General features: G+C 64.5%; 55 protein-coding genes (1 of these 55 running past the window's edge). 37 read left to right on the forward strand and 18 right to left on the reverse strand.

Going from position 1 to position 54668, the window contains the following annotated elements:
* Positions 1-271 precede the first annotated feature (271 nt).
* Positions 272-1180, forward strand: coding sequence for a citrulline utilization hydrolase CtlX (ctlX, locus tag NOG11_RS05670; protein ID WP_256618737.1), 909 nt, complete (start codon positions 272-274; stop codon positions 1178-1180).
* Positions 1181-1239: 59 nt separating this feature from the next.
* Here ctlX and NOG11_RS05675 read toward each other — a convergent pair whose 3' ends face one another.
* The gene (locus tag NOG11_RS05675) at positions 1240-2460 is read right to left on the reverse strand and encodes a BaiN/RdsA family NAD(P)/FAD-dependent oxidoreductase (protein ID WP_370468243.1); all 1221 of its coding nucleotides are present in this window, start codon (positions 2458-2460) and stop codon (positions 1240-1242) included.
* 140 nt (positions 2461-2600) lie between these two features.
* Between NOG11_RS05675 and NOG11_RS05680 the strand changes: the two genes are divergently transcribed.
* The 4 genes from NOG11_RS05680 to acs all read left to right on the forward strand — a co-directional run bounded on the left by NOG11_RS05680 (position 2601) and on the right by acs (position 6980).
* Positions 2601-3653: a phosphotransferase family protein gene (locus NOG11_RS05680; protein WP_256618738.1), complete on the forward strand. Its 1053-nt coding sequence runs from the start codon at positions 2601-2603 to the stop codon at positions 3651-3653.
* Position 3654: 1 nt separating this feature from the next.
* On the forward strand, positions 3655-4311 hold the full coding sequence (locus NOG11_RS05685) for a hypothetical protein (protein ID WP_256618739.1): 657 nt from the start codon (positions 3655-3657) through the stop codon (positions 4309-4311).
* Positions 4311-4988 carry a nitroreductase family protein gene (locus NOG11_RS05690; RefSeq protein WP_256618740.1) on the forward strand — a complete coding sequence of 226 codons (678 nt, stop codon included), beginning with the start codon at positions 4311-4313 and terminating at the stop codon, positions 4986-4988. The genes NOG11_RS05685 and NOG11_RS05690 overlap by 1 nt, the downstream gene beginning before the upstream one ends.
* A gap of 102 nt (positions 4989-5090) precedes the next feature.
* Positions 5091-6980, forward strand: coding sequence for an acetate--CoA ligase (acs, locus tag NOG11_RS05695; protein WP_256618741.1), 1890 nt, complete (start codon positions 5091-5093; stop codon positions 6978-6980).
* 129 nt (positions 6981-7109) lie between these two features.
* Here acs and NOG11_RS05700 read toward each other — a convergent pair whose 3' ends face one another.
* Positions 7110-8075, reverse strand: a complete 966-nt coding sequence (locus NOG11_RS05700; RefSeq protein WP_256618742.1) for a fatty acid desaturase family protein — start codon at positions 8073-8075, stop codon at positions 7110-7112.
* A gap of 298 nt (positions 8076-8373) precedes the next feature.
* On the opposite strand from NOG11_RS05700, the gene NOG11_RS05705 reads away from it, so the two are divergent.
* The 5 genes from NOG11_RS05705 to NOG11_RS05725 all read left to right on the forward strand — a co-directional run bounded on the left by NOG11_RS05705 (position 8374) and on the right by NOG11_RS05725 (position 12933).
* A complete protein-coding gene (locus NOG11_RS05705; protein WP_256618743.1) occupies positions 8374-10713 on the forward strand; it encodes a sensor histidine kinase in 2340 nt (779 codons plus the stop codon).
* 71 nt (positions 10714-10784) lie between these two features.
* Positions 10785-11180: an NADH-quinone oxidoreductase subunit A gene (gene ndhC, locus NOG11_RS05710; RefSeq protein ID WP_256618744.1), complete on the forward strand. Its 396-nt coding sequence runs from the start codon at positions 10785-10787 to the stop codon at positions 11178-11180.
* 57 nt (positions 11181-11237) lie between these two features.
* On the forward strand, positions 11238-11912 hold the full coding sequence (locus tag NOG11_RS05715) for a NuoB/complex I 20 kDa subunit family protein (protein WP_256618745.1): 675 nt from the start codon (positions 11238-11240) through the stop codon (positions 11910-11912).
* A gap of 110 nt (positions 11913-12022) precedes the next feature.
* Entirely contained in the window at positions 12023-12313 is a 291-nt protein-coding gene (locus NOG11_RS05720) for an energy transducer TonB (protein ID WP_256618746.1), read from the forward strand.
* Positions 12310-12933 carry an NADH-quinone oxidoreductase subunit C gene (locus NOG11_RS05725; protein ID WP_256618747.1) on the forward strand — a complete coding sequence of 208 codons (624 nt, stop codon included), beginning with the start codon at positions 12310-12312 and terminating at the stop codon, positions 12931-12933. Before NOG11_RS05720 ends, NOG11_RS05725 begins: the two co-directional genes overlap by 4 nt.
* 83 nt (positions 12934-13016) lie before the next feature.
* On the opposite strand, the gene NOG11_RS05730 is transcribed toward NOG11_RS05725, so the two are convergent.
* Positions 13017-13403 carry a hypothetical protein gene (locus NOG11_RS05730; RefSeq protein WP_256618748.1) on the reverse strand — a complete coding sequence of 129 codons (387 nt, stop codon included), beginning with the start codon at positions 13401-13403 and terminating at the stop codon, positions 13017-13019.
* A gap of 196 nt (positions 13404-13599) precedes the next feature.
* On the opposite strand from NOG11_RS05730, the gene NOG11_RS05735 reads away from it, so the two are divergent.
* On the forward strand, positions 13600-14820 hold the full coding sequence (locus NOG11_RS05735; RefSeq protein ID WP_256618749.1) for an NADH-quinone oxidoreductase subunit D: 1221 nt from the start codon (positions 13600-13602) through the stop codon (positions 14818-14820).
* 134 nt (positions 14821-14954) lie between these two features.
* Here the strand turns inward: NOG11_RS05735 and NOG11_RS05740 are convergent, their stop codons facing one another.
* The gene (locus tag NOG11_RS05740; RefSeq protein WP_256618750.1) at positions 14955-15287 is read right to left on the reverse strand and encodes a hypothetical protein; all 333 of its coding nucleotides are present in this window, start codon (positions 15285-15287) and stop codon (positions 14955-14957) included.
* Between the two features lie 184 nt (positions 15288-15471).
* Between NOG11_RS05740 and NOG11_RS05745 the strand changes: the two genes are divergently transcribed.
* Both NOG11_RS05745 and NOG11_RS05750 read left to right on the forward strand, forming a co-directional pair.
* Complete coding sequence (locus tag NOG11_RS05745; protein WP_256618751.1) at positions 15472-16998, forward strand: cryptochrome/photolyase family protein; 1527 nt, start codon at positions 15472-15474, stop codon at positions 16996-16998.
* A complete protein-coding gene (locus NOG11_RS05750; protein ID WP_256618752.1) occupies positions 16998-17357 on the forward strand; it encodes a DUF2237 family protein in 360 nt (119 codons plus the stop codon). Before NOG11_RS05745 ends, NOG11_RS05750 begins: the two co-directional genes overlap by 1 nt.
* 190 nt (positions 17358-17547) lie before the next feature.
* On the opposite strand, the gene NOG11_RS05755 is transcribed toward NOG11_RS05750, so the two are convergent.
* From NOG11_RS05755 to NOG11_RS05785, 7 genes are all read right to left on the reverse strand, one after another.
* Positions 17548-17805: a GlsB/YeaQ/YmgE family stress response membrane protein gene (locus NOG11_RS05755; RefSeq protein WP_256618753.1), complete on the reverse strand. Its 258-nt coding sequence runs from the start codon at positions 17803-17805 to the stop codon at positions 17548-17550.
* Between the two features lie 105 nt (positions 17806-17910).
* Positions 17911-18369: an NfeD family protein gene (locus NOG11_RS05760; RefSeq protein WP_256618754.1), complete on the reverse strand. Its 459-nt coding sequence runs from the start codon at positions 18367-18369 to the stop codon at positions 17911-17913.
* A 3-nt stretch (positions 18370-18372) separates the two neighbouring features.
* Positions 18373-19299, reverse strand: coding sequence for an SPFH domain-containing protein (locus NOG11_RS05765; RefSeq protein ID WP_256618755.1), 927 nt, complete (start codon positions 19297-19299; stop codon positions 18373-18375).
* Between the two features lie 15 nt (positions 19300-19314).
* A complete protein-coding gene (locus NOG11_RS05770) occupies positions 19315-20226 on the reverse strand; it encodes an endonuclease/exonuclease/phosphatase family protein (protein ID WP_256618756.1) in 912 nt (303 codons plus the stop codon).
* Positions 20227-20516: 290 nt separating this feature from the next.
* Complete coding sequence (gene pnp, locus NOG11_RS05775) at positions 20517-22634, reverse strand: polyribonucleotide nucleotidyltransferase (protein ID WP_370468235.1); 2118 nt, start codon at positions 22632-22634, stop codon at positions 20517-20519.
* 775 nt (positions 22635-23409) lie between these two features.
* Entirely contained in the window at positions 23410-23679 is a 270-nt protein-coding gene (gene rpsO / locus NOG11_RS05780) for a 30S ribosomal protein S15 (RefSeq protein ID WP_256619005.1), read from the reverse strand.
* A 141-nt stretch (positions 23680-23820) separates the two neighbouring features.
* Entirely contained in the window at positions 23821-26169 is a 2349-nt protein-coding gene (locus NOG11_RS05785; RefSeq protein ID WP_256618758.1) for a TonB-dependent receptor, read from the reverse strand.
* Positions 26170-26438: 269 nt separating this feature from the next.
* Here NOG11_RS05785 and motA point away from each other — a divergent pair, with 269 nt between their 5' ends.
* Genes motA through NOG11_RS05810 form a run of 5 tightly spaced genes read left to right on the forward strand, consistent with a single transcriptional unit; the run spans position 26439 to position 29881 of the window.
* Entirely contained in the window at positions 26439-27314 is an 876-nt protein-coding gene (motA, locus tag NOG11_RS05790; RefSeq protein ID WP_256618759.1) for a flagellar motor stator protein MotA, read from the forward strand.
* Positions 27314-28027 (forward strand): flagellar basal-body rod protein FlgF, encoded by a 714-nt coding sequence (flgF, locus tag NOG11_RS05795; RefSeq protein WP_256618760.1) that lies wholly within the window; start codon positions 27314-27316, stop codon positions 28025-28027. The genes motA and flgF overlap by 1 nt, the downstream gene beginning before the upstream one ends.
* A gap of 29 nt (positions 28028-28056) precedes the next feature.
* Positions 28057-28842, forward strand: coding sequence for a flagellar basal-body rod protein FlgG (gene flgG / locus NOG11_RS05800; RefSeq protein ID WP_256618761.1), 786 nt, complete (start codon positions 28057-28059; stop codon positions 28840-28842).
* Positions 28842-29231: a flagellar basal body P-ring formation chaperone FlgA gene (flgA, locus tag NOG11_RS05805; protein ID WP_256618762.1), complete on the forward strand. Its 390-nt coding sequence runs from the start codon at positions 28842-28844 to the stop codon at positions 29229-29231. The genes flgG and flgA overlap by 1 nt, the downstream gene beginning before the upstream one ends.
* Entirely contained in the window at positions 29228-29881 is a 654-nt protein-coding gene (locus NOG11_RS05810) for a flagellar basal body L-ring protein FlgH (RefSeq protein WP_256618763.1), read from the forward strand. Before flgA ends, NOG11_RS05810 begins: the two co-directional genes overlap by 4 nt.
* 226 nt (positions 29882-30107) lie before the next feature.
* Here NOG11_RS05810 and NOG11_RS05815 read toward each other — a convergent pair whose 3' ends face one another.
* Together NOG11_RS05815 and NOG11_RS05820 are read right to left on the reverse strand one after the other, a co-directional pair.
* Positions 30108-30353 (reverse strand): flagellar hook assembly protein FlgD, encoded by a 246-nt coding sequence (locus NOG11_RS05815; RefSeq protein WP_256618764.1) that lies wholly within the window; start codon positions 30351-30353, stop codon positions 30108-30110.
* Between the two features lie 8 nt (positions 30354-30361).
* The gene (locus tag NOG11_RS05820; protein WP_256618765.1) at positions 30362-30748 is read right to left on the reverse strand and encodes a flagellar hook-length control protein FliK; all 387 of its coding nucleotides are present in this window, start codon (positions 30746-30748) and stop codon (positions 30362-30364) included.
* A gap of 827 nt (positions 30749-31575) precedes the next feature.
* Here NOG11_RS05820 and NOG11_RS05825 point away from each other — a divergent pair.
* The 11 genes from NOG11_RS05825 (at position 31576) to NOG11_RS05875 (ending at position 39322) form a co-directional block, all read left to right on the forward strand.
* A complete protein-coding gene (locus NOG11_RS05825; protein ID WP_256618766.1) occupies positions 31576-31827 on the forward strand; it encodes a hypothetical protein in 252 nt (83 codons plus the stop codon).
* 152 nt (positions 31828-31979) lie between these two features.
* Positions 31980-33227 carry a flagellin N-terminal helical domain-containing protein gene (locus NOG11_RS05830; RefSeq protein ID WP_256618767.1) on the forward strand — a complete coding sequence of 416 codons (1248 nt, stop codon included), beginning with the start codon at positions 31980-31982 and terminating at the stop codon, positions 33225-33227.
* Between the two features lie 81 nt (positions 33228-33308).
* Positions 33309-33677, forward strand: coding sequence for a flagellar biosynthesis regulator FlaF (gene flaF / locus NOG11_RS05835; protein ID WP_256618768.1), 369 nt, complete (start codon positions 33309-33311; stop codon positions 33675-33677).
* Positions 33677-34099: a flagellar biosynthesis repressor FlbT gene (locus NOG11_RS05840; protein ID WP_256618769.1), complete on the forward strand. Its 423-nt coding sequence runs from the start codon at positions 33677-33679 to the stop codon at positions 34097-34099. The genes flaF and NOG11_RS05840 overlap by 1 nt, the downstream gene beginning before the upstream one ends.
* Positions 34100-34156: 57 nt before the next feature.
* Positions 34157-34468, forward strand: coding sequence for a hypothetical protein (locus NOG11_RS05845; RefSeq protein ID WP_256618770.1), 312 nt, complete (start codon positions 34157-34159; stop codon positions 34466-34468).
* On the forward strand, positions 34468-34854 hold the full coding sequence (locus NOG11_RS05850; RefSeq protein ID WP_256618771.1) for a flagellar basal body rod C-terminal domain-containing protein: 387 nt from the start codon (positions 34468-34470) through the stop codon (positions 34852-34854). Before NOG11_RS05845 ends, NOG11_RS05850 begins: the two co-directional genes overlap by 1 nt.
* A 12-nt stretch (positions 34855-34866) precedes the next feature.
* Positions 34867-35133, forward strand: coding sequence for a flagellar hook-basal body complex protein FliE (gene fliE, locus NOG11_RS05855; protein WP_256618772.1), 267 nt, complete (start codon positions 34867-34869; stop codon positions 35131-35133).
* The gene (locus tag NOG11_RS05860; protein ID WP_256618773.1) at positions 35130-35390 is read left to right on the forward strand and encodes a flagellar biosynthetic protein FliQ; all 261 of its coding nucleotides are present in this window, start codon (positions 35130-35132) and stop codon (positions 35388-35390) included. Before fliE ends, NOG11_RS05860 begins: the two co-directional genes overlap by 4 nt.
* A gap of 85 nt (positions 35391-35475) precedes the next feature.
* Positions 35476-37509 carry a flagellar biosynthesis protein FlhA gene (locus NOG11_RS05865; protein ID WP_256618774.1) on the forward strand — a complete coding sequence of 678 codons (2034 nt, stop codon included), beginning with the start codon at positions 35476-35478 and terminating at the stop codon, positions 37507-37509.
* A complete protein-coding gene (locus NOG11_RS05870) occupies positions 37506-38264 on the forward strand; it encodes a flagellar biosynthetic protein FliR (protein WP_256618775.1) in 759 nt (252 codons plus the stop codon). Before NOG11_RS05865 ends, NOG11_RS05870 begins: the two co-directional genes overlap by 4 nt.
* On the forward strand, positions 38261-39322 hold the full coding sequence (locus tag NOG11_RS05875) for an EscU/YscU/HrcU family type III secretion system export apparatus switch protein (RefSeq protein ID WP_256618776.1): 1062 nt from the start codon (positions 38261-38263) through the stop codon (positions 39320-39322). The genes NOG11_RS05870 and NOG11_RS05875 overlap by 4 nt, the downstream gene beginning before the upstream one ends.
* Before the next feature lie 172 nt (positions 39323-39494).
* On the opposite strand, the gene NOG11_RS05880 is transcribed toward NOG11_RS05875, so the two are convergent.
* The gene (locus tag NOG11_RS05880; RefSeq protein ID WP_256618777.1) at positions 39495-40340 is read right to left on the reverse strand and encodes a hypothetical protein; all 846 of its coding nucleotides are present in this window, start codon (positions 40338-40340) and stop codon (positions 39495-39497) included.
* Positions 40341-40441: 101 nt separating this feature from the next.
* Between NOG11_RS05880 and NOG11_RS15135 the strand changes: the two genes are divergently transcribed.
* The 7 genes from NOG11_RS15135 to NOG11_RS05915 all read left to right on the forward strand — a co-directional run bounded on the left by NOG11_RS15135 (position 40442) and on the right by NOG11_RS05915 (position 49068).
* Positions 40442-41209 (forward strand): flagellar motor protein MotB, encoded by a 768-nt coding sequence (locus NOG11_RS15135; protein WP_256618778.1) that lies wholly within the window; start codon positions 40442-40444, stop codon positions 41207-41209.
* A 47-nt stretch (positions 41210-41256) separates the two neighbouring features.
* The gene (locus NOG11_RS05890; protein ID WP_256618779.1) at positions 41257-42567 is read left to right on the forward strand and encodes a flagellar hook protein FlgE; all 1311 of its coding nucleotides are present in this window, start codon (positions 41257-41259) and stop codon (positions 42565-42567) included.
* A 50-nt stretch (positions 42568-42617) separates the two neighbouring features.
* Positions 42618-44015: a flagellar hook-associated protein FlgK gene (gene flgK, locus NOG11_RS05895; RefSeq protein WP_256618780.1), complete on the forward strand. Its 1398-nt coding sequence runs from the start codon at positions 42618-42620 to the stop codon at positions 44013-44015.
* 3 nt (positions 44016-44018) lie between these two features.
* Positions 44019-45011, forward strand: coding sequence for a flagellin family protein (locus NOG11_RS05900; RefSeq protein ID WP_256618781.1), 993 nt, complete (start codon positions 44019-44021; stop codon positions 45009-45011).
* Positions 45008-46105, forward strand: coding sequence for a flagellar basal body P-ring protein FlgI (locus tag NOG11_RS05905; RefSeq protein WP_256618782.1), 1098 nt, complete (start codon positions 45008-45010; stop codon positions 46103-46105). The genes NOG11_RS05900 and NOG11_RS05905 overlap by 4 nt, the downstream gene beginning before the upstream one ends.
* Positions 46106-46558: 453 nt before the next feature.
* Positions 46559-48073: a catalase gene (locus NOG11_RS05910; RefSeq protein WP_256618783.1), complete on the forward strand. Its 1515-nt coding sequence runs from the start codon at positions 46559-46561 to the stop codon at positions 48071-48073.
* 116 nt (positions 48074-48189) lie between these two features.
* Entirely contained in the window at positions 48190-49068 is an 879-nt protein-coding gene (locus NOG11_RS05915; RefSeq protein ID WP_256618784.1) for a hypothetical protein, read from the forward strand.
* Positions 49069-49097: 29 nt separating this feature from the next.
* Here NOG11_RS05915 and NOG11_RS05920 read toward each other — a convergent pair whose 3' ends face one another.
* The gene (locus NOG11_RS05920; protein WP_256618785.1) at positions 49098-49328 is read right to left on the reverse strand and encodes a DUF3072 domain-containing protein; all 231 of its coding nucleotides are present in this window, start codon (positions 49326-49328) and stop codon (positions 49098-49100) included.
* Positions 49329-49729: 401 nt separating this feature from the next.
* On the opposite strand from NOG11_RS05920, the gene metG reads away from it, so the two are divergent.
* On the forward strand, positions 49730-51394 hold the full coding sequence (metG, locus tag NOG11_RS05925; RefSeq protein ID WP_256618786.1) for a methionine--tRNA ligase: 1665 nt from the start codon (positions 49730-49732) through the stop codon (positions 51392-51394).
* Between the two features lie 594 nt (positions 51395-51988).
* Here the strand turns inward: metG and NOG11_RS05930 are convergent.
* The 3 genes in view from NOG11_RS05930 to rnpA are tightly spaced (at most 28 nt apart) and all read right to left on the reverse strand, a layout consistent with a single transcriptional unit that may run on beyond the window.
* On the reverse strand, positions 51989-52780 hold the full coding sequence (locus NOG11_RS05930; RefSeq protein ID WP_256618787.1) for a DUF1338 domain-containing protein: 792 nt from the start codon (positions 52778-52780) through the stop codon (positions 51989-51991).
* A 19-nt stretch (positions 52781-52799) separates the two neighbouring features.
* Positions 52800-54563 (reverse strand): membrane protein insertase YidC, encoded by a 1764-nt coding sequence (yidC, locus tag NOG11_RS05935; RefSeq protein WP_256618788.1) that lies wholly within the window; start codon positions 54561-54563, stop codon positions 52800-52802.
* 28 nt (positions 54564-54591) lie between these two features.
* Positions 54592-54668: the 3' portion of a ribonuclease P protein component gene (gene rnpA / locus NOG11_RS05940; RefSeq protein ID WP_370468244.1), read on the reverse strand. 289 nt of this gene lie beyond the right edge of the window; the window shows 77 of its 366 coding nt (coding positions 290-366); its start codon lies off the right edge, out of view — the gene reads right to left on this strand; its stop codon occupies positions 54592-54594.

Genomic DNA, 54668 nt, shown 5'->3' on the forward strand with positions numbered 1-54668 from the left:
TCTTTTCCGTCCCATTCCTCAGCTCCTCAGTTGGAGCCAAGTCTAACATATCACCCGGACCACTTTTCGGGAGGCAGAGCAGGATGAACGCGTTGGTCATCCAGGTTCGAGCTGCAATCGTCCTTACTCGACATGAAGGCGGCGATCTCTTCCAGACGGAGAGACAAGCATGCAAGGCCGTTTTCTATTGACCTTCACCGGTATGCCTCAGATGCCCCCTGCCTTCCCGCGGCGCTTGCCAAGCCTTGTTCCGCATTGCCATAGCTGCGGAATGCAGAACCCCCATGCCGTCGTCATGATCCGTCCGACCTTCTTCGGCGTGAACCCTGAAACCGCGCTGGACAATGCGTTCCAAACCGAGGGGGCGGCGGGGGACAGGGAGGCGGCGCTTCGGGAGTTCGACGCTATGACCTTTCAGCTTACCGCAGCTGGGGTCAGTGTGCATATCTTCGAGCAGGACCGAGAGGACACACCCGACGCGGTCTTCCCCAACAACTGGTTCTCCACCCATCATGACGGACGGCTGGTCACCTATCCCATGCTGGTACCGTCCAGGAGGCGCGAACGCCGCGGGGACATTCTCGAAGAGCTCGGCCGGACCTACCAGGTGAGCGGCGCGCTCGACCTTTCCGGCAACGAGGCCGATGCGCTCTTTCTGGAGGGAACGGGCGCCATCGTTTTCGATCATGAGCGCCGGATCGGCTATCTCGCTCAGTCGCTGAGAGCTGACGCCGAGCTGTTTCTCGGGCTTTGCAGGACCCTGGACTACGAGGCGGCGATCTTCGAGGCCTTCGACGCGCACGGCCATCCGATCTACCACACCAATGTCATGCTGAGCATCGGAGCGAACATCGTCCTCGCTGGGCTCGACTGCGTCACCGACCTGGAAGAGCGGCAGATGCTGGAGGAGGATTTCGCTTCCTCTGATCGCTTGGTCGTCGAGCTCGATCAGAAGCAGATCGCTAACTTCGCCGGGAATGCGCTTGAGGTGGATACCGCCGAAGGGCCGGTGCTGGTCATCTCCAAACGCGGATGGGAAGCGCTGACCGTAAAGCAGCAGGTTCAAATAGAGCAAAGGGTCCGGATTCTGACCCCCGACCTTCCCACGATCGAAAAGTCCGGGGGCAGTGCCCGATGCATGATGGCCGGTGTTCATCTGCCGCTTCGTCAGGACGCTTAAGAAAGCTTCTAGCGGGAGTGAGTGATCGGCTCGCAGTGGTGAGTTCCCCGGAGGGGAGACTAAACTGAGGGCGCCAGTGCCTTCGCGGCGGCTACGGCCGATGCCCAGGCCCACTGAAAATTGTAGCCTCCGAGCCAGCCGGTGACATCCACCACCTCGCCGACGAAGTAGAGGCCGGGGAGGCTCTTCGCCTCCATGGTCTTGGAATGGAGTGCCGCCGTATCGACACCGCCCGCGGTGACCTCGGCGGTGCGGTAGCCTTCGGACCCGTCGGGCAGGGGCTGCCAGCGGTGAAGCTTGTCTGCCGCTTCCTCGATGCGCCGGTCCGGCCAGTCGGCGAGGCGGCCCTGCCAGCCGTGGTGCTCGGCAAGCTTCTGAGCGAGCCGTTTAGGCAGGTGCTCCGCCAGGGCGACGGGCATGGTGACGGCGCCGCCCCTGGCTTTCCTCTCCCGAAGCGTCGCGGCCATGTCACGAGCGGGCGCAAGGTCGATCTCTAGCGCCTGCCCCTCGCGCCAGTAGCTCGACGCTTGAAGGACCGACGGGCCGGACAGCCCACGGTGGGTGAAGAGGAAGCCGTCTTCGAACGCCGGGGGCTTTGCCTTCTTCTTCGTACCCGGCGGCGCTGCGGCTGCGACGGACGCGTCGATGGAGAGGCCTGCGAGCTCCTTCGCCATCTCCCTGATCGGTCCGCCGAAGGTAAGGGGGACGAGGGCGGGGCGGGGTTCGATGACCGGCAGGCCGAACTGTCTGGCAACTTCGTAGCCGAAGCCTGTCGCGCCGATCTTCGGGATCGACTTGCCGCCGGTGGCGATGACCAGGGCAGGGGCGGTCAAGCGCTGACCCTCCGCAGTGACCGTGAAGGCGCCTCCGTCATGGCCGACCTCACCGATGGTAGCACCGGATTTCACGATCACCCCGGCCCGGCAGCAGCCATCCAGCAGAAGGTCGATGATGTCCTGGGCGCTCCTTTGGCAGAAGAGCTGGCCGAGCTTCTTCTCCTCCCAAGGGATGCCTGCGGCCTCTACCTCGGCCAAAAAATCGTGGGCCCTGTAGCCGCGCAGGGCGGAGATGGCGAATTTAGGGTTCTCGGACAGGAAGTGCTTCGGCTCGCAGCCGAGATTGGTGAAGTTGCACCGCCCGCCGCCGGAGATCCTGATCTTCTCGCAAAGGCGCTTGGCATGGTCGAGCACCAGGACGCGCTTGCCTTGCTCGCCAGCCTTGGCCGCGAAGAACAGGCCCGCCGCTCCTGCGCCGATGACGATGATGTCCGGGTTGTGGATAAGCTAGGTCCTCGACATGCGAGCGGTGTTCAGAAAGGGGCGGGGCCTTCGCGTCAAGGCCGCGCCTTGCGTGCAGCACCCCGCCCTTGGTTCGAGGCGGGAAACCGGCCAAGACCCTCTACAACAAAGAGGAGGCCCGGATGGCTAGCGATTTTGCAGGTCTCGGCGAGGTGCCCGAACACCTCGCTTTCGACGTGGATGGGCTGAAGAAGGGGGCGGGCCACGCGGTGCCGGGCCTTTCTTCCGGCGTCGAGGTGCGCAAGTTCAAGGGCGGGCAATCGAACCCCACCTATCTTCTGACCACCTCCGAGGGCCGCTATGTCCTGCGCCGCAAGCCGCCGGGGAAGCTCCTCGGCTCGGCCCATGCGGTGGACCGCGAGGCGCGGGTGATGGCCGCGCTCGAGAACACCCCCGTTCCTGTACCGAAGATCCTGTTCCACGGCGACGACCCGGAGATGATCGGCTCTGAGTTCTTCGTCATGGAGTTCATGGACGGGTGCATCTTCTGGAACCCGCTGCTGCCGGAGCTGGAGAAGAGCGAGCGGACCGCCCTCTACGAGCGGCTGACCGACACCCTCGCAGCGCTTCATTCGGTGGACTACGAAGCCGTAGGGCTGGGCGATTTCGGTCCGCAGGGGGAGTATCTCTCTCGCCAGATCGGGCGCTGGTCGAAGCAGTACAAGGCTTCGGAGACGGACGATGTCGAGGCCATGAACTGGCTCATCGACTGGCTACCGAAGGACATTCCGGCGGGTGACCGGACCTGCCTCATCCACGGTGACTTTCGTCTCGACAACTGCATGATGGCGAAGGACGAACCCCGGCCCATCGGGCTAATCGACTGGGAGCTTTCGACCCTCGGCCATCCGCTGGCGGACTTTACCTACTACCTCCTGTCCTGGAAGATGCCCCTCAGCCCCGGCGGGGGGCCGAGCCTGGTGGGCGCCGACCTCGGGGAGCTTGGCATACCGGACGAGAAGGCGCTGACGGACCGCTACCGCGAGGCGACGGGCCAGGAGGTGCCGGAGGACCTGAACTTCTACTTCGCCTACAACATGTTCCGCCTCGCCGGGATCGTTCAAGGGGTCTACAAAAGGGCAAAGGACGGCAATGCCAGCTCGGAGAAGGCGCTGTCCTACGGCAAGATGGTGACGCCGCTGGCTACCATGGCGAAGCAGTTCGCAGGCGGATAAGATGCTTGGCCGCTTTCTGGACGGGATCAGAAATCAGAACTGGCCGCGCTTAGGTACCGAGCTCTTCATCGTCACCTTCGGTGTGTTTCTCGGCGTGCAGTTCGGCAACTGGAACGATGCCCGCGCCGAGCGTGCCCGCGAGGCCGTCCTGCTCGACAAGCTCAAACAGGACTTCCAAGCGATCGAGCAGTCGCTGATCCGCGAGAAGGGGCGCTCAGAGGAGTATCTGCGCCTCGTGGGTGAGCTGAGGCAGCTCATGGAAAGCGATGTCAGGCTTGGGGACCGGGACCTTACAGCTCACCTCGATGCCATGGTTTCCGCCTCCCGCCCGGCGAGGCCCTCGCCCACCTATATTGAGATGCAGTCCTCCGGAGCCCTCAGCCGCCTCGGCAATACCGAGCTGAGGGCGGCTCTCGTCGCTTATCATCTTGATACGGAGGTTGCCGAGCGCGGTCTCGACTGGGCGTTGGAAGGTTTTGCGCCGGGCCGCATCACGCTCCGCTATGTCGAGCCTCTCTACGGCGACTATGACGGTCTTAGGGAGGCGGTGGGAGAAGTGAACTACATGATCATCGCCCATCAGCTTCAGGTACGCTACGCCGAGGCAAGCCTCGAGCTGTCACGGCGGGTCCTGTCGGAAATCGAGGAGAGCCTCTGATGGCCATGAGTGTCAGCGAAGCGGTGACCAGGCGCCGCTCTACCCGTGCGTTTACGGACGAGACCGTGAGCGAAGAGCGTCTGCGCGCTCTTTTGGACAAGGCCCTTCGCTCTCCCTCGGGAGGCAATCTTCAGCCATGGCGGATCATCGCGGTGACAGGGGAGGAGCGGGAGGCGCTTTCCGGTCCTGCCGCTGCCTCGCTGATGGCGAACCCCACGGGAGACGACGAAGGCTACCCGATCTATCCCAAGAACCTCGCCGATCCCTACCGCTCGCGGAGGTTCGCGGTGGGCGAAAGCCTCTACGCCGCGCTCGGTATTCCGCGTGAGGACAAGATGGCGCGGATGGCGTGGCTTGCCAGCAACTTCTCCTTCTTCGGCGCGCCTTTGGGTCTGTTCTTTGTTACGCGGAAGAGCTTCGGTCACCACCAATGGGCGCATATGGGCATGCTGATGCAGACCATCGCCCTCCTAGCCGAGGAAGAGGGGCTCGGCACCTGCATGCAGGAGGCCTGGGCGTTGGTTAGGCCGCAGCTTCGCGAGCGCTTCGGGCTGGAGGACGACGAGATCGTCTATGCGGGGATGGCGTTGGGCGTACCGGATCGGAAGGCTCCCGTGAACGGCTGGCGAAGCGAGCGGGCCGATACAAGCGAGCTGTTGGAGTTGCGAGGGTTCTGAACCCGCTTCCCTCTCCCCATAGGGGAGAGGGGGAACTGCTTCAACCCTTTGGCGCTGGTTCTGGTCCGTCTTATCCTGGCGAAAACCCTGGAAGAGCGCGCCATGTCCGACCGAACCTCCCGCCAACAACCCTCCGACCTCGACGCCTTCTGGCTGAAGGAGGCCGAGCGTCTCGACTGGATGACGAAGCCGAGCAAAGCCGGGAACTGGAGCTGGGCCGAGGACGACCTCCGCATCGCCTGGTTCGAGGACGGGGTGCTCAACGCCTCCGTCCAGTGCCTCGACCGCCATGTGGCGGCCCACCCGGACAGGACAGCGATCATCTGGGAGGGGGACAGCCCCGACGTCTCTGAACGGATCACCTACCGGGAGGCCTTCGAGGAGGTCTGCCGCATGGCCAACGTCCTGAAAGCGCGCGGTGTACGGAAGGGTGACCGCGTCATCCTCTATATGCCCATGGTGCCGGAAGCCGCCTACGCCATGCTGGCCTGTGCCCGGATCGGAGCGGTGCATTCGGTGGTGTTCGGAGGGTTCTCGCCCGAGGCGCTGGCCAGCCGGATCGAAGATTGCGGCGCGACGGCCATCATCACCGCCGATGGCGGCAGGCGGGGCGGCAAGACCATCCCCCTCAAAGCCAATGTGGACAAGGCGCTGGAGAAGGCTTCCGGCATTCGACTCGTGCTGATGGTTCAGGTGACTGACGAAAAGGTGGCCTTCGAGGATGGCCGTGACCTCTGGTGGCACGAGGCGAGGGACGACGTCACCCCCGACTGCCCGCCCGAGCCGATGAAGGCGGAAGACCCGCTCTTCATTCTTTATACGTCGGGCTCGACCGGCAAGCCGAAGGGAGTAGTGCACACCACCGGCGGCTATATGACCTACGCTGCCTACACCCACGAGAAGGTGTTTCGCGTCGAGCCCGAGCGCGAGGTCTACTGGTGCACGGCCGATGTGGGCTGGATCACTGGGCACAGCTACATCGTCTACGGACCGCTGGCCAATGGCTGCACCACGCTGATGTTCGAGGGCGTGCCCTCCTATCCCGACGCCGGGCGCATGTGGGCCGTGGTGGAGAAGCACGAGGTGGCGGTCCTCTACACCGCGCCGACGGCGGTGCGTGCCCTGATGCGCGAGAGCGATGAACTGGTGACAAAGCACGACCGAAGCTCGCTGCGCCTTCTCGGCTCCGTCGGTGAGCCGATCAATCCCGAGGCCTGGCGCTGGTACCACGAGGTGCCGGGGGAGGGGCGCTGCGACATCGTCGATACCTGGTGGCAGACCGAGACGGGGGGCATCATGATCACCCCGCTGCCCGGCGACCCCATGGACAAGCCGGCCGCCGCCACGAAGCCCCTACCGGGCATTGTCCCGGCTATTCTGGATGCGGACGGGAAGCCTATCGAGGGGCCAGGAGAGGGGGGGCTCGTCATCACGCAGAGCTGGCCCGGTCAGGCGCGTACGGTGTGGGGCGATCACGAACGCTTCGTGCAGACCTATTTCTCGACCTATAAGGGTGCCTATTTTACCGGAGACGGGGCACGGCGGGACGAGGACGGCGACTACTGGATCACCGGGCGCCTCGACGATGTGCTGAACGTCAGTGGGCACCGTATGGGCACGGCGGAGATCGAAAGCGCGCTCATCACCCACAAGGCCGCTGCCGAAGCGGCGGTGGTCGGCTACCCCCACGACGTGAAGGGTCAGGGGGTGCACTGCTACGTCATTCTCAAGGAAGGCTACGAGCCGAGCGACGAGCTGGCCTTGGAGCTCAAGAAGACCGTCCGTGAGGAGATCGGTCCCGTCGCCACCCCCGACCGGGTGCAGCTCGCGCCGGGCCTGCCGAAGACACGCTCGGGCAAGATCATGCGCCGGATCCTGCGCAAAATCGCCGAGGGGCACCCTGACCAGCTTGGCGATACGTCCACGCTGGCAGAGCCGGAGATCGTGGACAAGCTGATCGAGGGCGCGAAGGGCTTCAAGCCTGGGGAGTAGGTGCCCCTCCCGCTCAGCCTGCCGGCAGCTCCCCCTCTAGAGGGGGAGTGAGATAAAGACTCAGCGTTGGTACTGCATCCCTCCCCCACGGGTGGGTGAGGTGCCCAACAGGCGGAGGGGGCGCCTTTCCTAAGCCGCAGCGCCGTTCGGCGCGGGCAAAGTCGTCACCTTGCGCAGTACGCTGAGATAGCCCGGCTGAAGGTCCGTCCTCCCCAGCGCCCCTTTCGCGGCGAGCATCCGGTGCGCCAAGGGCAGGCGGAAGCAGGGCACGTACATCATGGCGTGGTGCTCGGCATGGTAGGCGACCCAGTAGGGGGCGAGGGTGATCCGCTCGAGGAAGTTCGTGTGCGTCGTTCTAGCCTGGCTGAGGGGCTCGCCGTGATCGCTCTCCACGCAGGCATGCTCGGCGATGTTGCGGATGCGGGTGGCAAGCGGGTTCCAGGTGGCGAGCGGTAGCAGCCAGCACCAGAGGTAGAGCCAGCCGTGACCGAGGGCGATCAGCGCGCCCAGAAGAACCGCATTGGTCAGTAGGAACCGGTTCATGCCGGACTGGCTGGCGATGACCTCGGCCCCCGGCGTCGTCACCATGTCGCGGCGAAAGTAAGCGCCGAGGAAGGCGAAAGCCCGCTGCTTGAAGAAGGTCTGACCGGTGAGGTCGCGGATGATCTTGCGGCGCAGGGACTGCTTGCTCACCGGGAAAGGGGCGGAGAGGGGGAGGTCCGGATCGTCCTCGGTCTGCACATGGCGGTGGTGACTGAGGTGATAGGGCCTGTACCAGTTAAGGTCCGAGCCAGTCGGCGCCGCGGAGAGCCACTGGCCGAGAACATCGTTCCAGCGCTTGTTTCGGTGCAGCATACCGTGCGCTGCCTCGTGCATCAGGATGCCGAAGCCGAGCTGCCGGGCACCGACGATGGGAATGCCGAGCAGGATAACCAGCGGGTGGTAGCCGGACAGCACCACGGCCAGCATCACCGCCGCCACCACGGCCCAGGCATGGGCGACCAGGGCGAAGCCCTGCCAGGTCACCGGCGCGGTCAGCCGAGCCCACTCATCGGCGGTGAAAACGTTGCGGGGACGGAAGGGGGTGCGCTGCATAATCCTATTCTAGCATCCTCGCACGGTGCAGGACAGAAGCGGCCCTTGCTGTCTTCGAATAAATCGTGCGGCCTAAACGCAGCGGCCTAGCTGTCAAAACCGCTCAGCATATGGTGAGGTATCGAGAACCTTCCCGCAAACGACCGCGGAACTCGTGATGCTCACCGCAAATCTGAAGTCGAAGCATATCGCCGTCGCTGTTCTGCTGATCCTTGCAAGCGCTTGGAACGGTGCTGCTGCTCGTATTCCCGCAAGCTGCACTTCGGTCGATGGCACCAGCGCCGGAAAAGACGAGTGCATGGCCGACCTAATCGCTTTGAAAGGTCGACAAGCCGAGGCGGCAGCGCAAAGCCTGCTCACGCAGGGCCGATACGACCTGGTGACCCCGGCCATCGTTTCTTCTTTCGAAGACGAAGTTCCGCCCTCGCTGTCTTCGGCCCTACGCTCGGCATTGCTACTAGCGGAGGTGAAGAGCGCTCCAGCCAAGGCCAGCACCGAAGCAGAAATAGAGGAGCTGATCGAAGCTGCCGAAAAAAGCGGTGATCTATCGTCCCTTGCGTACCTCTACGCGGCTCTCGCCGCCAGGAGGAAGGCCGACGGCCAATGGGACGAGATCACGGGAGCGCTGGACCTGGCCTTCACTGCCGCCGAGCAGGCCGGTTTCGAGGGACTGCTCCCGCACCTTCAGTTTGCGCGGGGCGAGTCCGCCGTGAGAACGAGGGCCTACGGGGATGCGCTGCCGTGGCTCCGTCCGGCCTATGAGAGCTTTCTTGCCTCGGGAAGGCGGATGGACGCCGGCGAGGTCTGCCAGCTCATGGCCGGTTCCTGGGCCTACGATCCTGAGCGCAGCTCTGAAAACATCGAAAGAGCCGCTGCAGGATCAGGTGGCGACCGGCCGTGCAGGATTGCTGCTGTCTTCTATCGAGGGCAGCGCGACCAGCTACCCTATGCCGAGATGGAGAGGCGCGGCCTCGCTGCCGCCAAAGCGGCTGGGGAAGCGGGGCTCGACACGATGTCCCCTTGGCTCCTCAACAGTATCGCCATGGCCGCGGCCCGGAACGGCAACTACGGGGCGGCCGCGAATTTCTACAGTCAGGCCAGGGGCGGCTTCGAGGCCGTCGGTAACCTGTTCATGGTCGCCGCTGTAGCGAGCAACGAAGCGGTCAATCTGGTCGAGATCGGTGCCCGAGACGAGGCTATCCCGATCCTGGAGCGCAGCCTCGCCATCTTCCGAGAGACCGCACCGGACAGGCAAGACTCCATTCTCAAGGTGCAGCGCCAGCTAGGCTTGGCTCACGAAGGGGAGGGGCGTCTTGCCGAAGCCGAGCTTTGGCTGGCGCGGGCCTACGAGACGAGCAGGGCTTTCACTAACCGCTACTACGATGGGCTCGTCGGCTCGGACTACGCCCGCATCCTTTATGCTCGAGGCCGCCAGGCGGAGGGGCTGGCGATGGCGGATGACGCCGTGGCGGTGCTTCTGGCTGAAGCGCAAGTACCGGACAAGGCCACAGCAGCGAAGACTCTTTCCTGGGCGGCGGAGCAGTATCTGCGCCGCGGAGAGATCGAGAACGCGCAGGCCACCCTCGAGCGGGCGGGCGGACTGATGGACCCTGGAGGCGAAGGGGCGAAGGCCCTTGCCGATAGTCCTTGGGAGCTGATGACGCGCCTCCAATACGCTCGCAGCATGAGCGATTTGCTCTTCGCGCTCGACCGCCGCGATGAAGCCGCTGCCTACGCCCGAGTGGCCCTCACCCTAAGCGAGAACCGCCTTGAGGAGCAGAAGATCAGGGCCATGGCCAATGCCGAGCTGCAGAGGGTGGTGGCCGAGAACGAGATGAAGATCGCCAGCCTCGGACAGGAGGCGGAGATGACCGCGGCCGTGTTGAAACACACGAGGGCCAGGGCGTTTCTCGGCGGCGGCGCGGCCCTGGCGGCGAGCATTGCAGCGCTGGCTGTCTACCGCTCCTACCGGACGCAGAAACAGCTTTCCGAGAGCAAGGAGACCTTCCTCGCGGAGATCCACCACCGCATGGCCAACAACCTGCAGATCATCACCAGCCTTCTGCGGGTCGAAGCGCGGGCGGACAAGGCGAGCCTTAAGGACGCCGCCAACCGCGCCCGGACCATGGGCCTCATCCACCACCACATCTACCACCACGGCCAGGACAAGTTCATCGACGCGGAGGCTTTCCTGCGAGCGCTGGTGGTGCTGATGGGCGAGGCGCTAGAGCGGCCGGGGGTGACGATCGAGCTCGATGCCGAGCCGGTGGCCCTCGACATCTCCGCGGCGACCCCGGTGGGCCTGATCGTCTGCGAGGCGGTGACCAATGCCTATAAATACGCCTTCGAGGACAGCCAGACGGGGACGGTGACGGTCGGCCTCGACGATGAGGGGAGCACGATCACCCTGACCGTTGCCGATGATGGCTGCGGCATGTCCAAGGACGAGCCGAGGGGGGGCTCGCAGGGCCAGAGGCTGATGGCCGATCTGGCGCAGCAGATCGGAGGGGTCCTGTCCGTTCTGGACCATCCGGGCGGCGGCACGCTGGTCGCCGTCAAGGGCATCCCAAAGGGGCTGGAGACCCAAGGGGAGCCGGCCGATTTCCAGGACCTGCCGCAGACGGGCGAGAACGCCTGATCGAGCGGACCCGCGGCGGCTGCGGCACCGGTTCTTCTTGCGCCCGGCGGCAGCGCCGCTAAGAGCGGCCCATGGCCGATACTGCATTCCTCCTCGACTACCTGCCGATCATCATCTTTCTCGGGCTGGCGCTCGTCCTGGGGGGCGTGTTCCTGGCGATCCCGCTGACCTTCGCGCCGAACAACCCCGACCTTCAGAAGAACTCGACCTATGAGTGCGGCTTCGAGCCCTTCGAGGACGCGCGGATGAAGTTCGACGTGCAGTTCTACATCGTTGCCATCCTGTTCATCATCGTCGATCTCGACGTGGCGTTCCTGTTCCCCTGGGCGGTGACCCTGTTCAACCCGGAGCTGGGGCTGGACCGCGACTTCCAGATCTTCGCCTTCTGGTCGATGTTCGTGTTCCTAGCCGTGTTCTTCATCGGCTTTCTCTACGAGTGGAAGAAGGGTGCGCTGGAATGGCGCTAGGGGTGTCCCCGAGCGACTTCCGCACCCATCTCTTCCCTAGTTTCAAGGATTTGACCCATGGCTGACGATACGAAGACGGTGGTCAAGACGCGCCAAGAGGCCACCAAGATCGAGACCATCACCCCGCCCAGCGAGAACCCGCTGGCGCGTTTTCCCGAGCCGAAACCCCTGACGCCTGGCGATCTGCCCTACGGCACGGCTGGGCGCGCGGATGTGGTGGGCTACGACCCTAAGGCCGAGGACCCCTTCTTCCGCCACGTCAACGCGGAACTCGCCGATAAGGGCTACATGACTGCGCCAGTCGACGCGGTGATCAACTGGGCGCGCACGGGCTCGCTCATGTGGATGACGTTCGGGCTGGCGTGCTGCGCGGTGGAGATGATGCAGGCCTCCATGCCGCGCTACGACATGGAGCGCTTCGGCATGGCGCCGCGCGCGTCACCGCGCCAGTCGGACCTGATGATCGTGGCGGGGACGCTCACCAACAAGATGGCACCTGCGCTGCGTAAGGTGTACGACCAGATGCCCGAGCCGCGCTACGTCCTCTCCATGGGAAGTTGCGCCAATGGCGGCGGCTACTACCACTACAGCTACTCCGTGGTGAGGGGCTGTGACCGCATCGTACCTGTAGACGTCTACGTACCAGGCTGCCCGCCCTGTGCCGAAGCGCTGGTCTACGGGCTCCTGCAGCTCCAGAAGAAGATCAGGCGCGAGGGGACGATCGAGCGATGAGGTTTTCTTTCGCCCTTTTGACGTGTTTGTTCGCGGTGGGCTGCACGGCGATGCCCACCGGCACTGAACAACCGGTTCCGCCGTTTGCCTCGGCCCCTGCATCCCAGGATATGTCCGATCGCGATGCGATGCCTCTGGTCCGCGTCCCGCCTCAAGGTTTCGAACACTGCATTCGTGGTCGAACCGGAAAAGTAGGGAGAACCGAAGTTGAGTTCGACGTGACGAAGACGGGACGTGTCACCAATGTCCGCGTCGTCGATTCGCTGGATCCTTGCTTCGACAAGTATGTGGTGAGAGCGGTGTCTCGCTGGCGGTACAGCCCGAAGATGGTGGATGGCGAAGCTCTCCCCCGCTACGGCGTTCGTTCCGAGATCAATTTCGATGTGGAGGCTACCGGATGAGCACCACCCTTCTCGACGACCTCACCGAGCTCGAGGACCACATCGCCTCCCAGCTCGGCGAGAACCTGATCTCCAGCCAGGTCGCCTATGGCGAGCTGACGCTGACTGTTCCCTGCAAGCAGATCACCGGTACGCTAAAGTTCCTGCGTGAGGACCCGATGTGCCGCTTCACGCAGCTTATGGATCTTGCCGGCGTGGACTATCCCGAGCGGCGCAAGCGTTTCGATGTCGTCTACCATCTCCTCAGCATGGAGACGAACCTCCGCGTGCGGGTGAAGCTCGCCAACGCCGAAGGCGATACGGTGCCTACGGCGACGGGCGTCTTCCCCAATGCCGACTGGTACGAGCGCGAGGCCTTCGACATGTACGGCATCGTCTTCGAGGGGCATCCGGACCTTCGGCGCCTTCTCACCGATTACGGCTTCGAGGGGCACCCTCTGCGCAAGGACTTCCCTCTTACGGGCTATACCGAAGTGCGCTGGGACGATGAGCAGCAGCGGGTGATCTACGAGCCGGTGCAGCTTACGCAGGAGTACCGCAACTTCGACTATCTCTCGCCTTGGGAAGGCAGCCAGTATGTGCTGCCGGGCGACGAAAAGGCTGAAGGCAACAAAAACTAGCTTTCGTCACACATCGGCGGGACAGCAAAAAGCCGCGGAAGCGTTAGCTACCGCGGCTTTTCTGTGTTCGAGGTTCGGAACCGTTAGATCCGGTGGGTGGCCGTATCGGTCCGGTGGCTCTTCTGACGCTGGAGGTCGATGAGCTTGACGGCGAGGCCGACGATCACACCGACCACGGCGTAGATCACGACATCGAGGAAGGTCAGCGCCTCGAGGCTCGAGAGGGACGGGCCGGACAGCCAGTCGAACAGGGTCAGCGCGAGGAAGGTGAGCACACCGATGGTGAGACCCTTCTTGGCGGCCGAAGCGTTGTTGACGGTGCTCGTCGGCGTGGTGGTGGTCCGGGTCGCCGTCGTGTCGCGGTAGTCGTTCGCGCGGGCACTCGTCGTGGTGCCGGCGGCGGTGGTGGTGTTGGTCGTCGTCTGCGTCCGGATGGCCGGATCGTTAGTGCGGCGGGTTGTGTCAACCATGTGGGTCTCCCGTTGAGTTACCAATCCACGGACAGGGAGCGGGGCACGGGCGTTCTGAGTAGCACGAAGAGTTGACGTCATGACAACCTGGTAGGGTGCGGCGTGGGCTGGGACGAAGCGCCCAAACGCCTCACCGGGCTTGCGCAATCAGGACCTACGGGGCACATGCTGCAAAGCTTTCAGAAGACAGAGAACCATGGCCGACGGATCACGCACCATCGTCGTTGAAGACAGCCCCTCGGATGCGGGCGCCGACCGCCCGTTCACCATCAATTTCGGGCCTCAGCACCCCGCAGCCCACGGCGTGCTGCGCCTGGTCCTCGAGCTCGACGGCGAGGTGGTGGAGCGGGTCGATCCCCATATCGGCCTCCTGCACCGCGGCACCGAGAAGCTGATCGAGCACAAGACCTACCTGCAATCGATCCCCTATTTCGACCGCCTCGACTACGTCGCGCCGATGAACCAGGAGCACGCCTTCGTGCTGGCCGCCGAGAAGCTGCTCGGCTGCGAGGTGCCGCGCCGAGGCCAGATCATCCGCGTCCTATACTCCGAGATCGGGCGCATTCTCAGCCACCTTCTCAACGTCACCACCCAGGCCATGGATGTGGGCGCCCTGACCCCGCCGCTCTGGGGGTTCGAGGAGCGCGAGAAGCTGATGACCTTCTACGAGCGGGCCTGCGGCGCGAGGCTCCACTCGAACTACTTTCGCGTCGGCGGGGTGCACAAGGATCTGCCTCAGAAGCTGATCGACGACATCTACGCCTGGACCGAGACCTTCCCTAAAGTCTCCGACGAGATCGAAGGGCTGATCACCGACAACCGCATCTTCAAGCAGCGCAATGTCGATATCGGCGTGGTCAGCAAGCAAGAGGCCCTGGACTGGGGCTTCACCGGCGTCATGCTGCGCGGCTCAGGCGTGCCCTGGGACCTGCGCAAATCCCAGCCCTACGAGATCTATGACGAGCTCGATTTCGACATCGTGCTGGGCAAGAACGGCGACTGCTACGACCGCTATGTGGTGCGCATCGAGGAGATGAAGCAGTCGCTCCGCATCATGCGCCAATGCATCGAGATGCTCGAGCCCGGCCCCGTCATGAGCGAGGACGGCAAGGTCGCACCGCCCCGCCGGGCCGAGATGAAGGAGTCGATGGAGGCGCTAATCCATCACTTCAAGCTCTACACCGAGGGCACCAAGGTTCCCGCTGGCGAGGTGTATACGGCCGTCGAGGCGCCCAAGGGCGAGTTCGGCGTCTACCTCGTCTCCGACGGCTCCAACCGCCCCTACCGCTGCAAGATCCGCGCGCCGGGTTACGCCCACCTCCAGGCCATGGACTGGATGAACAAGGGCCACATGCTGGCCGACGTCTCGGCTATCATCGGCACGCTCGACGTGGTGTTCGGCGAGATTGATCGGTAGCTTCTAACCCGGTTTCCCATGGTAGCGCGAAGCGATGTCCATGGGACCCAATTCCCACCGTCCCAAACGTGTCTGAACCTAGGTGATGGGTCCCACGGATCGCTCCGCGACCGTGGGAAGACGGTATGGAGAAGCTACAGCTGCATCACCAGCGCCGCCACATAGGTGAAGGCGACCGCGATCAGCGGCACGAAGAAGTGCCGTCCGAAGCCGTCCTCCTTGAACATGAAGGCGTTGAGGATGAAACCGACGACCAGTCCGAAAAAGGCCGAGGCGGCGATGACGGTGAGGTCCTGGCCCTCCACCCAATCGAAGCCTACAGCGCCCAAGCCCTCGCGGCGCCCGATAAACGCTACCCCCATCAGGCCGACTAGCTTCACGAAGCTGCCCAGCAGCTTCTTCAGGACGAACGTCCCTGCAATCACCACGGCAGCGGCGATCAGGACGGTGGTGAGCTGGGTTTCCATGAAGCCTCCCTTGTTGCGTCCCGCCTAACACGAGCTGTGCGCCCGTGTCGCTCGGCTTTCTCTTCCTGCGCTCCAGATAACGTCTTGGGTTGAATGAAAGCCGACTGCCACCGTCATCCCGGATAGCCTTCGGCTTCCGGGATGACGGCGGGAAACAGCCAGAGGCTTGAAGAGGGAGTGTTCTATGGGTGTCTTGCGTCTCGTTCTGGCCGATCAGCTGACCCGCGAGGTGGCGGCGCTGCGCGGTGCCGATCCTGAGGCCGACATCATCCTGATGGCCGAGGTCCATGACGAGGCCACCTATGTGCGCCACCACAAGCAGAAGATCGTCTTCCTCTTCTCCGCCATGCGCCGCTTTGCCGAGGAGCTTCGAGACGAAGGGTTCAACGTCCGCTACGTGAAGCTCGACGGCGGGGAGAACAGCGGCAGCATCTTCGGTGAGGTACGGCGGGCATTCGCCGAGGAGGATGTCGAGGAGCTGGTCGCCACCGCCTGCGGCGAGGTGCGGCTGGCGGACGATATGGAGGGTTGGGGGCGGAAGCTGAACCGGCCTGTGACCATCCGCGACGACGATCGCTTCATCTGCTCGCTGCCTGAGTTCCGTGCTTGGGCCGACGGGCGAAGAACGCTCCGTATGGAGTATTTCTACCGCGAGATGCGCAAGAAGACCGGGCTCCTGATGGACGGGGACGAACCCGTGGGCGGGCAGTGGAACTACGATGCGGAGAATCGCAAGACCCTGCCCAAGGACTACGCAGCGCCTGCGAACCCCGAGGTGGTGGCAGGGCCGATCGTCGATGAGGTCAAAGATTTGGTGGAGGAGCGCTTCGGCGACCATTTCGGCACACTTCATCAGTATGCCTACGGCATCGACCGGGCGGCGGCGCTCAAACGCCTCGATCTGTTCCTGGACGAGAGTCTGCGCCTCTACGGCGACTACCAGGACGCCATGGCCACGGGGGAGGACTTTCTCAACCACTCCCTTATCTCCGTGTACCTCAATGCGGGACTGCTGACGCCGCTGGAGATCTGCCAGGCTGCCGAAGAGCGCTACCGTTCCGGCAAGGCGCCGCTCAACGCGGTGGAGGGCTTCATCCGCCAGATCATTGGCTGGCGCGAGTATGTCCGCGGTGTCTACTGGCTCTACATGCCGGAGTACAAAGAGCGCAACGCGCTGGGTGCGGAGCGTCCGCTGCCGGACTTCTACTGGACCGGCGAAACAGACATGCACTGCATCGCCGAGTGTGTGCGCAACACCCGAGACAACGCCTATGCGCACCATATCCAGCGGCTGATGATCACCGGCAATTTCGCGCTGATTTACGGCGTGCTGCCGGACGAGATCAACGAGTGGTACCTGATCGTCTATGCCGACGCCTATGAGTGGGTGCAGCTTCCCAACACCCACGGCATGTCTCAGTGGGCGGATGGAGGGGTCTTGGGCTCCAAGCCCTATGCCTCGTCAGGCGCCTACATCAACCGCATGTCGAACTACTGCAAGTCCTGCCGCTATGACGTCCGTAAGCGGACGGGAGAGGGGGCGTGCCCGTTCAACTATCTCTACTGGGACTTTCTCATGCGGCACGAGAAGAAGCTGCGCGGCAATCCGCGCATGGCGATGATGTACCGAACCCTCGACAAGAAGGAGGAGAAGGAGAAGCGCGCCCTGCGCGAGAGCGCGGCAGCGCTGGTGAAAAGGATCGAAGGCTGATGGCGAAGAACGTTCTGGGCGAGGAGCTTGCCATCTGCGGCTGCGATCCGATGACCGGCTGGACGCGCTCCGGCTCCTGCGAGACGGGGCCTCAAGACCGGGGCAGCCATACAGTCTGTGCGGTGATGGATGAGGGGTTTCTTCGCTATACGAAAGAGCAGGGCAATGACCTATCGACGCCGAGGCCGGAGTTCGGCTTTCCAGGGCTCGCGCCAGGCGATCGCTGGTGCGTCTGCGCCTCGCGCTGGGAAGAGGCACGGGCGGCGGGGCAGGCGCCTCGGGTGGTGATCAAGGCCTGTCATGAGAAGTGCCTGGAGGTTGTGGAGCTGACGGACTTAAAGGCGCATGCGCTGCAGTGAAGCCCAGCGTCATCCCGGCCGTAGTCCGTAAGGACGGAGAGCCGGGACCCATGGACGGTACGGATCATACCTTGCGGGACTTAGGTCCATGGGTCCCGGATAAGCTTGCAGCTTTCCGGGATGACGGTGAAAGCAAACAGCGAAAAGGCGGCCCGAGAGCCGCCTTCTGCCGTGCGATCGGAATGGATCGTTAGTGGGTGCGGGTGGCGCCGCGACCTTTGATCAGCCTAGCGACGAAGATCAGCAAGCAGGCGCCGATAATACCGGCGATCAGATAGCCGACGATCCCGCCGATGGCGATACCGGCCGCAGCCATGATCAGGTTGGCGACAAAGGCACCGACGATGCCGAGAACGATGTTCATGAGAAGGCCCATGTTCGACTTCATGAGTTTCTCAGCGATCCAGCCTGCGAGACCGCCAACGATGATAGCAACAATCCAGTTCATGGTAGTTCCCTTCAAGCGCTGCCCAGGCACACCCCAGGCGCTTCGAGGGAACTAACGGGCAAGAAAGTGCGACGTTCGCGCGTTCACAGTAAAGTTCCCTTTGATTCAAGTCTTGCGTGTGACCAGGAGCTGGTTGCCGTCGCTCCCGGCCACTTCCAGGCGCTCTCCCGGTGCAGCGGTGCCCTCTTCGGTGAGCCTGGCGGACCAGTCGGTGTCGCCGAGGCGCACCCGGCCCACGCCCCCTTCGAAGGCGGTGAGCGCGACGGCGGTCTGCCCCTTACGGCTGGCTGGCGAGTTGAAGGCGCGACCGTCCTGCGGTGCGGCGCTGCTCTTCAGACCCAAGGCTCTCGCCGCGAGGGTCAGCACCAAGGTCAGCACGGCGAAGAGAAGCCACTCGGCAGGCCCCGACGGGGTCATCGGCGCCATGGTGGCGAGCCCCGTGAGGCCTGCCCCCGCCGCGGGCCAGAGGAGAACGAAGGTCCCGGTCATCACTTCCAGCGTCAGCAGGATACCGGCGAGGGCGATCCAGGCCCAGAAGGGCGGGTCGAGAAGGAACTCTAGCATGGCCTACTCCGCCTCCTTCTTGCCCTTCTGGTCGGCCAGGAACGTGCCGATGCCGCCTACAGTTTTAGCGATGCTCGTCAGCTCGGTGGGCAGCAGCACGAACTTCTGGTTCGGTGCCTTGGCGAGCTGCTCGAAGGCTTTGATGTAGTCCTGGGCGATGAAGTAGTTGATGGCGCCGGTGTCGCCCTTGCCGATGGCTTCGGAGACCATGCGCGTGGCTTCCGCCTCGGCTTGCGCCTCGCGCTCGCGGGCTTCGGCGTCGGCGAAGGCGGCCTGCTTGCGGCCCTCCGCCTCCAGGATGGCGGACTGCTTCTCGCCTTCCGCGCGTAGGATGGCGGCCTGACGCTCACCGTCGGCCTGCAGCACCTCCGCGCGTTTCTCGCGCTCGGCTTTCATCTGGCGGGCCATGGCCTGGGTGATGTCGGCGGGGGGCGTGAGGTCCTTGATCTCGACGCGCGTGACCTTGACGCCCCAGGGGTTGGTGGCGGCGTCAATCACCATGAGGAGCCGCGAGTTGATCTCGTCGCGGTTGGAGAGCACCTCGTCGAGCTCGAGATTGCCGATCACCGAGCGGATGTTCGTCATCGCCAGGTTGACGATCGCCATATTGAGGTTCGACACCTCGTAGGCGGCCTTGGGCGCATCCATGATCTGGATGAAGGCGATGGCGTCGGCGGTCACCATGGCGTTGTCGCGGGTGATGACCTCCTGGCCGGGGACATCCACCACCTGCTCCATCATGTTCAGCTTACGGCCGACCCGCTGAATGAAGGGGACGAGGATGTGCAGGCCCGACTGAAGCGTCTTGGTGTAGCGGCCGAAATTCTCGACGGTGTAGTTGTAGCCCTGCGGCACGATGATGATGACCGACCTGACCACGAGCACGGCCAGGACCACGAGAACGGCGACGGCGATGTATGACAGCTCCAAACGGGCGCTCCTTCTTCAGCTTTCCATTCTGTTATGTAGGGGCTCGGAGGACCGGTTTGAAGAGGCGGCAGCGCCGATCCTGACGAGGACCGGGCGGTGATCGGAACCGAGCCAGGGGCCTAGCTCCGCGGAAACCGGAACCTCGCCGCGCACCCATACATGGTCGATGGGCAGACCGATGAGGGGGAGAGGGCAGGCCCAGGTGGCCTGCCTGCCCGTGGGAACCCGGCGGAATCCACGCTGGCTGAGCTGGCGCGTATCCTTCGACCACGGAACGAGGTTGAGGTCGCCTAGGAGCACGGTGGTGGGACGCGCGATCTGAGCTGCGAAGCGTAGATCCTCCCGGCGCCTAGCCGTGCCCGCGGGCAGGAAAGGCGCGACGGTGTGAACGGACTGGATGTGAACGACCTCCTCTTCCGCCGACAGGATGATCTGTTTGCGGCCGTTCGTATCCAGCGCGCGGCAGGTGAAGCCCGTCGACCTCACATAGGCCCTGACGCGGTTGGGCATGCAGCCTTCTTCCGGGCCAAGCTCCAACCATCCGATGGGAGCAGCCAGGGTTCCGTCGGCGTTCTCTGCAGTAACGAGAATGTCCGCCTGCTGCTTTTTTGCCCAGCCAGCGACACGGTCCAGCACGGCCTGCCGGTTGAGGAGGTTCATGTGAACCACCGTGAGCTGCGGATCGGCGAGGGGGGCGGGCGCGGCGCGGTAGTGCCTGCCGACACTGATAAGGGCGAGAGCCGCAACGGCGATGGCGGCTGCGCCGGAAGCGAAGCGGTGCTCAAGGATGAGGAGCCCGCCGGTGATGAGGAGGGCGAAGGCGAGCTGGGGGCGGAGGGAGAGGAGGAGCTCGGGAAGCTGAGCGGGGCTGAACAGCGCACCGGTAAGGAGAGCAAGGGTGAGGAGGGCGGCTGCGGTGAGAAGCATGGGTTTGCCTATAGCGGCTTGGGGCGTTTGGGGGAGTGGCGCTTGCAGCTAGCGCCTCCCTCTCCCGTTTACGGGAGAGGGACCGAGGGTGAGGGGGTTCTGAGCGAATTTCTCAAAAGAGCGAAGCGGCACGGCTTCGCCGAGGCCCTCACCTAAAGTCTGCTACCGCAGCCTTTGACCTCTCCCGTAAACGGGAGAGGTAGAGCTTGGCGCCTCTAAGCCCCCACACAACGAAAAAGGGCACCCGGCGAACCGGATGCCCCTTATTCGTTCCGTAAGAAGAGAAAGCCTTACTCGCCTTTCTCGATCTCCTTGCCGGTCTCCTGGTCGACGACCTTCATGGAGAGCTTGGTCTTGCCGCGGTCGTCGAAGCCGAGGAGCTTGACCCAGACGCTGTCGCCTTCCTTGACGACATCGGTGGTCTTCTCGACGCGGTTCTCCGCAAGCTGAGAGATGTGAACGAGGCCGTCGCGGGCGCCGAAGAAGTTGACGAAGGCGCCGAAGTCCATCGTCTTGACGACCTTGCCCTGGTAGATCTCGCCGACTTCCGGTTCGTCCGTGATCGACTTGATCCATTTGACGGCGGCGTCGATCTGCGACTTGTCGGAGGAGGCGATCTTGATCACGCCCTCGTCGTCGATGTTCACCTTGGCGCCGGTGGTGTCCACGATCTCGCGGATGACCTTGCCGCCGGAGCCGATCACTTCACGGATCTTCTCTTTAGGGATGGTCATGGTCTCGATGCGCGGGGCGAACTCGCCAAGGTCGTCACGCGACTCGCCGAGGGCCTTGTTCATCTCGCCGAGGATGTGCATCCGGCCGTCCTTCGCCTGGGCGAGGGCGGTCTTCATGATGTCCTCGGTGATGCCTGCGACCTTGATATCCATCTGAAGGCTGGTGACGCCTTCGGAGGTGCCGGCCACCTTGAAGTCCATATCGCCGAGATGGTCCTCGTCACCCAGAATATCCGAGAGCACGGCGTGCTTGTCGCCTTCGAGGATCAGACCCATGGCGATACCGGCGACGGCGCGCTTGAGCGGGACGCCCGCGTCCATCATGGCGAGCGAGGAGCCGCACACTGTGGCCATCGAGGACGAGCCGTTCGACTCGGTGATCTCCGAGACGAGGCGGATCACGTAGGGGAACTCCTCAGCGCTCGGAAGAACCGCGCGGACGGCGCGCCATGCCAGCTTGCCGTGGCCGATCTCGCGGCGGCCCGGAGAGCCCATGCGGCCCGTCTCACCGACGGAGTAGGGCGGGAAGTTGTAGTGGAGAAGGAAGTTCTCTTTATACGTTCCTTCCAGGGCGTCGATGAACTGCTCGTCGTCCGAGGTGCCGAGGGTGGCGACCACGATGGCCTGGGTCTCACCGCGGGTGAAGAGGGCCGAGCCGTGGGTCCTGGGCAGGATGCCGACTTCGCCAAGGATCGGGCGGATGTCGGTGGTGGTGCGCCCGTCGATACGGCCGCCGGTCTCGATCACCTGGCCGCGGACGATCTCGCTCTCGAGCTCCTTCAGCAGCGAGCCGACGATCTGGCCGTCGAGGGGGTCGGAGGCGTTCTCGCCGGTGAGCTGCTCCTTCGCCGAGGATTTAACCTCGCCCAGTTTGGCGACGCGCTGAACCTTGTCGGTAAGCTGATAAGCTTCGCGCAGGCCGCTCTCGGCGGCTTCGCGGACGCGGGGCATGACGTCGGAGTGGTCCGGGGGCTGGTAGTCCCAGGGCTCCTTGGCGCACTCCTCGGCAAAACCGATGATGAGGTCGATGACCTCGCGGGAGGCCTTGTGGCCCTCCATCACGGCGCCGAGCATGATGTCCTCGGAGAGCTCTTTGGCTTCCGATTCCACCATCATGACGGCGTCTTGCGTGCCGGCCATGACGAGGTCGAGCTGGGTGTCCTCCATATCGGGGATCGGCGGGTTCACGATGTAGCCGCCGTCTTTATAGGCGACGCGGGCGGCGCCGATCGGACCCATGAAGGGGATGCCGGAGATGGTCAGCGCCGCGGAGGCTGCGACCATGGCCACGACATCGGGGTCGTTCTCGAGGTCATGGGTCATCACGGTGAGGACGACCTGGACCTCGTTCTTGAAGCCGGGGGCGAAGAGGGGGCGGATCGGGCGGTCGATGAGACGGCTGGTCAGCGTCTCTTTCTCGGAAGGACGGCCCTCTCGCTTGAAGAAGCCGCCGGGGATGCGGCCCGCGGCGTAGGCCTTCTCCTGGTAGTTGACCGTGAGGGGGAAGAAGTCCTGGCCGGGCTTCGCCTCGCGCTGACCGACAACGGTCGCAAGGACCGTGGTTTCGCCATAGGTGGCCAGCACGGCGCCGTCAGCCTGGCGGGCGATGCGCCCCGTCTCCAGGGTCAGCTCGCGGCCGGCCCAGGTCATGGTTTTCTTGGTGATTTGGAACATGTGTCTTCGTTTCTGTTCGCGCCCCCGGCCGGATTGCCTCGGGGCCTTTCAGGATTGTGCTTTCAGATGCACTGGCGGCTCATGGCTGCTTCCGGGGGGCTTGGCAACAAGAGCGGGGAGAGAAAGACCAGCGTGAGAAGTACTGATATTGTTAGATAGTTACCCTATCTGCGTTGCAACATCACGTTTCGTCACAACTATCACGATAATGTGTAGTGATTTGAAGAAGAAAGCAGAACTTTAGCGCTGCAAAGCTTGCCATCTTGTTGCACCATTCTAACTGAAAGTTCAAGGACCGGCGCAGGATATCGAACTAGCCGCACCAGCCCTCGAATTCAGTTTCACCGGTGACGACCGGTGATGATGGTGCCGAGCCTGCCTACACCTCGGTACCGCTCAGGTGTCGATCACGCTGTTCTGCCCGAACTTCGGCGTGGTCGGCACCTGCTACCTTTCTCTGCCCCCTCTGTTCAAGCATTTGGTTAACGGCGCCGTGCCGTCTCGCGGTTGCTGTAATACTCTTCGGCAACCCTGAATGGGTTGGCCGGATGGAGGTAGAGACGCTCGGTCTTTCAGGTGGTTGAAAGAGAAGGCTTTTGCGAAAAAAGGCCGAGAGCGAGCGTATTTTTGCACTGCGGCGTTCCACCGCGCCATGGGTTCTCGGGTTTGAGGGCGCTCCCAGGCGGCAGTACATCTCGCTCTTCGAACGAAGGCGCATAGCAAAACGCCCGCTCGTCACCGAGCGGGCGTTAGCAACTGATGTACCCAGAGCAGACTAGCGGCGCAGGCCGAGGCGGCTGATCAGGCCCTGATAGCGCTCTTCGTCCTTGCCCTTGACGTAGTCGAGGAGCTTCCGGCGGTGGCTCACCATCTTGAGGAGGCCGCGGCGGGAGTGGTTGTCCTTCTTGTGCTCCTTGAAGTGCTCGGTAAGGTTGTTGATCCGCTCGGTGAGGATCGCGACCTGCACTTCGGGGGAGCCGGTGTCGCCGTCCTTGACGGCGTATTCCTTGAGCAGCGTTTCTTTACGCTCTGCCGTGATCGACATCTCGTTCTTCTCCATGCGCCATGTCGGTTGCCTCCAGCCAGGGCGCCGTCCAGCCGGAAGAAGCGCCGGTAGCGCAAGGGCCGACTTCTGACAAGGATAAAGGCTCGGCTCCTAGTGGCCGGGCCTTCGATCGAACGAGCTTTAGAACTCAATCGTCGCCTGGAAGCCGAACACCCGGCCTCGCTGTAGCGGGGAGAGGGTGCCGAAGGCGGGCTGGTTGTCGAAGGGGTCGTTGAAGAGGTTCGAGTTCGGGCCTGCGACGCCGCCATTGCCCAGATTGTCGGTATCCGGCGTACCGTTCACGCCGGGCACCCCGCCGAAGGGGATCTGGGTGTCGCCCCCGGCCTGGACCTCGTCGAGGAGGTTCTCACCGAAGAAGGAGAGCGAGAGCCCCTCCACCGGCGTCTGCCAGGTGAGGTTGACCTCGAGCATGTCGGCCTCCTGGATGAAGCCGAAATTGTTGTCGGTGAAGGCGAACCGGTCGCGGTGCTGGAAGGCGACACGGCTCGTCAGACTGCCGCGATCGCCCAGCGGCAGGTCCCAGATCACGCTCGCGCCGTAGGTGAGCTCGGGCACGCGGGGAATGGCGAGGTTCTCGTCTTCGCCGTCGAGAACACCGTCGGACGAGATGTCGAAGCGCACGTCTTCGTAGTCGGCGTTGATGTAGCCAAGATTGCCCAGCACCAAGAATGTCTCCGTCAGGGCGTAGCGCGCTTCGAGTTCGACGCCGAAGATGTTCGCATCGGCGGTGTTCGCGATGAGCTGACTGACCCCCGCACCGGGGTCGGAGAGGTTCACCTCGCGCTGAAGGTCCTGGATGCTGGTGTAGAAGAGGGCACCGTTGAGCTGACCGCGCCCGTCGGGGGTCTGCACCTTGGCGCCGAGCTCGAAGCTGTCCACCTGCTCCTCGTCGGTTGCGATCTCGCCCTGCTCGATGACGAGATCGAGGAAGTTGGGGATGTCCGTGATGCGGAAGTTGTAGCCGCCCGAGCGGAAGGCACGGGTCCAGTGGCCGTAGACCTGTGCGTCGTCGCGCGGGGTGAACTGGAAGCCCACTTTGGGGGACAGGTTCTGCCAGGCGTCGTCGTCCTCGAAACCGGTGGAGAGGATGTCATTGGTTGGGCAGGTGCCGTCGAGGATGTCGCAACCCGGCACGCGCGGAATGACATAGGCGATCCCCACATCCTTCTCCTCATAGCTGAAGCGCAGCCCGCCGGTCAGGGTCAGCTTGTCGGTGAGGGCGTAGTCGAGCTGGGTGAAGACGCCGTAGACGTCCTGATCCTGGCTGCCGCCGCCGGTGAAGGTGATCGGCGTGACGCCGGGCAGGAAACGGTCCTCGTTCACCGCGATGTCCTGGTGGAAGTAGAAGAAGCCGGCCTTGACGTCGAGACTGCCGAAGGTGCCCGCGTAGCGCAGCTCGTTGGAGATCTGCTCCTGCTCGGTCTGGGTGGGGGAGTGGAAGATGAAGACCGGCAGACCGTCGATATCGCCGAGCGTCCGCTGGTCGAAGCTGCGATAGCCGGTGATGTTGGTGATGGTGCCGAAGTTCAGCTCCCAGTCCGTCCGCAGGGAGAAGGTCCGTGCGTCGATGTCGACGAAGCCGACCTCGTCGAAGGACACATCAAAGGTGTCGCGCTCGAAGACGCCGCGGTTCTGGGTGACCGGGCCGTCGGAGCGGGTGGAGAAGTTCTCCGCCTTGCCAAGGAAGGTAAGGTTGTCCGTCGCCATCCACTCGAGTGCCCCGCGGATGATCTCGGTGCGGGCGGCGCCGACATTGCCGCCATCGAATTGGTTCTCGAAATAGCCGTTGTCGTCGTTGTAGTAGGCGGAGAACTTGCCGTTCAGCCTGCCCTCGACGATCGGGCCGGAGACCGTGCCCATGAAGTACTGGTTGAGCCCGCCGCGGTCGTCGCCGCCGGGGATCTCGGCGATGTAGCTGGCCTTGGCCCGGAACTCGTCGGTGGGGTTGCCGGTGTTGATGAGGACCGCGCCGCCAGTGGTGTTCCGCCCAAAGAGGATGCCCTGCGGGCCGCGCAGCACCTCGACGCTCTCCAGGTCGAAGATGTCGAAGACGACGCCCGAGTTGATGCCGAGATAGACGCCGTCGACGAAGACGCCCACCGCCGGGTCGATCGAGCCGATCGAGCTGTTCACCCCGAGCCCACGGATGGAGAAGTTCGCCTGGCCCCGCGCCGTGCCGATATCGTCGAGGGAGACGTTGGGCATGGAGAAGCTGAGATCGTCCAGGGCACGGACGTTCAGCGCGTCCAGGGTGCGGTCGTTGAAGGCGGTGACGGCCACGGGCACGTCCTGCACGTCCTCGGGGTCCGCGCTCTTGGTGGCGGTGACGGTGATGACGTCGGTCAGGTCCGCCACGGCGCCGCGCGGGCGCGGTTCATCTTCCTGGGCGAGGGCGGCGGCGGGGGCGGCGAGGGCCAGGAGAGACAGTCCCGTCAGAAGGCGGGTCGCGGGGCGCGTGTTCGAGTACATGGGTGTTCCTTCCCTCTTAAGCGTAGAGCGCGAAAGTGATGCGCGGCTGAACCAGCCATCGCCGGCGTTACCCGCCCTGATTGGGGCGTTCGTCATCAGTGTCTCGCCGATATGGCGTGCTCCTCTACCGCCGCAGTGTCACATGCTGCCAATGCACCCCGACTGTTGCCGTTCGGGCACAGTCATGCCGGACTCTTCGCACGGAAAGGTTGAGCTGGGACAGGAAGCGTTAAGCCTCTAGCAACCATCGGGGGCGTAAGGCTCGACCCATGGTTGTGATCATCGGCATCGTCTTCACCCTCCTCGCAGTCTTCGGCGGCTATGTCTGGGCCGGCGGCAGCATGGACGTCATCGTCGCAGCGCTCCCCTTCGAGATGCTGATCATCGGCGGCTCGGCCTTCGGCGCCTTCGTCGCCTCGAACTCGGTCAGCGTCATCAAGCACACGGGCAGCGACCTCATGGCGATGATCAAGGGTCCGCGCTTCAAGAAGTCGGACTACCAGGACCTTCTCTGCCTCCTGCACCGGCTGGTGGAGATCGGCTCGAAAGACCCCTCGGCCCTAGAGAACGAGATCGAGAACCCGGCGGAGTCGGCGCTCTTTTCTCAGTACCCGCGCATTCAGAAGGACAAGGCCACGGTCGAGATCATCTGCGACACGATGCGCTCGATGATCATGAACTTCGACAACGCCTTCCAGGTCGAGGAGATGCTAGAGAAGCAGCTTCATCAGATGAAGGAGGACAGCCTGCACGGCGCCCATGCCCTCAGCCGGGTGGCAGACGCGCTGCCCGCCCTCGGCATCGTCGCCGCCGTGCTCGGCGTCATCAAGACCATGGCGTCCATCGACCGGCCGCCGGAGGTCCTGGGCGGCATGATCGCCTCGGCCCTGGTCGGTACGTTCCTCGGCGTCTTCCTCGCCTACGGCATGATGGCTCCCATCGCCGAGAAGGTGAAGCAGATCCGCGAGGAGGAGCAGAGCTTCTACGGACTGATCCGCGAGGTGTTGGTCCACTGGCTGCACAGCCACCCGCCGGTCCTCTGCGTCGAGGTTGGGCGCCGCAACGCCCCCTCCAAGATGCGACCCAGCTTCGCCGACCTCGAAGAGGCCATCCGCGGGTCCAAGGCCGAGAAGGAAGCCGCCTGATGACCGACGCCATCACCCTCTCCGTGGAGCGCCAGTCGGGCCTGATGCGTGAGCTGACGATGATCGCCAACAACGTCGCCAACGCCTCCACCACCGGCTACAAGAAAGAGGCCGCCGTCTTCGCCGAGTTCATGAAGAAGGTGCCCGGCCAGGACGCGATGTCCATGGGCTCGCTGCGCGGTCACTATACGGACCTTTCGGCGGGAGCGTTCCAGGCTACCGATGCGCCCCTGGACGTGGCCATCGAAGGAGACGGCTTCTTCGGTGTCGAGCGGGGCGGCGAGCAACTTCTCACCCGCGACGGCCACTTTCAGCTCGATGCGGAAGGCGCGCTGGTGACCGCGGACGGCTTCGCGGTGCTGGACGAGGGCGGCGGCCCCATCGAGCTGCCCCCCGGCACCGGCGAGGTCGCCATTGGCCGCGACGGGACGATCACCGCCGACGGCGTGCCCTTCGCGCAGCTAGGCGTCTTTGCAGCTACGCCGGAAACCCTGACGAGAGCCGGCGGCAATCTCTGGTCCGCAGGCGGAAGGCTCGAGGCCGATGAGGACCCCCGCGTCCGGCAAGGCTTCCTGGAGAACGCCAATGTCTCCCCCGTCGAAGAGATGGCCCGCCTGATCGAGGCCCAGCGCATGTATGAGGCCGGCTCCAACCTTCAGTCCGACGAGCATGAGCGTTTGCGCTCCCTGATCGAGGCGCTCGGCCAGCAATAGCTTCACCAACATAGAAGAGGAGGGCGAGGATGAACCCGCTCAACATCGCGGCCACCGGCATGGCGGCCCAGCAGACCCGCGTCTCGACCATCGCCAACAACATCGCCAATATGTCGACCACGGCCTATGCGCCGCGCCGGGCGACCTTCGCCGATCTCTTCTACCGCCAGGAGGTGACCCCCGGCGTGCTCAGCTCACGGACGGGCACCATCGTACCCGGCGGTGTGCAGCTCGGCATCGGCGTGCGTACCGCCCAGGTGGTGGCCGAGCAGAGCCAGGGGGCGCTCGCCAATACCGGCGGCGACCTCGACATCGCCATCGAAGGTAGAGGCTTCTTCGATGTGGAGCTTCCCTCCGGCGAGCGGGTCTATACTAGGGACGGACGCTTCTCTCTGTCCCCTGACGGAACGCTGGTGACGTCCGAGGGATTCCCGGTCTCGGGCGGTATCGCCATCCCAGAGAACGCCCGCTCGGTCAGTATCTCCGCTGAGGGCCAGGTCTTCGCCGTCTTCTCCGACGGCACCCCGCCGCAAGAGGTAGGCCTCATCGGCATCACCATCTTCGCCAACGACAAGGGCCTCGAAGCCCTCGGCGGCAACCTCTACCGCGAGACGGAAGCCTCCGGCGTGCCGCTCGGCGGCTTCGCTGGCGTGGACGGTGCGGGCTTCATGCGCCAGGGCTTTCTCGAAGAGAGCTCCGTGGACGTGGTGTCCGAGATCGCCGACCTCATCGAGGCCCAGCGCGGCTACGAGCTCAACTCCAAGGTCATGACCGCCGCCGACGAGATGCTGACCGCGACCACGAGGATCCGCTGATGCGCTGGCTTCTCGCGGCGGCTCTCTTCATGGGCAGCGCCAGTGCCGAGGTCACGGCGAACGCCGCCCTGCCGCGCGGCACGATCCTCATATCGTCGGACCTCTCCGGCCCACGCGCCGAGGTGGACCGCATGGTGGGGCTGGAGGCAAGACGCCCGCTCTTCGCCGGGCGCACCGTGCGCCCTACGGATCTGCGCGAGCCGCGCGCGGTCAAGCGCCAGCAGGCGGTCAGCGTGATCTTCGTCCGTGGACTGCTGGTCCTGCGCACCGAGGGGAGGGCGGCGGGCGAGGGCGCCGTGGGCGACAGCGTGGACATCCTCCTTGAGGGGCGGCGCGCGCCGATCAGGGCACGGGTCACGGGACCCGGCCGGGTGGAGGTGGCGTCGTGAAGCGCGTTCTCCTGTCTGCGCTGCTTGTCACTGCCTGCGCATCGACCGACACAGGCGGGGAACGCCGCAAGGAACGTCCGCGTCCGGCGGCCAGCGCCTCGCTCTGGAACCAGGACCCCGAAAGCCTTTTCGGCAACCGGCGGGCGCGGGAGGTGGGCGATGTTCTCACCGTGCTGGTCGCCATCGATGACGAGGCGCAGATCCTCAACAACAACGACCGCAACCGGACCAGCGAGCGGGAGTTCACTCTTCCAGCCGCCGCCGGGCTGCCCCAATGGGCCTTGCAGCGCCTGCCGGAAGGCGCGAGCTTCGACCCGGCGCTGGAGCTGAGCCAGCAGCAGCGCGTGCGCGGTCAGGGCCGGGTGCAGCGTCAGGACCGCATCACCCTGCGCCTCGCTGCGAGGATTGTCGGTACAGAACCCAATGGCGATCTACGCATCGAGGGTAGCCAGCTCGTCCAGGTAGGCGGCGATAAACGCTACCTCTCCGTAGAAGGCATCGTCCGACCCGAGGATATCTCCCGCGGCAACACCATCCAGCACGACCGCATCGCCGAGGCCGATATTCGGTACACGGGACGCGGGCCATTATCGGCGACCGCTCGGAAGGGTTGGGGCAACAAGCTGCTTGATGCGGTGCTGCCTTTTTAGCGGCATAGGCCCCCTCCGCCCTTCGGGCACCTCCCCCACCAAGTGGGGGAGGGACGCAGAACGAACGCTTCTCTCTGTTTCGCTCCCCCTCCCCGAGGGGGAGCTGCCGGTAGGCTGAGGGGGGGAAGCACCAGCTTTACAACCTTGTTAAGTCTGCGTTCAATACGAACGCTAAGAAAAGCCCCGCCCTATCATGGGCGGGGTTTTGCATCGGAACCGGTTAGGCCTACTCTTCCCTCAGCAGACCGATAATCTCCTTGAGGTGCCCGTTCGAGGCGATCTGCTGCTCGAGGCTGTTGATGGTGGCGAGCTGCTCGATGAACTGGTTCGCTTCCATCGGCTCCATCGGATCCTGGTTCTCGATTTGAGCCGTGAGAAGCTGCAGGAACTGGCTCATCTCGTCCGAACTGGCGGCTCTGGGTTCGAGCCGCTGGTCCTGACTGGCGGCGGAGGTGAGGGAGAAGACTTCCATAGGGACTCCTAGAGTTTGAGGTCGAGGCCTTGGTTCGGTCCTGACGGGTTGGCGGCAGAAGGGGCGGGGGCGGAAGAAGTCGCAGCGGAGGGGTGCCCATCCGCCTGATCGCTGGCCGTCGACTGCTCGTCGCCGCGCCACTCGAAGGAGAGGTCGCCGAAGCCCTGGTCGCGCAGCTCCTCCTCTAGGCTGCCGCCATGCTGGCGCATGAGGTCGAGCGTATCCGCTTCGCTGGCGGAGATAACGGCGCGGAGCTGGCCGTTGCCGCGCATCTCGAACTCGATCTGTACCCGGCCGAGCTCTGGCGGGTCGAGGCGAAGCTCGATACGCGCCGCCCCGTCACGAGCCTCGATCGCCGCCTTGACTTGGGTGAGGGCGGGGGGCTCGGCTCTCATAGCCTCCTGGGCAGGCGTCGGCGTAGCAACAGCTTGCGGAACGGCGTTCCTACCGGTCTCCGTCAGGATGGGCGAAGGTGCTGTCTCTACGGAAGAAGCGGTCGTACCCGCACTGATCTGTATTTCGGAAAAGGGAGCCGTGAGGGGCGCGGGGCGAAGAGAAGAATTGTGAGCTTGCTTAGGAGATACGGTTGTCTCGATCCTCGAAGGACCCGCAGCCTGAGATCCATCGTTCCCGTGTCGAGCGAGCTGCGGCGCAGCGGCGGTGGGCTGCGCGCTCTCCTGTGCCTGGCGAAGCGGTGTACTGACGATAGAGGCCGCAATAGCGGGTGGTTTCCGGCCCGTCACCGCTTTCTCGGCGGTGGGACGGGAAACCTGGACCGCTTCTTCCCCTGGTAAGAAAGTCGGCGCTGGGCTCTGACGGCTGCTCGTAGCCGTCCGAGTGCCATCAGTTAACAGCGCGTCGTTCTGCGGCGATACTGTTGCCGTCTTGGCCTCGGACGACGCGGGCTCGGGCAGAGCCGTTCCGCCGGAAAGAGCGGACTTGCCTTCCGTCAAGACGGGCTGCGCTTTGACGGCTTGCGTCCCGCTAGGCGCAAGGTGCTGCTCGCCTGTGGTAATAAGCGGGGGCGCCTGGACGAGCAGCCCGAACGCACTGGCTTCCGCTTCAGCGGGCAGGGGTTTGACCGCCTCGGCCTTCGCGGCGGAGAGCGGCTTGGTCGCGATCATCTGAGGAAGTCCGTTCATGGGGAAAGAAATAGTTCGGAAACCTTACTTCAACCTTTACGCGCAATGTCGGTACGCGGCGTGATAAGGAGAAACCGTCCATGGAAGTGAATCTGATCACCAGTCCTCAGCCCGGCCAAACCCCCGACCCCAACCGGGAGGCGGCGGAGAAGCTGCACGCCGCCCTCTTCGCCGACATGCTGCGCCACGGGGGGCTAAGCGAAGCGCTCTCTACCGGAGAGGACAGCCTCGACAGTCTGGCCTCGGTGGTCATCGACCGCGTAGCCGGTGAGCTCGCTTCCCAGGACGCAGCGTTCACTGATCATCTCTACAAGGTGCTCAAGGCCTACTGACAGGACTTTCTCCACAGCGGCCACTTTTCTCTCGTGGTTCACGGGAGCTTAAGCACTGCAACCTAAGGAGGAGAGGCAACCGGATGTTGCGGAGGCTGGCGGGACCCGAGGAAGGGGAACCCGCGCCGGCTCTTCAAAGGAGGAAAGACGAGATGTCTTCCATCAACTTCAACCAGAGCGCCCAGGTCGCTCTCATGACCCTCAACAAGGTGAACACGGACCTGTTCAAGATCCAGGACCAGATCTCCACCGGCAAGAGGGTCGCGACCGCCCGCGACAACGCTGCCGTTTGGGCCATCAGTGCCGTGATGGAGTCCGACGTGATGGGCTTCCGCCAGATTACCGACAGCCTCAATCTCGGCCTCTCCACCGTGGAAGTCGGCCGGGCAGCGTCCGAGCAGGTGACCAACCTCCTCAAGGAGATCAAGGCCGAGATCGTCTCCGCCAAGGAGCAGAACGTCGACCGCAAGGCCATCCAGCGCGACATCGCGGCGCTGCGTGACCAGGTCGGCTCGATCGTTGACGCGGCGCAGTTCAACGGCCTGAACCTTCTCAAGGGCGGGGCCGATGTCGAGGTTCTCTCGTCCCTCGACCGTGACGCTTCCGGCACTGTCAGCACGGCGAGCATCGCCGTGAAGCGGGCCGACTTCCGCCAGGTCGAAGGCACGTTCGGCACCACCGCTGTGGCTGCCAACGCCGTTGGTGACACCACCATCTCCGCCGGTACCATCGCGGCTGCCGGAACGGAAACCCTCACGATCGAAGCCGGCACGCTGGGTACGAACATTCAGGCCGGCTACAGCTTCGACATGACCATCGGTTCCGAAACCGTTGAGTACATCGCGCGCGAAGGCGACACGGTGAACGACGTCGCCGAGAAGCTGGTCGAGGCCGCCGAGAAGCGCTTCGCCGAGATGGAGGCCGTCTCGCCAGGCTCCGCACCGGACGTCGACTTCACCGTCACGTTGGGTACGGATCCAGAGACCCAGGACGCGGTCATCTCCGTCACCAACAATGGCGGCGCGGGTGTGGCCTTCACCTCGGATAGCTTCTCCGACGGCGTATCGGGCGGTGATCTTGGCCGCCTGGTCGGCATCGACGTCGACACCACCGACGAGACCGCCATCAACCAGGCTCTCCTGGATGTCGAGGACATGATCCAGACCGTCATCGACGCCACCGCATCCTTCGGTTCGGTGCAGAACCGCATCGACATCCAGAACAACTTCGTCACCTCGCTGATCGGCTCCCTCGAAGCCGGTGTGGCAGGCCTGACGGACGCCAATCTGGAGGAAGCTTCCGCTCAACTGCAGGCCCTGCAGGTGCAGCAGCAGCTCAACATCCAGGCGCTCTCGATTGCCAACTCGGCACCGAGCGCCCTCCTGGCTCTCTTCCGTTAAGGAGAGCCGGAGGCCAGCCGGGAGTCCGTCCCCGGCTGGCCTTTCTACGTAGACGGATCATAGCGGGAAGGGACGACCGGCGTGCAGTATCAAGGCTATCAGTCAGTACAAAAAGAAACCAGCGGAGGGGGCAGGAACCTCGAGCGCGAAGTCTTGGAGCGCATCACCATGCGTCTACGCGGTGCGAGGGAGAATGCCGGGGCGGGCGGCGCGAGGCGGCGCGAAGCCCTCGATGACAACCGCAAGCTCTGGCTGACCTTCGCCTCGGACCTCGCCAATCCGCAGAACAACTGCCCGGACGATGTCAAGGCGGCGCTCATCTCCATCGCAGCCTATGTCGAGAAGAACACGGGCGCGGCAATTCGCGACAACGAGGTGCTGGCAGGTTTCGTCGAAATCAATTCGAACATCATCGCCGGCCTCGGCCAAGCAAGCCGGGAAGCGGCCTAATGGCGGGCCTGATCCTCAACCTTCGCCCCTGGGAGACTTTCCTGGTGGGCGAGCACGTCCTGCAGAACGGGCCGAAGAAGACGCAGCTCCGCGTACCCGATGAGGGCGCCAAGGTGCTGCGCCAGTCCGATGCGCTGCACCCGGACCAGGTCTCGACCCCGGTGACCCGCGCCTACTACACCGCACAACTTCTGGTTTTAGGCCTGACCGAGGAAGGGCCGGGGAAGGGGGCGCTCTGCCACCTGCTGCGCCAGCTCAAAGAGGCGCTGGGGGAGAGGGCGGAAGCCGCAGCGGCCCTTACCCTGGCGCTCGAAGGCCGGTACTACCTCGTCCTTCGCCAGCTCAAGAAGCTGCTGCCCGAGGAGGCGCTGCTCCTCTCCGCCCAGCACCACCAGCGCGAGCAACTGGCAAGGGCCTGTTAAGACCCTAGTAACCACAGGTTGTATATCTTCCTTTCCGAAGCCTGAACGGAGTTTCGGATGGAAGCACCAGTATCGACCCTCAAGCTGACGAGCGCGCTGGCGCGGCACGCGGCCCACGCTCATGCGGCGGTGACGAGCAACCTCGCCCGCGCCGATCTTCCGGGTGCCGAGCGGCTCGCCGTCCAGTCCTTTGAGGACATGGTCCGGCGCGGCGGCGAGGCGCCTCGCAGCTTCGCCGTGCCCGAGGTCATTTCCACCGAGACGGAGATGCTGTCCCTCGCTCGTGCGGGTGCGGACCATCAGGCTTCCCTGACGCTGTGGAAGTCCACCCTCAACATGCTGCGGGTCGCAGCGGCGGGGCCGCGCTGATGGCCGGTGTCGATCCCATCCAGGGTGCCATGGGCGCGGCGAGTTCCGGCATGAAGCTCGAGAGCCACCGCCTCAGGCTGTCCGCCGAGAACCTCTCCAATGTCGACACCCCCGGCTACCAGCGCAAGCTGATGTTCGCCCGCGAGATGGCGGGCGGCGGGGCGGAGGTCGCGCGTACCGGCCTTTCGCCGAAGGAGGGGAGGGAGCACTACGACCCCTACCATCCGCTAGCTGACGAGCGGGGCATGGTACGCCTTTCCAATGTCGATCTGATGGTCGAGCTTGCCGATGCCCGCGAGGCACGGCGCAGCTTCGACGCCAATGTCCAGGCCTTCAAGCAAGCCCAGAGCTTCTACCGCGGCCTTCTCGATCTTCTTCAACGCTAGGGAGCAGAAGCGATGAACATCTCCGATATCAGCGCCGCCAGCGGCTACGGCCAGATGAGGGGCCTCCAGGCAGGGGGCGGCCTCAAAGGCCTCGCCGACAGCTTCGGCGCCATCTTCGACAAGGCCGACGACGCGGCCAAAGCCTTCGCCGCGAAGAAGCTCGATACCCAATCCGTGGTCGAAGCGTTCAGCCAGGCCGAGCTCGCCCTCCAGACGGCGGTGACGGTACGCGACCGGGTGGTCTCCGCCTATCAAGAAATCCTCCGGATGCCAATGTGACGGAAGCCGACATCCTTCAGCTTCTGCGCGAGGCCTTGAGGATCGGCATGGTCATGGTGGCGCCGATCCTGGTCTCCGCACTGATGGCGGGCCTTATCATCGGCCTGGTCCAGGCGCTGACCTCGATCCAGGAGCTGACGCTGACCTTCGTGCCGAAGCTCGTGGTCATCGTGCTGATCTTCTGGATGACGGCTGGGTTCATGGTGACGATGCTGGTGGGGTTCTTCGAGCGGGAAGTGCTGGCGCTGTTCTCGTAGGGCGGAACGCGAAGCTTTCCGCCGAGCAATGGGTGCGTGATAGCGGCGGAAAGCTTCGCGTTCCGCCCTACAAATGGGGCAGGGTATGGAACAACTCACGAAACTGAAAATCAGCCCCACCGTGGCGCTGTCCTTGGGGCTTGTGGCAATTCTCATCATGATGGTGCTGCCCGTGCCGCCCATCGTCCTGGACCTCGGGCTGACGGCAAGCTTCGCCTTCGCCATCCTCATCTTCGTCACGACACTGTTCGTCGAGCGCCCGCTCGACTTCTCGAGCTTTCCGGCGATCCTCCTCGTCTCGCTTCTTCTGCGGCTGGCGCTGAACATCTCCTCGACCAAGCTGATCATCGGTGAGGGGCATACCGGGACCGCAGCCGCCGGAGGGGTGATCGAGGGCTTCGCCATGTTCATCATGGGGGGGAACATCGCGATCGGTCTGATCGTGTTCTCCGTCCTTGTGCTGGTGAATTTCCTTGTCATCACCAAGGGCGCGGGAAGGATGGCCGAGGTGGGCGCCCGCTTCGCCCTTGACGCCATGCCAGGCAAGCAGCTCGCCATCGATGCCGACGTCGCGGCAGGCGCCATCACCCACGAAGAAGCCAAGATCCTTCGCCAGAAAGAGCAGCAGGAGACGGCGTTTCTCGGCTCCCTCGACGGTGTGTCGAAATTCGTCAAAGGCGACGCGGTGGCGGGGCTCCTCATCACCATCCTCAACCTCGTCGCCGGCATCGTGGTGGGCATGCTGGTGCACAAGGTCAGCTTCGGCCAGGCCATCGAGAACTACTCCGTCCTCACCGTAGGCGACGGCCTCGTCAGCCAGATCCCCGCCGTGGTCATCTCGGTGGCCGCAGCGCTTCTTCTCTCAAAGGGCCGCGGCGAGGAGGCAGTGGACCTCGCCCTCCTGCGCGAGCTTGGAGGCAGGCCCGAGGCGCTCGTCACCGTGGCCTGTGTCATGGTCGCCTTCGCGCTTTTTCCGGGCTTGCCCTTTCTACCCTTCGTGTTCGGAGCAGGGCTCTTGGGCTACCTCGCCTGGCGTCAGTACAAGGCAGGCCCTGCGCCTACGGATGACAAACCCACGGAGACGCATACCAAACCCGAGACCAATCTCGGCGACCTTCTCGATGTGGACGAGATTCATGTGGAGCTTGCGCCGGACCTAGTCTCCTCGGTGGTCTCCGACCGCGACGGCTTCGATGCGCGGGTGGAGAAGATCCGCGGCTTCATCGCCCAGGAGTACGGCTTCATCCTGCCGCCGGTGCGCGTCACCGACCGCTCGACCCTTCCGGCGCAGGGCTACGAGATCAAGGTGCAGGGAGTGCGCGCGGCCAAGGGCGAGCTGCGCCCTGGACGGTGGCTGGCGCTGCTCCCCCACGAGCAGGAGGCTCACATTCCCGGCGAGCAGGCCACAGAGCCTGTCTACGGTGCCGCCGCCCGCTGGGTGGACTTTCCGGGCAAGGAGCAGATGATCGTAGCGGGCGTCACCGTGGTCGAGCCTTCGGAGGTCATGGCCACCCACCTGCTCGAGACCGTGCAGGCGCAGTTCGCCCGGCTCGTCACCCGCAAATCCCTCCGCGCCGTACTCGATGCGTACACGAACGTCACCGATCCCGACCGCGCCGCCTCCAACCGCCGCTTCATCGAGGAGATGATCCCGGAGAAGGTCACGCACGACCTCCTGCAGGGCGTCATCCGCGACCTCCTGGCCGAGCGGGTTTCGATCCGCCAGCTCCCCCTTATCATCGAGGCGGCGGCGGAGGCCAAGGCCGCCGACCTCATGCCCGGCGACATCGCCGAGCATGTCAGGCGCCGCATCGCCTTCACCTTTGTCGGCAAGCTGGCAGGGGAGACGGGCGAGCTGCCCACTATCGCGCTGGGGCCTGAGCTGACCAAACGCCTCTCCGGTGAAGAGAAGGACCGCGCAGAGAGCGATGCCGCGGGGGCCATCCGCCGTCTGATCGACCGGGCGGCGGAGGCGGGGGCCTACCCGGTGGTGGCGGTCCACGCCACCCTGCGCCGGACGGTCAGGGGCCTCCTCGCAGCCCAGGGCATCCGCAACCCGGTGCTCTCCATCGACGAGATCCAGGGCCACGCCAGGCCCAAGCTCCTCGGCACGGCATGACCGGGATGTTGACCGGGCTCGGCCTTCTCGCCGAGGCATTGGGCGCGAACCTCGAGACCATGCTGGCGCTCTTCTGTAGGCTAGGGGGCTTCATCGCGCTCCTCCCCGGCCTCGGCGCGCAGACCCTGCCGGTGCGGGTCAAGCTCTCCCTTGGCCTGGCGCTGACGGCGCTGCTCCTGCCACTGACCACGCCGACGCCGGAAGGCGAGCTGATACCCCTCGTTCTGACCGAGGCGTTCCAGGGCCTCTTTCTAGGCTTTGGCATCCGCGTCTTCGTCTTCGCGCTCGGCGTCACCGGCTCGGTCATCGCCCAGGCCCTCTCGCTTAGCCAGCTCTTCGGCGTCAGCGCCGAGGGCGACAGCAGCGGCGCGGTCTCCAACGCGCTGGTCATGGCGGCGGTGACGATGTTCCTCACCGCCGACCTCGAAGTGGTGGCGCTGGCTAGGTTCGTCGAGCACCTCGCCGTGGTTCCTTTGGGCTACGGTTTCGAGGCAGACAGCGCGGCTATGGCCGAGCGGGCGCTGGACCTCACCGCCGAGGCCTTCGCCTTGGGCGTGATGCTGGCCGCGCCCTTCATGGTGCTGAACTTCGCCTTCTATATCCTCCTCGGCCTTCTCAACCGGGCCATGCCGCAGCTCATGGTCACTTTTGTAGGCCTCCCCGGCATCACCCTTGGAGGCCTCGTCCTCCTCATGCTGACGGCCGGCGCGCTTTTGACGGCATGGGCCGCGAAGATGGGAGGCATCCTCTCGTGAGCGACGCAGCCGATAAGGTCGTCGAGGCCTCCCCGGACAAGAAAGCCCGCGCGAAGAAGAAAGGGGATGTGGAGAGCTCCCAGGAGCTCGTGACCGCGGCAGCGCTTCTTGGCCTCCTCCTTGGCCTTTTCGCCAGCGTGCCCTTTGCCCAATCGCTGGCTAGCGAGCTGAAGATCCTCCTCCTCAGGCCCGAGGGGGCAGGGGCGGCGGTCCTCTTCGAGGGGCTAGGCTGGCGCTTCATCAGGGCGGGGCTCTTCTTCGTCCTGCCCCTCGCCGTCTTCCCGGCGGCAGCCACCCTCATCGCCCTGGCGGTGCAGGACGCTATCGTCTTCGCGCCGCAGAGGATCGCGCCCAAGCTGGACAAGGTCTCCCCGATCAAGGGCGCGGGCAAGAAGTTCGGCCCCCAGGCGCTCCTCGAGTTCGTCAAGTCGATGGTCAAGGTCGTCGCTCTCAGCAGTGTCGGGGTGACCGCGCTGGTCTTTGAGGCAGGCCGGATCAGCCGCGCCTTCGCGGCCCCGCCGATAGCGCTGCCGCAGCTTCTCTTAAGAGAGCTTCTCGTCATGCTGGCCATCGGCGTGGCGATCACCGGGGCGGCGGCGCTCATCGACCTGCCCCTCGTCCGTGCACAGCGCGAGAAGCGCCTGAAGATGTCCCGTCAGGAGGCCGCCGACGAGCAGAAGGAGCAGGAGGGTGATGCGGGCCTCAAGGCGCAGCGCCGCAAGAGGGCGGAGGCCATCGCGCTTCACCAGATGATGCAGGAGATCAAGACGGCGGATGTGGTGATGACCAACCCCACCCACTACGCCGTGGCCCTCAAATGGGACCGCACCGGCGGCGAGCTCCCTCGCTGCGTGGCCAAGGGGGTGGACGAGATTGCCCTGCGCCTTCGCAGTGCCGCCTTCGACGCGGGCGTTCCGATCAAGGAGGACCCGCCCGCGGCTCGCGCGCTCTACGCCAGCGTGGAGATGGGCGACCCGGTGAAGCCCGAGCACTTCCAGGCGGTGGCCGCCGCCATCCGCTTCGCCGACCGGATGCGGGCGCTTAGGCGGAAGGGGTAGGGAAGAGGCTTATCTCTCCCTCCGGGAGAGATCGACATCTGCGATGTCGAGTGAGGGCGAGTAGGGGTACTGAGCTTGGTCTCGGGAATGCCCTCACCCGAAGCCTGCCGAGGCAGCCTTCGACCTCTCCCATTGGGAGAGGTAAGCCGCTGATCGGATACTGAATGAAAGTCTAACCCGTCAGTTCACCAACGGTGAAGCTGCGCCGCTGGAAGCGTGAGGCGACGCTGCCGCGCGCCACCTTCTTCGTCACGCCGCCCGTCTCTACCTCAAGGTCCACCTGCCCGGCATCGGCACCGGGCAGGGCCAGCTCCACTCCTACCTCCAGCTCGCGCAGCATTCGCCCATCACTGGTCCAGCGGCAGAGCGTGACATGGGCGGGAAGGGGCAGGGCATGCGGCCCGAGACCGCCGGGTACCTGGCTTCCCCAGGCCTCCAGTAGAGCCTCGCCGAGGGGCGGGAAGAGGAGGTCGAAGACGGCTTCCTTCCCTTCGATCCGTAGGGTGAAGGTGCCCAGCAGACGCTCGCCAGCGGGCGGCAGGTTCAGTGGCCACTCCTCTAGAATGGGAAGCGAACGGTTCGGCTCGAGCTCCAGCTCGAACCCCTCGCGCAGGACCTCGGCCAAGGGCTCGGCAATGGTAACCATGGACATGCTGTCGAGCACGGAAGGATGCATCGGCGGGGAAAGTCCCTCGCTGTCGCCAAGCAGGTAGCTCGTCAGAAGAAGCGCCGCCTCGGGCGGGAAGCGCAGCACGGCCGCGCCGTCCGGCTCGCCAACAGGCACCAGAAGCCCCGGCTGCGGCAGCTCGCGCCGATAGGCATTGTGGCTGGTCATCCGGAAGCTGACCTCCGCCTCCACCGGCCGGGAGACGAGGCGGGAGAGCCGCCCGCCGAGCTGGTCGGTCAGCGCTTTCCAGCGGTGCATCTCTTCGGAAACGGCAGCGGGGACGGGCAGGATCTCGTCCTGGGCGGGGTCGGTTCTGACGAAAGCGGTCAGGGGGAGCGTGTTCATCGGCATGGGGACAACACAACCGGAGAGCGTTAAATTACGCTTTACGGACCTTTGCTAGACGCAACCCCAGGCTGTGCGCCGTGGGGGCGCCCTAAGGGGGTAGAGCGGTGGAAGACCAACCGATCATCAAGCGGAAGAAGATCGTCCAGGGCGACGGTCACCATGGCGGCGCGTGGAAGGTGGCGTATGCGGACTTCGTCACCTCCATGATGGCGTTCTTCATGCTGCTATGGATCCTCAACGTGACCACCGAGTCGCAGAAGGAGGGCCTCGCGGACTTCTTCGACCCCTCCATCCCGGTCAGCGCCAACAGCTCGGGCGGCGACGACCTCCTGTTCGGCGACGGGCTGAGCGGCGACGCCCATCTGGCCTCCGACGGCAAGACCATCCTGCAGGGCCCCGCCCTCTCCGACGAGGAGCTGGCGAGGAAGCTCGCCACCTCGCTGGACCGCGTGGCGGGGGAGGGCGCCACCAAGATCACGCTGAGCCCCGAGGGGCTACGCATCGAGCTTCTGGACACGGCGGAGCAGCCCATCTTCCGCCTGGGCGAGGCGGGGCGGACCAAGCGCCTCGAGGAGATCATCGCCGTGGCGGCGCCCGTGCTGCGCGAGAGTGGCAGGCGCATCAAGGTCTCGGGCCACACCGACAGCATGCAGTTCGCGGGGCGCGCCTACACCAATTGGGAGCTCTCCGTGGACCGAGCGAACATGGCCAGAAGGCTCGCCGTCGAGAACGGCGTCCCCGAGGGGGCGTTCTACGAGGTGACGGGCCACGCCGACAAACTGCCCGCCGCCGAAAATAGTGCGTCCCCGGAGAACCGCCGCATTGCCTTCCACCTTCTCAATCCGGAGACGATGCCGTTAACGGCGCGCTAACCCTAAGTCACTACAACTTGAGGTAGAGACTTAGGAGCGTGCTTACAATGACGATCTCTTCCTCCCTCAATGCCGGGGTCATGGGCCTCTCGGTCAACGCGACGAAGCTTGCAACGATCTCGGACAATGTCGCGAACTCGGGCACCATCGGCTACAAGCGCGCCGCCGCCGATTTCGTCAGCATGGTGATCGCTGAGACTCCCGCCGCCTACTCCGCTGGCGGCGTGCGGGTGGAGACGGTGCGTCTCGCCGGTGAGCAGGGCGCTCTCTTCGCGACCGGTTCCTCGACCGACCTCGCCATTGCAGGGCGCGGCTTCCTGCCGGTCACCCAAAGCTACGACGTAGGCGACCAGGCAGGCGACCGTCCGCTGCTCCTGACCTCCACCGGCTCGTTCCGCGCCGATGACAAGGGCTTCCTTGTCACCCCTGGCGGCGCGGCGCTCCTAGGCTGGCCGGTCACGGCGGACGGCACGGTGGGTGATGTGACCCGCCGCTCGGCCTCGGACCTCGTGCCGATCAACATCAACACCTCCGAGCTCGCCGCCGAGCCGACCACCGATGTTCGCCTCGGCATCAACCTGCCCGCGGCAGCCACCGAGGCGGGGGGCAGCGGCGACCCCTATACGCTTCCCATCGAGGCCTTCGACAATCTAGGCCGCATCCAGACCATCGACGCGGTCTTCACCCCCCAACTGCCCGCCGCCGGTGCGTCCAACCGCTGGACCATGGAGCTGATCGACAACAGCCAGGTTCCGCCCGCCAGCATCGGCACGTTGGACATCGAGTTCAGCAATCTGAACCCCGGCGGCGGCACCATCGCCAATGTCACGGCGGGCGGCGGCGCCGCCTACGACCCGCTGACAGGCGAAGTGGATGTGAGCTGGCTCGATGTGGGCAACGACCTCACCATCGACATCGGCGCGATCGGCGAAGCCGGCGCGATCTCTCAGTTCTCGGAAGTGTTCAGACCCATCAACGTGGTCCGCAACGGCGCGCCTGCCGGTGATTTCAGCCGGGTGGAGGTCGATGAGACCGGCCGCATGGAGGCCATCTACGAGACCGGCTTCCGCCGCTTCATCTACCAGGTGCCGGTAGCCGACGTTCCGAACCCCAACGGCCTCAGCGCCGCCGACAACCAGAGCTTCCGCGTCAGCCAGGAGTCCGGTGACTTCTACCTGCACGACGCTGGCGATGGAGCGGTGGGGGGCATTGCGGGCTTCGCTTTGGCTGAATCGACCACCGATCTAGGCACCGAGCTGACCGATCTCATCCGTACCCAGCGCGCCTATGCGTCGAACGCCAGCGTCATCCGCTCGGTCGACGAGATGCTGCAGGAAACCACCAACATCCTTCGCTGATCCCTAGGCTGACCGAAGCGTCCGAACCACGCCTCTGAGGAGGGGCCGCCATGAGCTTTTCGACCATCATGACCAACGCGCTGGCGGGGATGAACGCCTCGTCAGTACGCGCTGAGGTCCTGTCCTACAACATCGCCAATGCCGAGACGGAGGGCTATGCGAGGCGCCAGGCGCGCTTTGAGCCCTCCAGCCCCGGCGCGGTGCAGCTCACCGCCATCCAGCGCGCCGACGCAGGGGTTGCGAGACGGGAGCTTCTCGGCGCGGAAACCGAAAGCGCCGGTGCCCGCATCAGAAGCCAGGCACTCGCGGCGATGAACCAGGCGCTGGGCGATGCGGACGACCCCAACGCTCTTTACGCAGTCTATGCCCGCTTCGAGACTGCGCTCGCCGACCTCCGCCTCACCCCCGAGAGCGGCGCGATGCAGCTTGCTTTCCTCAGGGCGGGGCAAGACCTGACCGAGAGCTTCGCCCAGCTCGAGGGCAGCATCCAGGACATCCGCGAGACCGCCGAGGCGGAGATCGCCCGCGACGTCCTTCGGGCCAACGAGGTCCTGCGCGAGCTGCAGGGCCTCAACGCCGAGGCCGTGCAGCCTCGCGGGCCGGGCCTCGAGGACATCTCCGAGCGTCAGTCGCGTCTTCTCACCGAGCTGTCCCAGCTTCTCGACGTGGAAGTCCAAGGCGAGACGGGTGAGGAGATCCGTATCAGGACGGGCGGCGGTTTTCTGCTGCTTGGCGATACGGCGCAAGAGCTCAGCTTCACCCGCTCCGGCGCGCTGTCGGCGGACCTCACCTATGCGGGGGGCTCGCTCTCCGGACTGACCCTTGGCGGCTACAACCTCACGCCCGGCAAGCTTCAGGGGCTTCGCGGCGGTAGGATCGCGGCCAACTTCGCCGTGCGCGACAGCCTCGCGACGGATGTCTCCGGCCGCATCGACGCCGCCGCTACGGCGCTTGCGGATCGTTTGGGCGCGGACCCCGCTACGGCCGTGATCGTGGTGAATGCAGGGCCGGGCAGCGCCGCCCAGCGCCTGTCGGTGAACCCGCTGGTCGATCCGGAGCAGGGGGGCGAGCTCTACCGCCTTCGCGACGGCGTGACGGCGGGTGCACCCGGACCGGCCGGGGGGCAGGGGATGCTCGCCGAGCTCGAAGCGGCGCTCTCTTCACCCCAGCCCCTGCCGATTGCGACGGGCACGCCCTCGCCGCTCACCTACACCGACACGCTGGGAAGCCTCGCCACCCAGCTCGGCACCATGACCCTTCGCGCCCAGGACGCCTCCCAGGCCGCCGAGCGTAGCCGCCAGTCCTTTGCCGACGAGACCGCGCGCCTCACCGGCGTCGATACAGACCGGGAGCTTCAGGACCTCCTCCTGGTCGAGCAGTCCTTCGCCGCCAATGCGCGGGTCGTTCAGGCAGCGGACGAGATGCTGCAGCGCCTTCTGGAGATCTAAGCCATGTACCTGACCTCACCCAACGTCACCCACTACGCTCAGTTCTCGCGCGGTATTGCGGGCCTGAGGGCGCAGCTCGACCGCAGTTCGCTGGAGATGGTCACCGGACGGACCAGCGACCCGCTACGGGCCGTCCGCGGTGACCAGGAGACGATCCTCCGCTCCCAGAGTGCCCTGGACCAGGCCGAGGCGGACAGCGCTCGCCTCAAAGTGCTCGGCGGACGCTACCAAGTGGCCGCCACCACATTGCGGAGCGTGGCCGAGCTCGGCCAGAGCGTCATCGGTGCGGCGCTCGCCGCCGCCGACGGCAGCTCAGGCATCGACGCGGAGCGCTTCGCCCAGGCCCAAGCGCGGACCTCCATCGGCTCCGTTCTCGGCGCCCTCGAAGCCCGCTTTGGAGGCAGGGCGCTCTTCGGCGGGGCGCTGGGCAGCGGTCAGGTGACCCAAGGGTTCGCCGCTCTCCAGACCGAGCTCGACACGGCGCTCACCGGCGCGGTGTCAGCGGCAGACGTCCGCACGGCGATCGAGGGTGTCTTCGCGGATGGCGGCGCCTATGAGACCAACATCTATCTCGGCGAAGGTCAGGCGGCGGACAGCCAGCTCGCCCACGGCAAGCCCCTGGGCAGCCTGCCTTCGGCCAGCGCCGCGCCGATCCGCCAGATGCTCAGCGGCATGAGCATGGTACTTCGCACGGACCAGGTGCCCACGGCGGAGCGCGAGGCTTTCCTTCAGGAGGCCGCCGAGCTGATGCAGGCTGCCCTCGAGAATATCATCGCGGAGGAGGCCTCGGTCGGGCTCTCTATCCAGTCCATCACCCGCGAGGAGACGGCGCTCGAGCGCCGCCTTTTCGATGCGGAATCGAGCCTGGAAGCCGTGCTGGGCCGCGATCCCTTCGAAGCCGCCAGCGAAACCCAGAGCCTAGAGGCCAGGCTTCAGGCCGCCTACACCGTCACGGGCCGCCTCGGCGCCCTCCGGCTGACGAACTTCCTACGATGAGATGGCTTCTCCTCCTCATCCTCCTGCCGCTTCTCCTCACCGGCGAGGCGGCGGGCCAGGCCGTGCGGCTCAAGGACCTTGTCGACGTCGAGGGCATGCGCGGCAACGACCTCATCGGCTACGGTATCGTCGTGGGCCTGAACGGCACCGGCGACCGCCTGCGCAACTCCCCCTATACGGAGGAAGCGCTGGTCAGCCTTCTCGAGCGGCTCGGCGTCAACATACAGGACGACCAGTTCCGACCTGACAACGTCGCCGCCGTCATCGTCACGGCGGAGCTGCCGCCCTTTGCCAGGGCCGGCAGCCGGATCGACATCTCGGTCAGCTCAATGGGTGATGCCGAGAGCCTCCAGGGCGGGGTTCTCGTCATGACCCCTCTTCTTGGTGCGGACAATCAGGTTTATGCCGTCGCCCAAGGCCCTCTCACCGTGGGCGGCTTCGAGGCCAGGGGGCAGGCGGGTTCCGCCGTCAAGGGGACGCCGACTCTCGGCACCATCGCCGGAGGGGCGAGGGTGGAGCGCGAGGTCGCCTTCGCCTTCGGTGATCTGCAGGAGCTGCGCCTCGCTTTGCGCGACCCCGACTTCACCACCGCCAAGCGGATCACCGATGCCCTCAACACCCTCTTCGAGCGGGACGTGGCGGAGATGCTCGACGCGGGCACGGTCCTCCTCGACAGCAAGCGGACGAAACTGCCCGCGCCCGAAATGATGGCGAGCATCGAAGGCCTGTACCTCACCCCCGCGAGGCGGGCGCGGGTGGTCATCGACCAGCGCTCCGGCACGATCGTCCTCGGCGAGGATGTCCGCATCGCCCCCGTCGCGGTGGCCCAGGGCTCGCTGACCATTCAAGTGGCCGAGACCCCCGTCGCCTCCCAACCCGGAGCGTTCTCGCGCGGGCGCAGCGTGGTCCTGCCGCGTACCAGCATCACAGCGGAGGAGGAGGCCGCCGCCGTCGGCACGCTGGCTTCGGGCGCCTCCCTCAAGGACCTGATCGAGGGCCTAAACGCCCTCAACGTCCCGCCCCGCGATATGGTGGAAATCTTCGAAGCGCTGAAGGCAGCGGGTGCCCTCCATGCGGAGATCGTGCTACAGTAGCGCGGTCAGCAGCGCAGCCGTTGGCCGCGTAGGAAGCGCCCTCGCCAGCATCCAGCGGCCAGTCCTTTCTGGCCTGTCCGCCCTACGGGGGTGGTCCTGGTTTTGAGGGCTTCGGCGTAGAGTGGACGCTGGTAGGCGGCCACCTTCTCCCTGCGGCGAGCTCGCAAGGTAGCCGCCTGCTGGCGTCTACCCTACGGGGTCTCTGTTCTGACCTGGTCGCTGTGAACGGGAACCTACCTGTAACTTTTCGGGCCGTCGGACGAAGGCTTTTGATCCGTCCCCGGTGCGATTTCTTCGCGCGCTTGTTACTTGAGGCCTTGGCGGCAGTAAAACACTGTTATACCGAAATTATTGCGCGGTCAGGGCCTTCCGGCGGAACGCTTTCCTGTCAATGCTCGTTTGTCCCTCCAGCACCCTGCCATAGGCTTCCCCCAGCTTCGAAGGAGATCACCCATGAGCGACGAGCGCCCGACCCTGACCACGACCGCCGGTGCCCCCTGGCCCAACAACCAGACGTCGAAGACCGCAGGCGAGCGCGGGCCGGTGCTGGTCCAGGACTACCAGCTCATCGAAAAGCTCGCCCACCAGAACCGCGAGCGCATTCCGGAGCGCGTGGTCCACGCCAAGGGCTGGGGCGCCTTCGGCACGTTCAAGGTGACGAACGACATCACCAAGTACACCCGTGCCAAGCTGTTCGAGAAGGTGGGCAAGGAGACCGAGCTGGTCGCCCGCTTCTCTACGGTGGCCGGCGAAAGCGGCGCGGCGGATGCCGAGCGGGACGTGCGCGGCTTCTCGGTCAAGTTCTACACGGAGGAAGGCAACTGGGACCTGGTCGGCAACAACACGCCGATCTTCTTCATCCGTGACGGCTACAAGTTCCCTGACTTCATCCGCACCCAGAAGCGCCATCCCAAGACGAACCTCCGCTCCCCCGAGGCGATGTTCGACTTCTGGAGCCAGCAGCCCGAGAGCGTGCACCAGGTGACCATCCTGATGTCCGACCGAGGCATCCCCAAGAACCCCATGCATATGCACGGTTACGGCTCGCACACCTTCAGCCTGTGGAACGCCGAGGGCGAGCGCTACTGGGTCAAGTTCCACTGGCGCTGCCAGCAGGGGATCGAGAACTACACCAACCAGGAGGCCGAGAACATCATCGGCTCGACCCGCGAGAGCTACCAGGAGGACCTCTACAACGCCATCGACGAGGGCCGCTATCCGAAGTGGAAGCTCATGGTGCAGATCATGCCCGAGAAGGAGGCGGAGACGGTCCCCTACAACCCCTTCGACCTCACCAAGGTCTGGCCGCATGGCGACTACCCGCTGATTGAAGTCGGCGAGATGGAGCTGAACCGCAACCCGCAGAACTACTTCGCCGAGGTCGAGAACGCCGCCTACAGCCCGTCCAATATCGTGCCCGGCATCAGCTTCTCGCCGGACAAGATGCTTCAGGCGCGTATCTTCGCCTATGCCGATGCCCACCGCTATCGTCTCGGTACGCACTACGAGGCGTTGCCGGTGAACGAGGCGAAGGCTGCCAAGGTCCGCCACTATCACAAGGACGGCTCGATGCGGTTCTTCGCCAACAACCACGAGAACCCCGACGCCTATTACGAACCCAACACCAAGGACGGTCCGGTGGAGGCTCCCTGGGCCGAGGAGCCACCCCTGCGCATCGACGCGGATGCAGTGGCGGCACGCTTCGCGCAAGAGGACAGCGATGCGGACTACGTGCAGCCGCGCTCGCTTTTCGGCATTCTGTCCGACGACGAGAAGGAGCGGATGTACTTCAACTACGCCGCGGCGATGGGGCCGGTATCCGATGAGATCAAGGAGCGCTGGTGCAAGGTGCTCGACCGGGTGCATGAGGACTACGGCCGAGGCGTGCGCGAGGCGCTGAAGACCTACGACACCGATGTGAACGCCGTTCCGATCACGGAGGACACGGCTATTCAGGCGGCGGAGTAGGGCGGGTTGCCTGGGCATCCGCCCGTTGGGTCGCGCCTCTAACCTATCCGCTCTTTCATGACACGGCATTGTCGGAGCGGTCTTCACTGCATCGGCAAACAGCGAAGGAGAGAGCGATGAGGCGGAGCAGTCTGGTGATGGGTCTTGCAGGAGCCGCTGGGCTTCTGCTTTCGGCGTGTTCGACAACGGTGCAGACCAGCTCGGGCGAGGACTATCTGAGCCGGGGGCCGTTCGAGACGGCTGCGGCCCAGAGCGCGGGCCTCGATGCGGGCGCGTTCGAGCGGGCGGCATCGGTGGAGCCGCTTATGCGCTTTCCGGCGCGCATCGGTATCGCCCGGATGGAGGGCGGCAGGCTGACACCGATCCCTGAGGCGGAGATGCAGCACTGGACAGCCCTCGCCGAGGAGACGGAAAGCACCTATGGCGAGCTGGTCCCGCTCAACCTGCTCAGCACCGCCATGGTCCTGCCGCCCGAGCTTCTGGCAGCCGTCGATGCACCTCGGCATCAACCGCCATCCCGTGCCCAGGGTTGGGGGCAGCGGCAGGAGCCCGTCACCTTAGGCTCGATGCAGCGTGCAAGCATGGCGATCGAAGCGATCCGCCTAGGCGCCGCCAGGCAGCACCTCGACAGCGTGTTCATCTACGAGGTGTACGGACAGGCCGATCTCAGTCAGAGCGCCGCGTCGCTGGCGAACCTGACCCTCCTCGGGGCCTTCATCGCTCCGGGTACCAAGGTCGATGCCGTGGGCGCGGCGGAGGGCATTCTGGTCGATGTCAGGAACGGCTACCCCTACCTCTCCTCGTCAGAGACCGTGACCCGAGAGGGCCTCGCCGCTTCGGCTAGGGCAGGCAAACGCGGCGATCTCCTGCGCGAAGCCGCCCAAGAGAAGGCGGTGGCGGACATGGCGGAGAGCCTTCGCCCCGCCATGGCTCGTTTGGCGGTGGAGCTAGGAAACCTTCCCGCTGGGGAAGAGCGCCTGGCCCAACGCCCGTAAGGCCAGAGGATAGTAGAGCTAGGAGCCCGTCAGTCGGCCCCCCGCCCGGTCTTCTCCTGCAGCCGTTCGATCTCCTTGGAGGCGTCGGCCTTAGAAAGACCGGGATCGAACTGCTCGCCCGCCTCCTCCTTAAGGGTTTTGAGGTAGCTTGCCTGCGCACCCGTCATCTCCTCGTCGCCCGTGACCCAGTCATCCGGGTCCTTCTCGGCATTGGAGGTGGGGGGATCGGCCTTCGGGGTGGGGGAGATGTCATCGCTCATGTTCACCTAACGTTCTAAAGTGTGCCAGCGTTCCCAGCGGCAGGAAAGAGACTGCAGCCAGCGGTGAGGAAGAGCCTTGTTCAAGAAAAACAGGGCTCGATACCGATAGATACCGGCCCGAGAGGTCCCATACCTTCGTCGCTCTCCGAAGGAGCGGGTCCGTACTGCCTTTCGAGAAGAAGACCGAAGCCAGGCGACCAATCGGCAGTAAGCAGCTATAAGGCGGCTTTCGGAGCAGCACTCACGAGATTGAAGGTGATGAGAGAGTTCTCCCCTCGAACTTCTCTCGGCCAGTCTTTTGATGAGGATATGGGCGACACCACTGACGACGGCGATACGGTTGCGCAGTCGCCCCCATGCACCATATTGCGCCGCACCCCGCCTTGGGGCACACGGCGCGGATGGCCCGTATCCTCATTACCTCCGCACTGCCCTACATCAACGGTATCAAGCATCTGGGGAACCTGGTCGGCTCGATGCTGCCCGCCGATGTCTATGCGCGGTTCATGCGGGCCAGGGGGCATGAGGTTCTCAGCATCTGCGCCACGGACGAACACGGCACTCCGGCAGAGATCGCGGCCAGCCGGGCAGGGCAGGACATCGTCGTCTACTGCGCCGAGCAGCATGAGCGTCAGAAAGAGGCGGGGGACGCCTTCGGTCTCAGCTTCGATCATTTCGGGCGCAGCTCCTCGCCCTACAACCACCGTCTGACCCAGCACTTCGCCGCGCGCCTCAAAGAGAACGGATTCATTGAAGAGGTCGAGGAGGAGCAAATCTTCTCCCCCGCCGACGACCGCTTCCTGCCCGACCGCTATGTGGAGGGGACCTGCCCCAACTGCGGCTTCGAGCGGGCTCGCGGCGACCAGTGCGACAACTGCGGCAAGCTTCTCGATCCCACCGATCTCATCGAGCCGTACTCGGCGCTTTCGGGGTCGAAGGACCTCGAGCGGCGCAAGACTAAGCATTTGCATCTCCTTCAGACCAAGCTGGAGAGTGAGGTGCGGGACTGGGTCGATCAGCACCCTGACTGGCCGAACCTGACCAAGTCCATCGCTTATAAATGGCTCGACGAGGGCTTGCGCGACCGGACGATCACGCGTGACCTTAGCTGGGGTGTTCCGGTACCGGACCTTCCGGGTAAGGTCTTCTATGTTTGGTTCGATGCACCCATTGCCTATATCGCCGCCACCGAAGAGGCCGTGGCAGGCGACTACCGGAAGTGGTGGCGCGAGGACGAGGGCGCAGACGATGTCCGCTACGTCCAGTTCATGGGCAAGGATAACGTCGCCTTCCACACGGTCAGTTTCCCCTCGACGATCCTCGGTAGCCGCGAGCCTTGGAAGAAGGTGGACACGCTGAAGAGCCTCAACTGGCTCACCTGGTACGGCGGCAAGTTCTCGACCTCCGAGGGCCGGGGCATCTTCATGGATCAGGCGCTGGAGCTTCTGCCTGCTGATCTCTGGCGCTGGTACCTCATGGCCAACGCGCCGGAGTCGGACGATACGGCGTTCACCCTGGAGGGTTTTCAGCAGACGGTGAACAAGGACCTCGCCGATGTGCTGGGCAACTTCGTCAACCGCATCACGAAATTCGCAGGCTCGAAGTTCGAAGGTCGCGTGCCCGAGGGCGGTGAGCCCGGCGAGGCGGAAGCGGCGCTGGAAGAGGCGCTTCGGTCCGGCATCGCTCGCTACACCGAGCATCTCGAGGGAATGGAGTTCCGCAAAGCCTTCGCCGAGCTGCGCGGGCTTTGGGTGCTCGGCAACGAGTACCTGCAGGCGCAGGCGCCCTGGGCGGTGTTCAAGAACGACAAGGAGCGGGCCGGGGTCATCGTCCGCACGACGCTCGGCCTCATCCCGCTCTACGCCGCATTGTCGGCACCGGTCATTCCGTTCACGGCGGACAAGCTGGCGGCGGTGTTCGGCGGCGACCTCGGCGCTTGGCCGGGGGAGGGGGCACTGCTGGATGGCGCTACTCCGGGTGCTGCATTCAAAGCGCCGAGCGTCCTATTCAAGAAGATTGAGGATGAAGACGTGGCCGACTGGGCGGAGCGGTTCGGGGCACCTTGAAGGAGTGACGAGATGAGATTTCGTTGGCATTTGCTTGGTTGCGTTCTGCTATTGTCGGCATGCAGCTCGATACCGCGAACACCTGCCACTTATCCCGTTGAACGGCTATTCGATCATGAAACGAACCGTACGACCGTTATTTTTTATAATACAACTAAAAGGGCGCTGTACTGGGAGGAAAACGCAAATATCGACATTACTATAGAGGGTGCTCCATACCAAAGAATAAACTACGGTGAGTATATAGTATTTATGATGAAGCCAGGGTCGTACGAAATAAAGCTTTCACATAAAGATATTTGGACTTTTGCTGAGGATCACAGTATAAACGTAGATGGAAAAATCATGTTCGTAAAAGTCTGGAACTCTCTCGTTGGTACTGAGTTAAAGCTTGTGAATACTCCTGACCAGAGGTTCTTCAACAAGTATCGAACTGCGACGGCCGAAACTTATCGTATCCCTGATACGCCACCGAGTTCCGAAACACCCACAGTATCGGACCCTGACGCGCCGATAGCAATACAGTGATAATATTCTTCTACACAGAAATTATTGTATAGAGTAGCAATTGCATGGGCATGGCGGCCTATCCTTCTACCTGTTCGTGCTCTCGAAAATCTTGTCCGCACTCGCTGCGACGAAGCCCTGGTAGAGGCCGCCTTCGGGTTTTTCGTAGCGTTTGGCGAACTCGTAGAAGCAGCTCGGCAGCTCGTAGGTGCCGTCGGAAAAGGTGACCGGTAGCTTGGTCGCCATGGTCGAGCACTGCTCCAGGCAGACATCCGGTGACCCTTTCACCAGGTCGCCGGAGCGGTTCATCGGGTGGCCCGCCTCCTCGATGAAGGTGGCGAGCTCTTCGAGGTTGTCGAAACTCGTCAGCTTGTTGACGAAGACGGTGAAGTGGTTGGCGCAGAAGCCGAAGGCTGAGAGCCAAGCGGCGTACTCGCTCTCCTCGTAGAGCTTCTCATAGGTGGCGAAATCCGTCTGCCAGACCCGACCCATATTGAGGAGCATGGGATCTGAGAGCTGGTCCTCCGTCATCTGATCGATCAGCGCCTCCATGGTGCGGCGCAGCTCCGGTGAGCACTCCTCAAGCAGCAGCTCCGAGATGAAGACCTTGGGCTGGTCCTCGTCCTCATGGGCGTAGTAGCGGGCGAAGAGCTTCTTCTGCTCGAAGCGGTATTCGTCCTTCGGCTCGTAGCCGCGGTCGAGAAACGGTTGCGCCAGGTTGTCGAGCCCCAAGCGGTGATCGTTCAGGGTGCGGAAGGCAACGTGGTCGTTGACCACTTTCTCGCCGCGAGCTTCGAGGAGGTCGTGAACCTCCTGTGCCCTGGGGTTGAGCGCCGCGTAGCGCTGCCAAAGGGCACCGAAGAGTTCGTCGACTGTCATGCTCGTTTCTCCGGGCTCGCTACTCCGCCGGCTTCTCGGCTGGCTTCCGCTGGAAGGTCTGCTTGATGTTGCCGACGAGGTCCACCTCGACCCCTGCGCGCTTCATGATGAAGTACTGCTGCACGACGCCGAGGAAGGTGTTCCAGAACCAGTAGAGTACGAGCCCGGCCGCGAACGGCGCGAAGATGAAGATGAAGATCAGCGGCAGGAAGCCGAAGACCTGCGCCTGCACCGGGTCGGCGGGCGGCGGGTTGAGCTTGGTCTGCACCCACATGGCCGCGCCCATCAGAAGCGGCAGGACGCCGATGGCGCCGATGAAGGGGATGCCCGTCGGGTCGAAGGGGAGGAGGCCGAAGAGGTTGAGGAAGCTCGTCGGGTCCTGCTCGGAAAGGTCGCTGATATAGAGGAAGGGCTCGTGCCTGATCTCGATCGTGGTGAAGAGCACTTTGTAGAGCGCGAAGAAGATCGGCATCTGCAGAAGCACCGGCAGACAACCCGCCGCCGGGTTGATCTTGTGCTTCTTGTAGAGGGCCATCATCTCCTGCTGCTGCTTCAGCTTGTCCTCGGCGTATTTCTCGCGGATGCGCGTCATCTCAGGGGTGACTTTGCGCATGTTGGCCATCGACTTGTAGCTGGCATTGGCGAGGGGGAAGAGGAGCGCTTTGATGACCAGGGTCAGGAGCAGGATTGCCACGCCGTAATTGCCCGTCAGCTCGGCGAAGAAGTGCATGGTGTGGAAGATCGGCCGGGTCAGGAAGAACAGCATCCCCCAGTCCACCGCCTTGTCGAAATCGGAGATGCCGAGGCCGTCCTCATAGCCGCGCAGCACCTCGACCACCTTGGCACCGGCGAACATGTTCGAGGTGACCGTGGTCGCCTCACCGGCGGCGAGATAGAAGCCGTCGAGCTGGTAGCTGGAGCGGTAGGTCGGCGCGCGGGCACCCTCGACGCGGGCCAGCTTCAACTCGAAGCTCTGGTCTTGCGGCGGGATGGCGGCGGCGAGCCAGTACTTGTCGGTGATGCCCGCCCAGCCGCCGCTGCCTTCGGTGGCCACGCTGTTCGAGGCCTTGTCGAGCTTCTTGTACTTCTTCGAGAACAGCTCGCCATCGACCACACCGAGGGGGCCTTCGAAGAGGATCATGAAGTTTTTGAGGTCGTCCGGCAGGTTCTTCTGCACGGCGAAACCGTAGGGCAGGAGGACTGCCTGATCGCCGCCGGTATTGGTCACCGTGTGGTCACTGGTGAACATGAAGGCGCCATCCACCGAGATCGTCAGCTCGTGGCGGATGTCGCCTTCCTGCCGGGTCAGGGTGACCGGTGTTTCGGGGGTGAGCCTTGCGCCCTCGGGTGCTTCCCAGACGGCAGCGTCGTCGCTCTTGCCGTCGATGATGATGCCGGAACGGATATAGGTGGCGGTCTCGGTGGAGCGGGGGCTGAGGACATGGACCAGCGGCGCGTCGTCATCGACGCTGGTGCGATAGTTCTTCAGCGAGATGTCGTCGATGGTGGCGCCGCGCAAATTGATCGAGCCGATCATGGTGGGCGTCTCGACCGCGATGCGGCCGGGCGCCTGCTGCAGCGCCTCGATCCTCGTCAGGGTGGCGTCCACCGTGGGGATCTCGAGACCCTGGGTCAGGTCTGGGCCTGCCTGCTCGGCAGCCTCGATACCCGCTTGGCGGCGCGCCTCCTGATAGGCCTCGCGCTGCGGGCCTGTGACCAGCACGTCCCACCCGATCAGGATGAGGAGCGCGAGCCCCACGAAGACGAGGATGTTGCGGTCCATCGGCTAGTCTTTCTGCTGCGCTGCCAGCTCAGTTAGGAGCGGCGCGCTCGTTGCGGAAGGGTCCGGCCTCGCCGGACGTCGCGGCGTCGTGAAGGGCCGCGCTCA

Origin of the sequence: Parvularcula maris (assembly GCF_024505085.1) — a bacterium.
Classification (GTDB): Bacteria; Pseudomonadota; Alphaproteobacteria; order Caulobacterales; family Parvularculaceae; genus Parvularcula; species Parvularcula maris.

What these genes read in the sequence shown, in the direction of transcription:
- yidC (WP_256618788.1), bottom strand. Translation starts at nt 54,563, where the DNA reads ATGGACCGCAACATCCTCGTCTTCGTGGGGCTCGCGCTCCTCATCCTG.
- NOG11_RS05840 (WP_256618769.1), top strand. Translation starts at nt 33,677, where the DNA reads ATGGCGGGCCTGATCCTCAACCTTCGCCCCTGGGAGACTTTCCTGGTG.
- NOG11_RS05845 (WP_256618770.1), top strand. Translation starts at nt 34,157, where the DNA reads ATGGAAGCACCAGTATCGACCCTCAAGCTGACGAGCGCGCTGGCGCGG.
- NOG11_RS05760 (WP_256618754.1), bottom strand. Translation starts at nt 18,369, where the DNA reads ATGCTAGAGTTCCTTCTCGACCCGCCCTTCTGGGCCTGGATCGCCCTC.
- NOG11_RS05685 (WP_256618739.1), top strand. Translation starts at nt 3,655, where the DNA reads ATGCTTGGCCGCTTTCTGGACGGGATCAGAAATCAGAACTGGCCGCGC.
- metG (WP_256618786.1), top strand. Translation starts at nt 49,730, where the DNA reads ATGGCCCGTATCCTCATTACCTCCGCACTGCCCTACATCAACGGTATC.
- NOG11_RS05750 (WP_256618752.1), top strand. Translation starts at nt 16,998, where the DNA reads ATGGCGAAGAACGTTCTGGGCGAGGAGCTTGCCATCTGCGGCTGCGAT.
- NOG11_RS05915 (WP_256618784.1), top strand. Translation starts at nt 48,190, where the DNA reads ATGAGGCGGAGCAGTCTGGTGATGGGTCTTGCAGGAGCCGCTGGGCTT.
- NOG11_RS05870 (WP_256618775.1), top strand. Translation starts at nt 37,506, where the DNA reads ATGACCGGGATGTTGACCGGGCTCGGCCTTCTCGCCGAGGCATTGGGC.
- NOG11_RS05830 (WP_256618767.1), top strand. Translation starts at nt 31,980, where the DNA reads ATGTCTTCCATCAACTTCAACCAGAGCGCCCAGGTCGCTCTCATGACC.
- NOG11_RS05735 (WP_256618749.1), top strand. Translation starts at nt 13,600, where the DNA reads ATGGCCGACGGATCACGCACCATCGTCGTTGAAGACAGCCCCTCGGAT.
- rpsO (WP_256619005.1), bottom strand. Translation starts at nt 23,679, where the DNA reads ATGTCGATCACGGCAGAGCGTAAAGAAACGCTGCTCAAGGAATACGCC.
- NOG11_RS05720 (WP_256618746.1), top strand. Translation starts at nt 12,023, where the DNA reads ATGTCCGATCGCGATGCGATGCCTCTGGTCCGCGTCCCGCCTCAAGGT.
- NOG11_RS05930 (WP_256618787.1), bottom strand. Translation starts at nt 52,780, where the DNA reads ATGACAGTCGACGAACTCTTCGGTGCCCTTTGGCAGCGCTACGCGGCG.
- fliE (WP_256618772.1), top strand. Translation starts at nt 34,867, where the DNA reads ATGAACATCTCCGATATCAGCGCCGCCAGCGGCTACGGCCAGATGAGG.
- NOG11_RS05785 (WP_256618758.1), bottom strand. Translation starts at nt 26,169, where the DNA reads ATGTACTCGAACACGCGCCCCGCGACCCGCCTTCTGACGGGACTGTCT.
- NOG11_RS05880 (WP_256618777.1), bottom strand. Translation starts at nt 40,340, where the DNA reads ATGCCGATGAACACGCTCCCCCTGACCGCTTTCGTCAGAACCGACCCC.
- flgF (WP_256618760.1), top strand. Translation starts at nt 27,314, where the DNA reads ATGACCGACGCCATCACCCTCTCCGTGGAGCGCCAGTCGGGCCTGATG.
- ctlX (WP_256618737.1), top strand. Translation starts at nt 272, where the DNA reads ATGCAGAACCCCCATGCCGTCGTCATGATCCGTCCGACCTTCTTCGGC.
- NOG11_RS05715 (WP_256618745.1), top strand. Translation starts at nt 11,238, where the DNA reads ATGGCTGACGATACGAAGACGGTGGTCAAGACGCGCCAAGAGGCCACC.
- NOG11_RS05865 (WP_256618774.1), top strand. Translation starts at nt 35,476, where the DNA reads ATGGAACAACTCACGAAACTGAAAATCAGCCCCACCGTGGCGCTGTCC.
- NOG11_RS05850 (WP_256618771.1), top strand. Translation starts at nt 34,468, where the DNA reads ATGGCCGGTGTCGATCCCATCCAGGGTGCCATGGGCGCGGCGAGTTCC.
- NOG11_RS05690 (WP_256618740.1), top strand. Translation starts at nt 4,311, where the DNA reads ATGGCCATGAGTGTCAGCGAAGCGGTGACCAGGCGCCGCTCTACCCGT.
- NOG11_RS05900 (WP_256618781.1), top strand. Translation starts at nt 44,019, where the DNA reads ATGTACCTGACCTCACCCAACGTCACCCACTACGCTCAGTTCTCGCGC.
- NOG11_RS05910 (WP_256618783.1), top strand. Translation starts at nt 46,559, where the DNA reads ATGAGCGACGAGCGCCCGACCCTGACCACGACCGCCGGTGCCCCCTGG.
- NOG11_RS05745 (WP_256618751.1), top strand. Translation starts at nt 15,472, where the DNA reads ATGGGTGTCTTGCGTCTCGTTCTGGCCGATCAGCTGACCCGCGAGGTG.
- NOG11_RS05725 (WP_256618747.1), top strand. Translation starts at nt 12,310, where the DNA reads ATGAGCACCACCCTTCTCGACGACCTCACCGAGCTCGAGGACCACATC.
- ndhC (WP_256618744.1), top strand. Translation starts at nt 10,785, where the DNA reads ATGGCCGATACTGCATTCCTCCTCGACTACCTGCCGATCATCATCTTT.
- NOG11_RS05815 (WP_256618764.1), bottom strand. Translation starts at nt 30,353, where the DNA reads ATGGAAGTCTTCTCCCTCACCTCCGCCGCCAGTCAGGACCAGCGGCTC.
- NOG11_RS05755 (WP_256618753.1), bottom strand. Translation starts at nt 17,805, where the DNA reads ATGAACTGGATTGTTGCTATCATCGTTGGCGGTCTCGCAGGCTGGATC.
- pnp (WP_370468235.1), bottom strand. Translation starts at nt 22,634, where the DNA reads ATGTTCCAAATCACCAAGAAAACCATGACCTGGGCCGGCCGCGAGCTG.
- NOG11_RS05890 (WP_256618779.1), top strand. Translation starts at nt 41,257, where the DNA reads ATGACGATCTCTTCCTCCCTCAATGCCGGGGTCATGGGCCTCTCGGTC.
- flgG (WP_256618761.1), top strand. Translation starts at nt 28,057, where the DNA reads ATGAACCCGCTCAACATCGCGGCCACCGGCATGGCGGCCCAGCAGACC.
- NOG11_RS05705 (WP_256618743.1), top strand. Translation starts at nt 8,374, where the DNA reads ATGGCCGACCTAATCGCTTTGAAAGGTCGACAAGCCGAGGCGGCAGCG.
- motA (WP_256618759.1), top strand. Translation starts at nt 26,439, where the DNA reads ATGGTTGTGATCATCGGCATCGTCTTCACCCTCCTCGCAGTCTTCGGC.
- acs (WP_256618741.1), top strand. Translation starts at nt 5,091, where the DNA reads ATGTCCGACCGAACCTCCCGCCAACAACCCTCCGACCTCGACGCCTTC.
- NOG11_RS05700 (WP_256618742.1), bottom strand. Translation starts at nt 8,075, where the DNA reads ATGCAGCGCACCCCCTTCCGTCCCCGCAACGTTTTCACCGCCGATGAG.
- NOG11_RS05920 (WP_256618785.1), bottom strand. Translation starts at nt 49,328, where the DNA reads ATGAGCGATGACATCTCCCCCACCCCGAAGGCCGATCCCCCCACCTCC.
- NOG11_RS05825 (WP_256618766.1), top strand. Translation starts at nt 31,576, where the DNA reads ATGGAAGTGAATCTGATCACCAGTCCTCAGCCCGGCCAAACCCCCGAC.
- flgK (WP_256618780.1), top strand. Translation starts at nt 42,618, where the DNA reads ATGAGCTTTTCGACCATCATGACCAACGCGCTGGCGGGGATGAACGCC.
- NOG11_RS05680 (WP_256618738.1), top strand. Translation starts at nt 2,601, where the DNA reads ATGGCTAGCGATTTTGCAGGTCTCGGCGAGGTGCCCGAACACCTCGCT.
- NOG11_RS05740 (WP_256618750.1), bottom strand. Translation starts at nt 15,287, where the DNA reads ATGGAAACCCAGCTCACCACCGTCCTGATCGCCGCTGCCGTGGTGATT.
- NOG11_RS05770 (WP_256618756.1), bottom strand. Translation starts at nt 20,226, where the DNA reads ATGCTTCTCACCGCAGCCGCCCTCCTCACCCTTGCTCTCCTTACCGGT.
- NOG11_RS05730 (WP_256618748.1), bottom strand. Translation starts at nt 13,403, where the DNA reads ATGGTTGACACAACCCGCCGCACTAACGATCCGGCCATCCGGACGCAG.
- NOG11_RS05820 (WP_256618765.1), bottom strand. Translation starts at nt 30,748, where the DNA reads ATGAGAGCCGAGCCCCCCGCCCTCACCCAAGTCAAGGCGGCGATCGAG.
- NOG11_RS05905 (WP_256618782.1), top strand. Translation starts at nt 45,008, where the DNA reads ATGAGATGGCTTCTCCTCCTCATCCTCCTGCCGCTTCTCCTCACCGGC.
- flgA (WP_256618762.1), top strand. Translation starts at nt 28,842, where the DNA reads ATGCGCTGGCTTCTCGCGGCGGCTCTCTTCATGGGCAGCGCCAGTGCC.